The sequence below is a fragment of the Kitasatospora sp. NPDC001660 genome, assembly GCF_053596725.1.
Genome location: NZ_JBSFGU010000005.1, coordinates 56181 through 113130, shown reverse-complemented (window position 1 = coordinate 113130; position 56950 = coordinate 56181). Strand labels below are relative to the sequence as shown.

Below are 56950 nucleotides of genomic sequence, written 5' to 3'. Positions count from 1 at the left end.
CGTCGGCGCGGTCGTCATCCGCCACTGCACGCTCGTACCCGGCTGGTCCCTCGACCAGGAGTGCAACCCCGAGCACACCGAGGAGGCGAGCGTCGAACTCGCCGACACCCCGGCCTGCCTGCGGGTCGAGCACAGCATCCTCGGCCCGGTCGTCGTCAACGCCGACGAGGTGCACGCCGAGCCCAACCGGGTCGCGCTCCGCGACAGCATCCTCGACGCCACCGCCCACGGCCTCGCCGCCCTCTCCGCCCCGGGCCGCCGCCCGGCCCACGCCGTGGTCGACCTCCGCCGCACGACGGTCTTCGGCTCGGTCCTCACCCACGCCGCCGGCCTCGTCGAGAACACCGTCATCACCGGCTGCCTGCACGTCGAGCACCGCCAGTCCGGCTGCGTCCGCTTCTCCTGGCTCGGCCCCGGCTCCCGCACGCCCCGGCGGTTCCACTGCCTCGACGGCACGCCGCTCCCCCGCTTCACCAGCACCCGCTACGGCACCCCCGGCTACGCCCAACTCGCCCGGGACTGCCCGGAGGTGATCCGCCGGGCCGCCGACGACGGCTCCGAGCCCGGCGCCTTCCACGACCTCTTCCAGCCCCAGCGCGAGGACAACCTGCGGCTCCGGCTCGCCGAGTACGTGCCCGCCGCCTGCGACGCCGGCCTCGTGATCGTCACCTAGGGAGAACCAGCGACATGCAAGGCGACTTCTCGCGGACGACCTTCGACCCGCGCAAGCACTACTCCGCCGTCCTCGCCCAGCAGGGCCGCGTCCAGCTCGACGCCGACCTCAACGAGCAGGGCGCCCTCCTCCTGCACCAGCTGCGCACGACGATCGCCGACCTCCTCGGCCCCGCCGCCGCGCCCGCGGTCGGCGGCGGCTTCGCGATCGACGCGGTCGCCGACCGGAAGCCCCAGGAGGACCTCAAGGTCCCGGCGGGCCGGATGTACGTGGACGGCATCCTGGTCGAGAACGAGCTCGACACCACCTACTGGACCCAGCCCGACCTGCACCTCGACCCGACCGACCCGGCCTCCCAACTCCCCCAGGACAAGCCCTTCGTGGTCTACCTGCGGGTGTGGGAGCGGCTGATCACGGCCCTCCAGGACCCGGCCGTCCGCGAGGTCGCCCTCGGCGACCCCGGCCCGGACACCGCCGCCCGCGCGAAGACCGTCTGGCAGGTCGCCGCGCTCCCGGTGGCCGCCACCACGACGGCCGACGCGCTGACCGAGTTCACCACCCTCCTCACCGCCTTCCGCCCGACCGGACGGCTGCGCGCCCGCGCCAAGCAGCCACCGGCCGTCCCGCAGGACCGCTGCGAACTGCCGCCGGACAGCCGGTTCCGCGGCCCGGAGAACCAGCTCTACCGGATCGAGGTGCACACCGGCGGCCCCGCCTGGCCCGCCGCCACCACCCCGAAGTCCCGCCGCGGCTTCCTCCCCGGCGCCACCTTCACGTGGTCCCGCGAGAACGCCTCCGTGGTGTTCCCGATCACGGCCCTGCACGGCGCGGTCGCCACCGTCACCACCCTCGGCCGGGACGGCAAACTCGGCCTGGAGGTGGGCGACTGGGTCGAACTCGTCGACGACACCGTCGCCGGGCACGTGGCCGACGACACCGTCCTCACCGACCCGCCCCGCCCGGCACCCCGCCTGCGCCAGGTCCTCGCGATCGACGCCGTGGACCTCCTGGTCACCCTCGACCAGCAGGACGGCGACACCGACTGCGGCCCCGGCGCCCACCCGTTCCTGCGCCGCTGGGACCACATCGGCACAGCGGACGACGGCGCGCTCCCGCTCGTCGAGGGCGCCTGGCTGGACCTGGAGGACGGAGTCCAGGTCCAGTTCCAGCCCGGCCCGGGCGCCGAGCGCGGCACCTACCGCCGAGGTGACCACTGGCTCGTCCCCGCCCGCACCGCGACCGGCGACGTCCTGTGGCCCCAGGCCGAGGACGGCCCGGCCGCACTGGACCCGTCCGGGGTGCCCTACCACTACGCCCCGCTCGCCTACGTCAGCGGCTCCACCATCGACGCATCCCCGCGCAAGACCTTCCACTCCCTGGGCAGTTGAGTCTCCTCCACGCCACCGGCAGGTCCGGACGCACCCGGTGATCCGGCCCGGCAGAGTCGACCGCCCCCGCGGCCTTCACCATGGGCCGGTCGACTCTGGCGGGCCTTCAGTCGGTTCACCGCCGTCGGGCCGCTCTCCTCACAGGGTCTTGAGGCCGCCCAGCAGGGCTTTGCCGACCGGGCTGCCGAAGCCGGTGCAGGCGTCCCAGCCGGGGCCGGCGTCGTAGGCACCGTTGCTGCCCTGGGTGATGTCGCGCAGGATGCCGGTGGAGAGTTTCGTGTACAGGAGCGGGTTGAGGAAGCCGACGGGTGCGCTGAGGCCCTCGTTGACGCGGCTGAGCAGCGCGGCCCAGAGCGGCGCGGCGGCGCTCGTCCCGCCGATCTGGTAGAGGCCCTTCCCGTCGACGGTGGGGATGATGACGCCGGTCACGACGTCGGCGTCGGCGGCGACGTCCGGGACACCGCGCCCGGCGCTGTGCGGCGGGTTGGCCGACCGTGGCACGTGGGCGTCGGCCTGCCACGGTGGTACCGGGAACCAGCGGCTCACGCCGCCACCGGTGGCGGAGCCGGGGCCCTGGTCCCAGACCGTCTCGCTGGCGATGCCGTCCGCGTTCGCCACCAGGCTGGTGCCACCGACGCCGAGCACGTGCGGGCTGGAGGCCGGGAAGTCGGCGTGGGCCTTCAGGCCGGTGGCGTCGTCCCTGCTGCCGTCGTCGCCGGAGGCGCAGCAGATGCTGATGTTGCGGGCGCCGGCCTGGGCGAAGGCCTGGTCGACGGAGGCGATGGCCATCCGGGTCCAGGCGGAGTTGGTGGAGTCCTCGGGGTTGCCGTAGCTGCAGGAGATCACGGTGGGGTTGTTGACGGTGTCGGTGACGATGGCGTGGATCGCGTCGACCCAGCCCTGCTCGGTGAAGTCCGTGAAGTAGACGACGATCTTCGCGCCCGGAGCCAGGCCGCCGACCATCGCGAGGTCGAGCATGATCTCGGGCGTGCTGTCGAAGCCGTCGCGGCCGTCGTCACTGCCGAGGTCGTTGCCGGGGCCGGCCACCACCACGTCGGTGATCTGCGGTACCGGGTTGCCGAGGACGGCGGGATCAGCGCAACCGGGCGCGCACGCCCCCGTCGTCCGCGCCCGGGGCCGCCTCCACCGCCGCGTCCAGCAACCGCCGCATCCCCGGGGACGGGTTCACCCCCAACTCCCGGTGGAGCAGGATGCGGTAGGCGTGGTAGGTGTGGATCGCCTCGCTGTAGTTGCCCTCGGCGAGGTGGATCTCCAGCAGCAGGCGGTGCGGGCTCTCCCGCAGGGGCTCGGCGCGTAGCGCGACGTGCGCGGCCTCCAGCGCGCCCGCGAAGTCGCCGGCCCGGAGGTCGCGCCGGGAGAGCTCCTCCATGGTGTGGAGGTAGAGCTGGCGCAGCCGTTCGCGTTCCAGTAGGACCCAGTCGTCGTACCAGCCCGGCAGCAACTCGCGCCGGCCGCCGCCGAACAGCACGCGCCGGTCCCCCGCCCCGAACTCGCCGATGCTGACCAGCAGTTCGTCGACGTCGAGGCGCACCGCGGCGTGCAGCCGCAGCGTCTCCCCCGCCGCGGCGAGCACCGGCGCGCCGGACTGCTGGAGCCGCCAGAGCGCCGTCCGCAGCCGGCCGAAGGCCTTGGCCTCGTCGGACTCCGGCCACAAGGTGCCCGCCACCAGCGCCCGGTGGGCCTCGCCGCGCAGGGCGACGAACGCGAGGAGGCGCTGCAGCGTCCTGGTGAGATGAACCGGTTGCGCGCCACAGTCGAGCGCGAACCCGTCGAGCAGCCTCAGCCGAGCGAGATCGATCACGGCCCGCCTCCCGTCCCCCGGCCCCGGATCACGGTCCACAGAGATTCCGCGTACGATCATGCCCCGCTGCCGCGCACTCACCCCGCGCGTCGCGAATTCACCCGTTCGAGCGATCCGGTCACTCCGGCGTGACATCAGTCCCGTGCCGGGCCCGTGCCTCCCCGTACGCGGCCAGCACCGCCAGGTACCGCCGGCGGACGTCCTCCCGGTCGGCGGCCTCGGCCACCGACTCCTGGTTGAGGCGTTCGATCATCTCGGCCTGGGCGAGGAGCACCCGGCGCTGCCGCTCGGTCCTGGTCTCGGCCATGATCTCGGCGAGCGCGTCGAGCTGGCGGATCAGGACGGCGGGCATGCCGCGGGCGGCCTGGCGGATCTTCTCGAAGGAGCGCTGCACCAACCGCTCGTAGCTGACCGGGGCGGTCATCACCCGGATGTAGCCGTCCTCGTCCCGGTGGACGGGATTGGGGCTCCAGTGGGCGGCGATCCGGCACAGGCCCTCGCCGAGCCAGTCAATGCAGGTCAGAGCGGTGAAGGTGTCGTTCACGGCGGTGGACAGCGCCCGGATGGCGATCTCCACGAGCTGGTCGACGGCGAAGGCGATGTCCTGTGCGAGCGTACGGGTCGAACCGGTGATGTGGGCACGGGCGAAGCTGCGCGCCACCTCGGGCGCAGCCTCGGCGGGCCAGACGGTGGCCAGTTGGTGCCCCTGCACCAGGAAGTGACCGGGCCGGTGGTCCAGCCGGATGACCGCGTCGAGCCCGGCCGCCATCCGCACCAGCGTCCGGTGCCGGACGAACTGCAGGTACCCGCTGGCCGGCGCCGGGACGGCCGCGCCCGAGGTGTCCAGCCGGACGTTCAGCTCCTCCACCGTCGGCCCCGCCGCCACGACGTCCTCGGCCGGGTCCGGCCCGCCCGCCCCCACCTCGATCGCCTCGGACAGCTCGGCCGCGATGCTGGCGATCACCCGGGGCAGCTGGATCGAGGTGGCGATGTGGTGGATGAAGTAGATCAGCACCGCGAGGTCGGCCATGACCAGGACCATGCACACGGTGATCGACAGGTGCGGCACGAAGTCCCCGTGCGGGCCCGGCCCGATGACGACGAGCGCGAGGATCGCGTACACGAAGGTCCCGACGAAGGTCCCGAGGGTGAGCTGCGTGGTCCGGTCCCGGATGAACGTGCGCAGCATGCGCGGCCCGAACTGCGTGGAGGCCAGCGTCAGCGTCACGATCATGATGGAGAACACCACGCCCACGACGGTGATCAGCGCCGCCGCGATGGCCGCGAGGATCTGCCGCGCCGCGTCCGCCGTCCCGCTGATCACCCACGTCGGCAGCGCCAGGTCCCCGCGGTACGCCGCCTTGTCCAGCACCAGCGTGAGGACGAACAGCAACCCGGCGAGCGCGATCTCCAGGATCGGCACGACCCACAGGTTCGTCCGCAACGCCTCCCGCCGCCACTGCGCCTCCAGGTGGACCCCGCGGATCACCTCGTCCACCTCCCGACCGCCATCGGCCCACCGGAACACATCCACCCTAAAGTGGATGAAGCGCAACGGCCTCCTCCGGAGCGAACCGGGAGGAGGCCGTCATGGGGCTACCGGGTGGACGGGTGGACGGGCCCCCTACTCGGAGTGGATCACCGCGAGCGCGTGTTCGCGCGCGCCCGCGCTCAGCATCGCGTTGAGCTCGTCGAACAGGGCGCCGGCGCTGACGCCGTTCCAGCCCGGCGGGAGCAGCGAGAGCGGCAGACCGGGGTCGCGGTACGGGAGGCGGCGCCACTGGGTGAGCATCGGGACGTAGACCTGGAAGGCCTCCAGCGGGGTGCTGCCGACGGCCTTCGCCTTGTCCAGGACCGGGCGGTACCGGGCGAGGAACTCCGCGTACAGCTCGGCGAGTTCGTCGAGGTCCCACCAGCTGCGGACCTTGGAGCGCAGGTCGCCGAAGGCGTAGTGCTCGCCGCTGAAGATGTCGACGTAGGCGGCCAGCCCGCGGCGCTCCAGGGTGCGGCGGGTCTCGGCCGCGAGGTTGCCCGGCGCGACCCAGACGCCGGGCGCCGCGGTGCCGAGGCCGAGGCGGGTCAGGCTGGTGCGCAGCTCGTGGCGCTTCTGCCGCTCGGATTCGGGGACGGAGAAGACGACGACGATCCAGCCGTCCTCGGGGACGGCGCGCACGCGCTCGAAGATGCGGGCGTCGCCCTCGGCGAGGGTCTCCAGCACGGACGGGACGAGCGAGTACCCGGCGGCGCCCGCGTGGCGCCCGCTCTCCAGCACGCCGCGCCGTTTGAGGCGGGAGATCGAGGAGCGGACGGCCGGCGGCTCGACGCCGAGATCGCCCATGAGGCGGACGACGGAGGCGACGGAGAGCCAGTTCTCCTCACCGCGCGCGTACAGGCCGAAGGTGGTGGTGATCAGCGGGCCGTGCCGCGCGTCGCGGCCGGCCCCGGGGGACTCCTCGCGCCCGGCCGTCACTTCTCTGTTCTCCTCGTCTCGGGCCGGCGTTGTCGATCAAGAACGGTGTGGATCAAGCCCATCCGCGGGCAGCCTATCGCCTCTCCCGTTCATCCGATCAGCGATGTCCGCACGACCCGGTTGCGCAGCTCGCCGAGGCCGTCGACCCGGGTGACGATCACGTCCCCGTCGCTCAGGAAGACCTGCGGGTCGCGTGCGCCGCCGATGCCGCTGGGCGTGCCGGTGAGAAGGACGTCGCCGGCCCGCAGGGTCATCCCCTGGCTCAGCTCGGCGATCAACCGGGCGACGGAGAAGGCCATTTGGGCGCTCGACGCGTCCTGGCGCAGCTCGCCGTTGACCTCGCACCGCACGCGCAGCCCACCCGGGTCAGGCACCTCGTCGGCGGTGGTGAGCCAGGGACCGAGCGGCATGGTGGCGTCGATGCTCTTGCCCTTGAGCCACTGACCGCCGTGCGCACGCTGGAGGTCGCGCTGGGAGACGTCGTTGGCGACCAGGTAGCCGAAGACGTGGTCGAGGGCGTCGGCCTCCGGGATCGAGCGCCCGTCACGGCCGATGACGAGGGCGATCTCGGCCTCGTAGTCCCACTGTTCGGAGAGCGCGGGGTCGTAGCCGATGTCGTCGACCGGGCCGATGACGGTGTCCGGCCCCTTGGTGAAGAAGGTGGGCCGGCCCGGGCGCCCGGCCGGATCCTGCCCGCCGCGCTTTCCCCGGGACTCCTCGAAGTGGTCCCAGTAGTTCCAGCCGGTGCACAGGATGTCGCGGTTGAAGCGCCGCAGGGGCGCCTCCAGCCGGACACCCGCGAGGGCCACGGTCGTGGCGTCCGCCAGCGCGGCCCGCGCCGCGGCCAGCCCGTCCGGCTCGCCGCGCACGAGGTCGTCGACCGTGCCCAGCCGCTCGGGCAGCAGCGCCACGGCCTTCCCGCCCTCGACGACGGCTCCGGCCCGCCGGACACCGTCGACCGTCAGAGCTGCGAGTCTCACGTCTCTCCCCACCTTCGTTGCGATCGTCGTGGAAGATCGATTCAGGCAAGACCGGCTCAGGACGCGGGCCGGATCAACCGCTCGTCCGGGATCACCGCGACGCCGAGGATCTCGATCAGCGCCTCCGGCTGCCACAGCGCCGTGCAGCCGATCCCGGCCATGGCCGGGTAGACCGGGCCGGCCAGCTCGCGCCAGACCTTGCCGATCTCCTTGCCGTGCGCCTGGTAGTCGGGGATGTCGGTCAGGTAGATCGTCACGCTGACCAGGTCCCGCGGCTCGCCGCCCGCCTCGCGCAGCGTCGCGAGCAGGTTGCCGAAGGCCTGCCGGAACTGCTCGACGATGCCGCCCGGCACGATCCGCAGGTCGGCGTCGAGGGCGGTCTGGCCGCCGAGGTGGAGCGTGTTGCCGGCCAGCGTCCCGTGCGAGTAGCCGCTCGGCTTCGGCAGGGAGCTCGGGTTGACGGGAACGGGCGTCATGCCACCTCCAGCGGGGTGTCGCGGCGGGATGTATTGACAGTAGATGACGGTCGTGAAAAAAACGAGATACCGGCCGCGCCGACGTCCGCACGGCACCGACGTTCGCTCAGCACCGACGCCCGCGCAGCACCGACGCCCGCGCAGAACTCCGCCACAGGAAACTCCGCCCGCACTCCGCCCCAGGCAACTCCGCCCCGAGAAACGGAGCCGTCCGCATGGAGCCCGATCTCAGCAAGTACCAACTCGACGGCGACAACTCGATGTACCGCCTCCCGAGCGGTCTGGTCGCCCCCGTCGTCACGCGCCGCGGCCAGGAGGACCCGGGCACCGCCGACTCCGGCGGGGCCGTGCGGATCTCGGGCGTGAGCATCCAGCACACCCCCGCCCGCCGGCTCTGGTTCGGCCAGGTCAGCAACGAGCCCGGCTACCGCTCGGTGACCCACCACCACGGCGAGGCCGAGACCGGCGGCTACGTCCTGGAGGGCCGGGGCCGCATCTACTTCGGCGAGCGGTTCGAGGACTACGTCGACATGGAGCAGGGCGACTGGGTCTTCGTGCCGCCGTTCATGCCGCACATCGAGTGCAACCTCTCGCGCACCGAACGGCTGGTGTGGATGACCACCCGGACGCCCGAGAACATCGTCGTCAACCTGCCGGACGTCGACGACGCCGACCTGCGCGACTGGACGGACCGTTGACGACGACCGAGCCCACGTCCGAGGTCTTCACCTCCGCCGTCACCCTGAAGCCCGCCGAGCCCGAGCGCTTCGACCTCGCCTTCACCGCCACCACCCAGCCCTGTCCGTGGCCCAAGGCGTACGGCGGCGACCTCGTCGCCCAGGCCGCCGCCGCCGCGATGCGCTCGGTGACGGACGGCAAGTCGCTGCACTCGATGCACGGTTACTTCCTGCGCCCGGCCGACATCGGCGCCGCCGTCCGGTACGAGGTGGAAGTCCTGCGGGACGGCCGCGGCTACAGCACCCGCCAGGTGCGCGGCTACCAGAACGGCAAGCCGCTGTACGTCTGCCTGGCCAACTTCGCCGCCAGCGAGCCCGGTGGCAGCTTCGCCGCCGACTTCGACGGCCCGCTCCCCGCTCCCGAGACCCTGCCCGGCTCGGCCGCGTACCTCGCGGACCGCACCGGAGGGACCATGACCGACGCGTCGAAGGCCTACTGGTCCGGCGGCCGCGGCTTCGACATGCGGCACGTGCCCGGCCCCGTCTACCTCACCGTCGAGGGCGAGCGGACGCCGCACCAGGCCGTCTGGCTCAGGCCGTTCGACCGGCTCCGGCCCGTCGAGGGCCTGACCGACGCCCAGCGCGACCAGGCCGCCCTCGCCTACGTCTGCGACTACACGATCCTGGAGCCCGTCCTGCGCGTGCTCGACCTGGCGTGGGCGCGACCCGGGCTGGTGACCGCGAGCCTCGACCACGCCATGTGGTTCCACCGGCCCGGCCCGGTGGACGGCTGGCTGCTGTACGTGCAGGAGGCGGTCGCCGCCGACAGCGGGCGCGGCCTCGGCACCGGCCGCTTCTTCACCCGCGACCGCCGCCACCTCGCCACCGTCGCCCAGGAGGGCATGATCCGCACTGCCTGACCTCGCGGCCCGCAAGGGCGCCCGCGAGTTCCCGGAAGGACCCGTCCGTTGCCCCTCTCGCCCTCGGCCCACCAGGACACCTTCACACGCGACCACCTCCCGCCGGCCGACCAGTGGCCGACGATCGAGTTCACCACGCCGGCCCTGCAGTACCCGGACCGGCTCAACGCAGCCACCGAGCTGATCGACCGTCCGGTGGCGGTCCACGGCCCCGACCTCCCGGCCCTGCGCACGCCGGACGGGCAGACCTGGTCCTACGGCCTCCTCCAGCGCCGGGCCAACCAGGTCGCCCAGGCGCTCACCGAGGACCTCGGCCTCGTGCCCGGCGGCCGCGTGCTGCTGCGCTCACCCAACAACCCCTGGGCGGTGGCCACCTGGCTGGGCGTGCTGAAGGCCGGCGGCGTGGCCGTGACCACGATGGCCGCGCTGCGCGCCCGCGAGCTCGCCCCGATCGTCGAACGCACCAGACCGGCCATCGCACTCGTCGACCACCGCCACACCGGGGCGGTCGAGCAGCTCCGGAACGCCTCGCTCACGATCGTCACCCACGGCGACCGCGGCGTGGACGACCTCCCCGCCCGCGCGGACGCCAAGTCGGGCGAGTTCACCAACGTCCCGACCGCCGCCGACGACGTCGCACTGCTCGGACCGACCTCCGGCAGCACCGGCGACCCGAAGATCACCATGCACTTCCACCGCGACGTGCTCTCCATCGACCACACCTTCGGCCGTCCGCTGCTCGGCCTCGCACCCGGCGACACCGTCGCCTGTTCGGCGCCGCTCGCCTTCACCTTCGGCCTCGGCATGCTCGTCGTCTTCCCGCTGCGCGCCGGCGCCTGCACGCTGCTGACCGAGTCGGCGACCCCGCTCCAACTCGCCGAACTCGTCGAGCGCCAGGGCGTCACCGTTCTCGCCACCGCGCCCACCGCGTACAAGGCGATCCTGCGGGAGGAGCAGGAACACAGGCTCGCCGGGCTGCGCGTCGCCGTCTCCGCCGGCGAGCACCTGCCGCGGACCACCTGGGAGCAGCTACGCGAGCGCCTCGGCCTGCGCGTCATCGACGGCATAGGCGCCACCGAGCTGCTGCACATCTTCATCTCGGCCGCCGGCGACGACATCCGCCCCGGCGCCACCGGCCGTCCACTGCCCGGCTACCGGGCCACCATCCTCGACCTCGACGGCCGCGAGCTCGGCCCCGGTGAGCCCGGCCGCCTCGCCGTCATCGGCCCGGTCGGCTGCCGCTACCTGGACGACCCGCGCCAGGACGAGTACGTCGTGGACGGCTGGAACGTCACCGGCGACCTCTTCCACCGCGACGCCGACGGCTACTTCTTCTACCGGGCCCGCAGCGACGCCATGATCGTCTCCTCCGGCTACAACATCGGCGGCCCCGAGGTCGAGGCCGCCATCGACACCCATCCGGACGTCGTCGAGTCCGGCGTCGTCGCCAAGCCCGACCCCGAACGCGGCTCGGTCGTCTGCGCGTTCGTCGTCCTGCGCGACGGCGTCCCGGGTGACGGTGCCGCGGCCGCCGCCAAGGCCAAGGAGATCCAGGACCACGTCAAACAGGTGCTGGCCCCCTACAAGTACCCGCGCGAGGTGCGGTTCTGCGAGGCCCTGCCGCGCAACACCAGCGGCAAGCTGCAGCGCTTCGTGCTGCGCCGGATCGTCGCCGAACAGGCCCCAGCGGAAAGAGGAACCTCGTGAAGATCGCGATCGTCGGCGGCGGCCCGGGCGGCCTGTACCTCGCCGCACTCATGAAGCAGCTCGACCCCGCGCACGACGTCACCGTCTGGGAGCGCAACGCCCCCGACGTCACCTTCGGCTTCGGCGTGGTCTTCTCCGACGAGACGCTCGGCGGCATCGAGAACGCCGACCCCGAGTTCGCCGCCGCCATGGCCGACCGCTTCGCCCGCTGGACCGACATCGACATCCACGTCGGCGGCCGCACCCACACCGTCGGCGGGCAGGGCTTCGCCGCCATGGGCCGCCGCGAGCTGCTGCGCCTGCTCCAGGAGCGCTGCCGCGGCCTCGGCGTCGACCTGCGCTTCGGCGCACCCGCGCCGGACACCGCCGCGCTGCGCGCCGCGCACGACCTGGTCGTGGCCGCCGACGGCGTCAACTCCCAGCTCCGGCAGGCGCATGCGGACGTCTTCCGCCCCACGCTCGACACCCGCCGGAACACGTACATGTGGCTCGGCACCGACCTGGTCTTCGAGGCGTTCCAGTTCTTCGTCAAGCAGACCGAGTGGGGGACCATGCAGGTCCACGGCTACCCCTACTCCGCCACCGGCTCCACCTTCATCGTCGAGATGCACGAGGACGTGTGGCACCGGGCCGGCTTCTCCGGCGCCGACGGCCTTCCGCCCGGCGCGTCCGACGAGCGGGCCGTGGAACGGATCCGCGAACTGTTCGCCGACGAGCTCGACGGCCACCGGCTGTTCGCCAACAACTCGCGCTGGCTCAACTTCACCACCGTCCGCAACGAACGCTGGCACGACGGCGGGCTCGTCCTGCTCGGCGACGCCGCGCACACCGCGCACTTCTCGATCGGCTCCGGCACCAAGCTCGCCATGGAGGACGCCCTCGCGCTCGCCGCCTGCCTGCACGAACACCCGCTCCTGGACGACGCGTTGACGGCGTACGAGGCCGAGCGTCGCCCGGTCGTCGAGTCCACCCAGCGGGCCGCCCAGGCCTCCCTGGAGTGGTTCGAGAACATCGGCATGTACGTCCGCCAGGAGCCGGTGCAGTTCTGCTTCAACCTGCTCACCCGCTCCCGCCGCATCACCTACGACAACCTCCGCACCCGCGACCCTCAGTTCGCCGACCGCGTCGACGAGGCCTTCGCGAAGGCGCAGGGCGCGGACCGGGTGGTCCCGGCGATGTTCCAGCCGTTCCGGCTCGGGCAGCTGGAACTCAAGAACCGCGTCATCGTCTCCCCCATGGACATGTACTCCGCCGTCGACGGCGTCCCCGGGGACTTCCACCTCGTCCACCTCGGCTCGAAGGCGATGGGCGGCGCCGGGCTGGTGATGACCGAGATGGTGTGCGTCTCCCCCGAGGGCCGCATCACCCCCGGCTGCACCGGCCTGTGGTCCGACGACCACCGCGACGCCTGGGGCCGGATCGTCTCCTACGTGCACACCAACTCGACCGCCCGGATCGGCCTCCAGCTCGGCCACTCCGGCCGCAAGGGCTCGACCCGGCTCATGTGGGAGGGCATGGACGAACCGCTGGAGCAGGGCAACTGGGAGCTCGTCGGACCGTCCGCACTCCCCTACGGCCCCGCCTCCGCGACCCCGCGCGAGGCCACCCGCGCCGATCTCGACCGGATCACCGCCGAGTTCGCCGCCGCCGCCCGACGCGGCGCCGAGGCCGGCTTCGACCTGCTCGAACTCCACTGCGCCCACGGCTACCTGCTCTCCTCCTTCCTCTCCCCGCTGGCCAACCGCCGCACCGACGAGTACGGCGGCCCCCTGGAGAACCGCCTGCGCTACCCCCTGGAGGTCCTCGACGCCGTCCGCGCCGCCTGGCCCGCCGAACGCCCCGTGATCGTGCGCATCTCCGCCACCGACTGGGCCCCGGACGGCAACACCGAACACGACGCCGTCGAGATCGCCCGCGCCTTCATCGCCCACGGCGCCGACGCGATCGACGTCTCCACCGGCCAGGTCACCAAGGACGAACGCCCCGCCTACGGCCGCTCCTACCAGACCCCGTACGCCGACCGGATCCGCCACGAGGTCGCCGCCGCCACCGGCACCGCCGTCATCGCGGTCGGCGCCATCGCCTCCTACGACGACGTCAACTCCATCCTCATGGCCGGCCGCGCCGACCTCTGCGCCATCGGCCGCACCCACCTCTACGACCCGCACTGGACGCTGCACGCCGCCGCCGAGCAGAACTACCGCGGCCCGGCGGCGGACTGGCCCCTCCCCTTCCGCGCCGGCAGCCGCAAGCCGCCCACCTCCCGCACCGACGCCGTCCGCCCCCGCCTCACCCTGCTGCGCGCCGAGGACCCCGACCGCGCCGTCCACCTCCGGTGGACCCCGCCCCGTGAACCGGCCCCCGTCTCCTGACCCGGTGGACGGCGCGCGGAGCTCCGGGAGCCCCGGCCGCGCCCGCGCCGTCCACCGCAGCCGCGTCGAGTGGATGGACACCGACGCGGCCGGACCCCGTCACAACACCGCGATCATGCGCCATATCGAAGCCGCGGAAGCCGCGTTGACGCGCGCGTGCGGCATCACCGGCTACCTTCTTGCTCGTTGACCAACAAGCAAGTGTGTGGGGCGGGCGGTGGTACTCCCCCCGGCCACGCCGCCCCCGTCGGAAGGGAGATTCCGGATGACCGCCACAATGCTCGCCGGCCGGCTCGACGTCGCGAAGGGCGCGTTCGCCGTCGAGGAGGTGCCCGTCCCCGCACCCGGCCCCGGCGAGGTCCTGATCAAGGTCGAGGCGGCGGGCGTCTGCCTCTCCGACGTCCACCTGATCGACGGCAGCCTCAAGCCGCTCTACCTCCCGGGCGACAAGGTGACCCTCGGCCACGAGGTCGCCGGTACCGTCCACACCCTCGGCGAGGGCGTCACCACCGCCGCCGCCGGCGACCGCGTCCTGCTCCAGGCCGGCGAGCAGCGGCGCGGTGTCCTCTTCACGCGCGGCGTGGACTACGACGGCGGCTGGGCCGAGTACACCCTCGCCACCGCCACCACCCTCGTGCCGATCCCCGACGAGCTCCCGTTCGAGCAGGCCTGCTTCATCCCCGACGCCGTCTCCACCCCGTGGGCCGCGATCACCGCCACCGGCGCCGTCCGCCCGGCCGAGGCCGTCGGCGTCTGGGGTGTCGGCGGACTCGGCGCCCACGGCGTCCAGCTCCTGCGCGCGATCGGCGCCTTCCCGATCGTCGCCGTCGACCCCCTCCCGGCCGCCCGCGAACGCGCCCTGGCCTTCGGCGCCGACGCCGCCCTCGACCCGCTCGACCCGCAGTTCGCCGACCAGTTGCGGAAGGCCACCGGCGGCCGCCCGCTGGCCGCCGCGTTCGACTTCGCCGGCGCCGCCCCCGTGCGCGAGCAGGCGATGGCGGCACTCGGCGAGCGCGGCCGCCTGGTGCTCGTCGGCCTCACCGGAAAGCCGCTCACCATCACCAACAGCACCATGCTCAGCTTCCTGCGCCAAGAGATCCGCGGCCACTACGGCTCCCAGCCCCAGGACGTCGTCGACCTCGTCGCCCTGGCCGGCGGCGGCCGCCTGGACTTCTCCCGCTCGGTCAGCGCCACCTTCCCCCTCGCCGAGGCAGCCCAGGCGGTCGAGGCCCTGGAACAGAAGACGGGCAACCCGATCCGCCTGATCCTCAAGCCCTGAGGAGGTCGCTTCCCACGAGGCCGGCGAACACCGCCGCGCTGCTTTGACGTAGTGACGGGTGGGACCACTGACAAGGGCCCTCTCCCGGAAGCCGTCCGAGCCCTCCACGCCCCATCCGATCGTGCGCCACTCGCCGAACCGCCGGCTGTTCGTACCGAGGCCGGAGGGCCTGGCCCCGGACTTCACCGAATCCTCAGGTACCCCCGGCCAGGATCCGTCCGTGACCGGGCGGTGGGAGCGGGAGGAGGCAGGGGCGGTGCGGGCATCCATGCGGGACTCGGGCCGGCTTCCGGCGCGGGCGAGCCGGCTTCTCCAGCGGGCCGGGTGGTCGGCCGTCGCGCTGGCGACGGTCGTGGGCACCGGGGCCGCGGCGCGGGAGATCGCGAGCGCGGACGTGCAGCCCCTCCACGTGGCCTGCCGGCGCGCCGTGGCCGACGGGCACCACCGGCTCGCGATGCGCTTCTGCCGGGGCGATGCGGACCGCTGGAAGGCGCCGGCGGGCAGGCCCTCGCCCACCGGGCAGCACCGGACTCATCAATTCCTCAGGTTCCGGCTGCCATGATCCTTCGCAGACGGCGCGCCACCCCGGTCCCCCACGGACGCGGTGGCGCGCCGTCGACGTGCCCCACACAGGGGTCTCGCCGGTAACGCTGCTGAATTGAAGCTAAGGACGTCGGCCGTCCTGACCTGTAATCAGACGGTCTCGGTTGGATCACTTGGGCGGTGGTCGTGACGCCAGCTGCCTAGCGTGACGGATCGCGCCTGTTGAGTATCTGTCTGATGATCAGGCGCTTATCCGGACCTTCTGCGAGTGCCACCCGCTATGAGTTGGCGCTCTGTGTTGCTTGCAGTGTCAGCGAGGTGTGTGTTCAGCGGGTGTGAGAGTGGGAGTACCTCAGCCGCTTTGGGGACCAGAACGCGCGGTGGCTCCCGGTGGAGCTCCGGGCACAGAGCGTTGAGATCGCCGGGCATACCGCGAGAATTGCCCCTATGGACGATGCCTCCTCCCCCCGCACTGCTCGCCAGACAGCTCCAAACTGCTGTCCAGCCCGATCCGGTGCTCTATCCGGAGATGGCCGCCGGCGGCGGAGATCTGCAGCCGTTCCACCTGGCGGCGCAGCCGACAAAGCGGGATGTCTCACCCAAGGCTGGCAGAGAGGAGCAAGGCCGACACGCGGTCCGTCGTACCACTCCAACTCGACGATCACACGCCCGAAGCCGTCCGTGATCAACTGCGCTTCGTCCCAGGTCTCAGCCACACGCGCAGACTATCGATGACCTTCACATCCATGATCAGGATCAACGGTGGAGTACTAGCTGGTCTGGCGCGGAAGTGATGGTTCGGTGTCGGTGGGTGGCGTCAGCATTGTGGCGAGTCGGTCAACGCCGAATCCGCCGATCAGGAGGCGTTCTTTGTGGCTTCCGGTGAGGCGCTGGGTCCAGTCGACGAACCCGCCGTCCGCGATCTCCAGTTGCTGACCGTGGATGGTCGCGTAGATCTTGTAGCACAGGTCGGTGTAGTAGCCGCGTCCGGTCACCCGTTTGGGATCGTCGATGATGTCGATGCCCGGTGTTCCGGCCAGCTCTGTACGTGTGCGGGCCAGGATCGGAGCGGCGGACTCGTCGAGGCAGGTGATGCGGATCTCGGTCTGGCGCACTCCGGCACGTGCCATCGCCCGGACGGCGAAATTCAGGTGCTCGACCAGGTGCTGTTGCTCGAAGGCCCGGCTGCCGGTGTCCCGGCCGGCGGTCACCAGGGCGAATAGTTGGAAGTGGGCGAGCATGCCGGGCGCGTCGAAGTGCTGGGCGCGCACGACTCGTTGGCTGGCTGCCATCCGTACGGGCACGGCCGAGCGGGGATCGGCCGCCAGGGCCTGGGATCTCCGCTGGGCTGCCTCCAGGGCCAGGGCGTTGGTCGGGTCGGCTGCGACCTCGCTGCCACGAACGGTGGCGACGACCTTGCGCGGGTCGACGGTCGCGACCGCCGTATGCGCTGCCAGGGGAACGAGCGGAGCCAAGGTGAGCATCTGGAAGTCATCCGGCAGCGCCGAGAGCAGGAAGTCTTCGGCTCGTCGTATTTGCGCGAACCCTGTCGGGGCCGGGGTCACGAACCGGTCGGTGCGATAGCGACGCATCACCTCGGCCGGGGTGAGCCGATCGGCGCGGCGTCGGAAGACTTCCAGGAGCAGTGTGGTCAGATCCGTCCCGGTCAGGCCCTCGGCCAGCAGGTCCAGCAGTTCCGGTCCGCCTGCCTTGGCCAGAACTCGGCGCAACGCCGGACCGGCCGAGTATTCATCGCTCGTCACGGCGGACCAGTATCGCCTGGCCGGCATCGGAGAGACCATCGATTTCCGCGCATCGTGGCAATTATGCCGCCGTTCGGTCAGGCTCCATCAGGGCTCCGCGCTCGAAGCAAGGTGAGTACGACGTGACTGCCTTCGCTTCAGCTGCAAGTGGTGCGCTCAGCGGCGGACATGGCAAGGCGGAGCTCTGAGGTCTTGCCCAGCCACTTCCGAGCGCGGCCTACGCGGTGACCTGCGGCCACCACCTGATCTTCGTTCGTCCGCACAACTCACGATGACCAACGGTGGCCGAAGCCATCTCCGCACCCACCCCGACCAGCATGATCAGGATCTACGGCTGGAGCACTAACCGCTGTCGCAGCCGTCGCTGTAGCCGCCACAGCGACGGCGCGTATCACGGTCACGGCGACGCGCCGGGCGTTGCGTTTCTGCTGCGCGTGCCCGTGCACAGGCCCGCGCGTTCATCCGGGTGAGGGTCCGCCAGCCGAGGGGCGCCGACCGGGCGGGAGGTGCGACCGTCCGGCCGGCGCCCGTCGACTTCTTCGCCCTGGACGACGCCGGGGTGCGCTCGACGTCCGCCTACCCGACCACCCCGGTCGGCGACCCGGTCGACATCGCGGCCGCCGTCGCAGCGTCGCTGGACCGAGCTCCGCTTCCGTCGAGTTGACGCTCGGCCTGCGGTGCGGCAACCGGCGACGGAGCCCGCGCCGTCCCAAAGTGGGAGCCGACAACGCGAGGAGTGGGCATGAGCAACGACAGTCCGGCGCCGGACCTCCCGGAACGGCCCGGCCGGAGACAGGTGTTGCGGCTCGCCGCCGTGCCCCTCGCGGCGACCGCGCTCGCGGCGTGCAGCGGGCCGGAGCCCTCCCGGGACCTCTCTGCCTCCGCGCCCGGCCCGTCCTCCGGATCGCCCTCGACCTCGCCGACCCCGACACCGACACCGACACCGACACCGACCCCCGCCGGCCCGTCCGACTGGGCCGCGCTGGCGAAGGACCTCACCGGGACGCTCATCGGCCCGCAGGACAGTCGGTACCAGGACGCCGGCCGCCTCTACCAGCCGCAGTTCGACGGTTTCCGCCCCGCCGGGATCGTCTACCCGGCCACCGCCCAGGACGTGGCCACCTGCCTCACCTTCGCCCGCACGTACGCCGTCCCGGTCGCGGTGCGCAGCGGCGGGCACTGCTACGCGGGCTGGTCGTCGGGCAGCGGGATGGTCCTGGACGTCGGGGCGTTGGCGGCCGTCAGCGGCTCCGGCGGCTCGGCGACGGTCGGGGCCGGCGCGCGGCTGATCGACGTGTACGCGGGGCTGGCGGCCGACGGCGTGACGGTGCCGGCCGGCTCCTGCCCGAGCGTCGGCGTGGCCGGGCTGGCCCTGGGCGGCGGCATCGGCGTCACGTGCCGCGCGTACGGGCTGACCTGCGACAACCTCACCGGCGCGCAGGTCGTGACGGCGGACGGGCGGATCCGGCAGGTGGACGCGCGGACGGACCCGGACCTCTTCTGGGCGCTGCGCGGCGGGGGCGGGGGCAACTTCGGCGTGGTGACGTCGTTCACCTTCCGCACCCGCCCGGCGGTGACGTGCGCGTACGCCTTCCTCTCGTGGCCCTGGTCGGCCGCGGCGGCCGTCGTCGCCGCCTGGCAGGCGTGGGTGGCGAGCGCGCCGGACCAGCTCTGGGCCAACCTCCACCTGGACACCTGGCCGGACGGGCGGCTGCGGCTCACCAGCACCGTCAACTACCTCGGCACCAAGGCCGACCTCTCCGACCAGGTCGACCGGCTGACCGTCGCACCGGCCACCGCCTCCCTCCACTCGGCGCCGTTCCTGGACACCATGAAGGAGATGGGCGGGGTGGCCGGCTGGTCGGAGGCCGCCGCCCACCTGCCGGGCAGCCTCCCGGGCCAGAACCCCGAGGGCCGGCTGACCCGGGTCTCGTACGCGGCCCGGTCCGACTTCTACACCCGGCCGATCAGCACGGCGGGGATCGCGGCGCTCGTGGCCGCCGTCGACCGCTACGCGCAGAGCGTGCCGCAGGGCGGGGGCGCATCGGTCTCCTTCGACGCACTGGGCGGCGCGGTCAACCGGGTGGCCCCCGGGGACACCGCCTTCGTTCACCGCAGCGCCCTGTTCGCGGCCCAGTACATCGCCAACTACCCGTCCCCGGGGTCTGGTTCGGGCCCCGCCGTGGACCAGTCGCAGGCCTGGCTGAAGGACGTCTGGTCCACCATGCGCCCGTACGCGAGCGGCGAGGCGTACCAGAACTACCCCGATCCGCAGCTCACGGACTGGGCGCAGGCCTACTACGGCAGCAACCTCGCGCGCCTGCGCCAGGTGAAGCGCGCCTACGACCCGGACGGCCTCTTCCGCTTCCCCCAGGCCGTGCCCGAGGAGTGACCCCCGAAACGATCTTCCGCCGGGCCGAACCTTCGTTCGCCCGTGGACCTCACAACGGCGGCGGCGCCGGTGCCGGGCCGAGGGTGGTCGTACCGGGGGTGGCCTGGTGGGCGAGGCCGGTGCGGTATGTGTCGAGGGCCTCCTCCGGGCGGCCGGTGCGGCGCAGCAGGTCGCCGAGGAGGCGGCAGAGGTCGGCCAGGTCGGCGGTGGCACCGGCGTGTTCGAGGAGGTCGAGGGCGGTGCGGTAGTGGCACTCGGCGTCGGCGTCCGCGCCGCGCTCCTCGGCGATGAGGCCCAGCAGGCGGTGGGCGGCGCCCGCGTGCACGGCGCCGCGGTTGGGGTGCAGGGAGCCGAGGAGGTCGGCGAGCAGTGCCGCCGCCTCGGCGCTGCGGCCGGAGCGGCGCAGCACGTCGGCCAGTTCGACGTCTATCTGCTGGGTGTAGAGAGTGGCGTGACGGTTGGTGTGACGGTTCGTCAGCATGTCCCGTGCGGTGCGCAGTTCGCGTTCGGCGGCGGCCAGGTCGCCGTTCTGGGCGCGCAGGTAGCCGCGCATCCAGTGGCAGTGGGCGAGTTCGGTGCGGATGCGGAGCTGCTGGTAGAGCTCCTGGGCGCGGGCCAGTGAGGCGTCGGCCTCGGCGGCGCGGCCCTCGGCGAGGAGGGTGCGGGCCACCGAGCGGTGCAGCCGGGCCACGGCGGCGGGGTCGTCGACCTGCGGGGCCAGGGCGAGGGCGAGTTCGGCGGCCTGGACGGCGAGGCGGTGCGCGCCGAGGTCCAGGTAGGGAGCGGTGACGGCGGAGTAGAGGAGCAGCAGGGCCTGTGGGTCGGGCAGGCCGGCGGTGTTCAGCCGGTCGATCGCGCTCTCCAGGAGGTAGCAGGAGTAGCGCAGGTCGCCGGCGAGGAGGTGGGCGACGGCCCGCCCGCGCAGGGCCGGCACCCGGCGGGGCAGCGGGGCGTCCCGGAGCAGGTCCTCGGCCGCTCCGAAGTGCGCGATGGCCTGGTCGAGTTCGCCGGCCTCCAGGGCGCAGTCACCCAATCCGACCAGGGCTTGGGCGTGTTCGTCCGCGAGGCCGTAGCCCTCCGCTTCGGCCGCCAGCTCGGTGAACTGCGCGGCGGCGTCCGCCGGTTCGCCGGTGCAGAGGGCCTGACGGGCGTCGGCGAGCCGGGCCCGGAGGTCGGTGGCGAGGTGGGCGGGGCGTCCGGTGGCGAGCTGCTCGGCGCTCACGCCGAGGCGCTCGGCGAGGTAGCGCAGGGCGGTCTCGGAGGGCCTGGCCTTGCCGGACTCCAGCGTCGACACGTAGGCAGCCGTGTAGGCGGGCTCGGCCAACGCGCGCTGGGTGAGGCCGCGTTCGGCGCGCAGCTGCTGGATCCGTCGGCCGATCAGCAGCCGGTCGTCCCCGTCGTCCGTCGTCATGCTCCCCCGCCTCCGCCTCAGTGCCGTGCACAGGCTATTGCGTGCCGATGCGGCCGCCGCTAGCTTAACTCCACACGTAAGCGAGCTTAAGTCAGCAGTTGACTCCCGACGCCCGGGCCGGACTTCACCCGGCCACCGCCCTCGCCGAATGGACCCCCACATGCGCACTCGGCGCACCGCCGCCGCCCTCGCGGCGGCGCTCGGCCTCCTGACCACCACCCCCGCGGCCGCCGCGACCGCCACCGCCACGAGCCACGCGTCGGCCCCGGCGGTCCCGTCCGCCGCCCCGCTGACCGACGGCCCGGGCCCGATCTGCTGGTTCGGCGCCTGCTACGACTACGTGTCGGGCCGTCAGCAGACCGACGCCGCCGGCGCGAGCGTCCGGATGCTCCAGGCCTCCCCCGCCCTCAAGCCCGGCGACACCGACGCGCACTCGCTCCAGGAGCTCGCCGTCCAGTCCACCGACCGCAAGTCCACCGTCGAGGTCGGCTGGACCGTCGACCTCGGCCTCAACGGCGACCTCCTGCCGCACCTGTTCGTCTACCACTGGGTGAACGGCCAGGAGAGCTGCTACAACGCCTGCGGCTTCGTCCAGGTCTCCCCCCTCTACACCGCCGGCATGGCCCTCCGGCCCGGCGACGCCGGCCGGTACGCGATCCGGAACATCGGCGGCGACTGGTGGATCTTCTACAACCAGCACGCCGTCGGCTACTTCCCCGGCTCCCTCTGGAACGGCACCTACACCCGCGCCCAGACCATCACCGCCTTCGGCGAGGTCGCCCACGGCACCGGCAGCACCTGCGAGTCCATGGGCGACGGCCGCTTCGGCAGCGCCCCGGGCTCCGGCTGGATCCGCGACTTCCAGCTCCTCGACTCCGCCGACGACGCCCGCCTGACGGTCACCGCCACCAGCCCCGCCCTCTACGACGCGGGCCGCGTCACCCCGACCTCCTTCCACCTCGGCGGCCCGGGTACCGGCCCCTGCTGACGACCGCGCCCTGGTCCGCGCACCGCCGCCGGACCAGGGCACGCCCAGGCGCGTCACACGCCCGGCAAGTCACGCGCCGTCCGCAACGGCGAGCAGTAGATCGGCACCCACACCACCATCAACCCCACCGCCCCCGCCCACAGGGCGGCCCGCACCGAGGTGAGCGAAGCGAGCATGCCGGCGCCGGCGGCGCCGATGGTGAGGGCACCGGTGAGCAGGACCCGCATTGTGGCATTCATGCGGCCCAGCAGGTGGTCGGGGGTGGCGTGCTGGCGGAAGCTCACCTTGACGACGTTGTCGATGCCGACGTGGACCGTCGTGAGCAGCCACGCGCCCGCCGCTCGCCGCAGAGGCTGGTCAGCGCCAGCGGACAGCTCATCAACGTCGAGACCTGATCGAGACCAACTCCGGCACCAGCCGTCGAAAAGTCGCAAATCCTCTTTGTTCACGTAACGGTTGATGCCAAAGTCTTCCTAAAGGATCGGTGGAGCCGCTACACCTTCAGTTCTAAGTCACGACGAGACGAGCGGGACGATGACCAACGAAACCCCTGGCTACGGCTACCCGTCCGAGCCGAACCCGCAGAACCCCTACGGCCAGCAGCCCCCGCAGCAGCAGCCGGGCTACGGCGTCCCGCAGGGCCCGTACGACCCGCAGACCGGCCCCGGAACCCCGCCGCCCGGCTACGGCTACCCGCCCCCCCAGGGCGGTTACCCGCAGAGCGGCGCCCAGCTGCCGCCGTGGCTCGGCACGCCCAACCCGTACGGCCCGACGCCGCACGGCACCCGCGTCCTGGCCAACCCCGGAGACCGCTTCCTGGCCCGCCTGATCGACTTCGCAATCCTGCTGATCCCGCTGTACATCGTCCAGTTCGTGGTGGCGACCGCGGTCGGCTCGATCATGGCCACCATCATCGGCGGCGTCCTCGTCTTCGGTTACGAGGCGCTGATGCTGACCACCCAGGACCAGCAGACCGTCGGCAAGAAGCTGATGAAGCTGCGGGTCGTCTCGGCCGAGCACGGCGGTCGCCCGATCGACAACGAGCTCTGGATCCGCAGCGCCGTCTTCGGCCTGCCCCAGGCCGTCTACTGCCTCGGCTCGCTGTTCTTCCTGGTGAACGTGCTGTCGCTGCTCTGGGACAAGCCGCTCCAGCAGTGCTTCCACGACAAGGCGGCGAAGACCCTCGTCGTCAAGGAGTCCTGAGCGAGCACCCGTTGAGGCCCCCCGCCACGAATCCGGCGAAGCCCGGTTGCCCCGCCCGCGAGGCGGGCAACCGGGCTTCGCGCCGCCGTACTGCCACGCCGCCTCCGTGACCTGGCAGGATGTCCGACCGTGACACACAGCGAGAGTCCCCGGCCCGGCACCGGGAAGCGGCGAGGGGGGCGCGGGAGCGACGTCCCCTGGCCCAAGCGCCCGCTGCTGACGGCACTCTGGATACCCGGCGCCGCCGTCCTGCTGCCGATCGGCGGAGCGCTCGGCGCCTTCGGGCTCTGGACGCTGGTCCCCTCGCTGGCGCTGACCCTCACCGGGATCACCGGGCTGATCATGGCGCTCTGGGCTCTCTGCCCGTCCACCGCTCTGCGGAAGGTCTCCCTCGCGCTGCTGCTCGCCCCGCTCATCGCGGTGCCGCTGCTGAGCATGAACACCGCGCAGGCCACCGTGCTCACCATCCGCGGCGTCGCCCACCCGGGCACGGTCATGGACATCCGGGTCATCCACGGAAAGAGCACGACCTACGACTGCGACGTGCGCTACCAGGACGTCGACCGGACCAGGTCCGTCGACTGCGGGGCCGGCGACACGGCCGGCGAGCACGTCAGCGTCACCGAGGACCCGGGCGGCCTGGTCGACCCGGAGTTCTCCGACCAGGCCGCCGGCGGCCGCTTCGACCTCGTCATGGCCGCCTTCTTCGACGTCACCCTGCTCGCCGTCGCCGCCACCGCGGCGACGGTCGGCGCCCTGATCCACCACCATCGCGCCCGCCGGACCCGCTGACACCGCCACGGCGCCGGCCGGAGCTATGGTCATCACCATGGGACGGTACGAAGCGGTGCTGCTCGACATCGACGGCGTGCTCACGGTGGACTGGAAGCCCATCCCGGGCGCCGTCGACGCCCTCCGGCGACTCCGCGCCGACGGCGAGCCGTTCGTGCTGCTGACCAACACCACCTCGCGCACCCGTCGTTCGATCGCCGGGACGCTCGCCGCAGAAGGCTTCCCGGTCGGCGTCCAGGACGTCCTCACCGCGCCCGCCGCCACCGCCGAGCACCTCGCGGGCACACGGTGCCTGCTGCTCAACAGCGGCGACATCCGGGAGGACCTCGCCGCCGTCGAGCTGGTCGACGACCCGGGCGAGGCCGAGGTGGTCCTGATCGGCGGCGCCGGGCCCGAGTTCGACTACCGCACGCTCAACCGCGCCTTCACCGCGCTCCAGCGCGGGGCCCGGCTGGTCGCGATGCACCGCAACGCCTACTGGCGCACCTCGGACGGACTCCAGCTCGACAGCGGCGCGTTCGTCACCGGGCTCGAATTCGCGGCCCACGTCGAGGCCGAGGTCCTCGGCAAGCCGGCCGGGGCCTTCTTCGCCGCCGCCCTCACCCACCTCGGCGCCACCGCCGACGAGGCGCTCATGGTCGGCGACGACATCGAGTCCGACGTCCTCGCCGCCCAGCGGCACGGCATCACCGGCGTGCTGGTCCGCACCGGCAAGGCGGCCCCGGGGGCCCCGAGGCGTGGCGACGGCGAACCCGATCACGTCCTCGACTCGGTGGCCGCCCTGCCCGACCTGCTCGCCCGGCTGTAGCGACTCCGCAGGCCTGTCGCGCCGCGCTCATGATCTCGGCCACCGTCGCCGCCTTGAGCTCCGAGTAGCCCAGCAGGTTCCCCGCCGTCAGCGCCGCCTCCCGCTTGACGCGCGCGTACCGCGCGGTCGCCTCTGGGTGCGCCCGCAGGTGGTCACGGAAAGCCAACCGGCGTCCCACAGCTGCCCACTCAGCTCGACGACGTGAACGTTCGCCGCCTGCCCGGAGCACCGCCGGAGGTACTCCCGCCCCGGCACGCCGGCCTCACCCCAGGTGCTCGAACCCGAGCCCCCGCACGCGCCCGACCGCTCAGGGCTGTGCCTGTTCAGCCAGCAGGCTCGGCTCCGGCGCTGGGGTCACCGGGACTTTTTGCCGCGCAACGTGCACAGCAGCGTGACCCAGGTCGACCTGATCATGGTTGCACGGTTCTCGGAACCTCCGCTATGGTCCTGACCATCCGGAATCGAGACAGAGGGAGTGCGAGAGGCAAGACGAACAGCGAAGAACCGTGATCAGCACATCTGCTGACGACTGATCAACGGTTGAGAGGGCCGAGAAAGGCCGGAGTCGGACGAGATCCGACCACCCCATCTCCGCTGCTGATGACAGGCAGCGTTCTTCATCGAGTTCGTTCTGCGTACTCCCCGCTGTGGGCAATGCCCCTATCACGGCATCGCCTCTCGATAACAAGGATTCCTCATGGGTTCCTCTTCACCCGAACCTGCCCTTGACACTGCTGCCGCACCGGCTCCGTCAGCCAAGACCAACGTCGTTGTCCTCACCCTCATGGCGGCGGTCTTCCTCTCCCTGCTCGACCGTTCCGCGTCGTCCAGGGCATCGGCAGCGGCGGCTTGTTCATCTGCGTCCTCGCCCTCATCGGCGAGATGTTCTCCCCGCGTGAGGGCGCCCACTAATACGGCTGGTTCTCCATCACCTTCGGCGCCGCCTCGCTCGCCGGACCCACCCTCGGCGGCGTCCTGACCGATCTCACCGGCTGGCGCTGGATGTTCTTCGTCAACCTGCCCGTCGGCGCCATGGTGCTGGTCATCGTCTCCTCGATGCCCGGCGACGAAGCCGCGGCCGTCTCCCCCGCCGCCCGCGGCGAATCCTGACTCACCCACTCCACGAGTGGCCTCCCCGCACGGCGTCCGGCCGTGCCACACACCCCAAGGAGATACACGCATGATTCTGGTAACCGGCGCCACCGGCAATGTCGGCAGCGAACTCGTCGCCCAGCTCGCCGCCGAAGGCGTGCCCGTGCGGGCCATGACCCGTTCGCCCGAGAAGGCCGACTTCCCCGCCGGCGTCGAGGTCGTCGCCGGCGACTTCGACAAGCCCGAGACGCTCCCCGCGGCCCTGGCCGGCATCGACCGCGTCTTCGTCGTCCCGCCGGGCTACGGCCCCGAGGGCCCGGTCCAGGAGCGCACCCTCGTCGCTGCGGCCCGCGAGGCCGGTGCCAAGCACCTGGTCAAGCTCTCCACCAGCGGCGTCGGCTTCGGCGCCACCGACCCGCTGACCTCCGGCCACCGTCAGGGCGAGCAGGTCATCCAGCAGTCCGGCCTGGAGTGGACCATCCTGCGCCCCGGCACCTTCATGATCTACCTCTACGGGTACGCCGACACCATCGGCAAGGAGCGGACCATGTACGTCACCGAGGGCGACCCGGTCTCGGCCATGATCCACCCGCGGGACATCGCCTCCGTGGCCGCCAAGGTCCTCACCACCTCCGGTCACGACGGCCAGGCCTACACGCTCACTGGCGGCGAGGCTCTCAGCCCGCAGCGCCAAGGCGAGATCGTCGGCGAGGCCCTCGGCCAGGAGGTCAAGGTCGTCGAGCGCACCAAGGCCGAGACCCAGGCGGAGTTCGACCGCCTGGGCTGGGGCGGGCCCCGCCTCGAGGCACTGCTGGAACTGAAGCGCCAGTCGGTCGCCTGGGACTGGAAGATCTCCGACTCCGTCGAGAAGATCACCGGGAAGGCGCCGCTGACCCTGCGCGACTGGGTCGACGAGAACGTCCACATCTTCGGCTGAGGCGACCCGCGCACCGGCCCCACGCTGTTCCGGCGAGATCCCAGCCGAACACCAGGCCGGTCCGAGACTGAGCGGATCGCCGAGTGATCGGGAGCGGGCCGCCCGCCGGAGTCGGCCCGCCCCTACCGATGCGGCATCAGCAGATCCGCGGCAGCTGCTCCCCCAGCGGCAGGTCGACGACCCGCGTCCCGCCGAAGCCGGTCCGGGCGACGACCATCCCGGGGTGGTCCGCGACGCACTCGCCGATCACCACCGCCTCCGCACCCAGCGGGTGCGCGCGCATCGCCGCCAGCACCGCGTCCGCCTCACCGCGCGGCACGAAGGCGACGAGCTTGCCCTCATTGGCGATGTACATCGGGTCCAGCCCCAGTACGGCGCACGCGTTGGCCACCGCGTCCGGGACGGGCACGGCCCGCTCGCTCAGCACCACGCCCACCCCGGCCGCCGCCGCGATCTCGTTGAGCGACGCCGCCAGGCCGCCCCTGGTGGGGTCGCGCAGCACGTGCAGATCACGCGTCACCGCGAGCATGGCCTCGACGAGCCCGCCGAGCGCCGCACTGTCGCTGCGCACCTCGACCCCGAACTCCAGGCCCTCCCGCACGCTCATGATCGCCACCCCGTGCAGCCCGATCGGCCCGCTGACGATCACCGCGTCGCCCGGAACCGCCCGCTGCGGCCGGATGTCGACCCCGGCCGGGACGAGCCCGATCCCGGCGGTGTTCAGGTAGACGCCGTCCCCGTGCCCGGCCTCGACCACCTTCGTGTCCCCGGTGGCGACCTCGACCCCGGCGGTGCGGGCGGCGGCGCCGAGCGCCCGGGCCACCCGGTCGACCACGGCCGTCTCCACCCCCTCCTCCAGGATGAAGCCGCAGGACAGGTAGGCCGCCCGCGCGCCGCTCATGGCGAGGTCGTTGACCGTCCCGTTGACCGCGAGGTCGCCGATGCTGCCGCCGGGGAAGAACAGCGGCCGTACGACGTACGAGTCGGTGGAGAAGGCGAGGCGGGCGCCGCCGAGCTGCAGGACGGCGGAGTCGCCGAGCCCCTCCAGTGCCCGGCCGCCGAACGCGGGCGCGAAGATGTTCTGCACGAGCTCGGCGGACATCACCCCGCCGCCCCCGTGCCCCATCACGATCCTCGGGTGGTCGCGCAGCGGCAGCGGGCAGCTCCACCCGGAGAAGTCGGGCGCGGCCGACGGTTCCACCAGCATCTCGGTGTCAGCCAACGCGACTCGCCTCCTGAGCAGCAACGGGCACGACCGGCGCGCTCAGCCGCCGGTAGAGGTAGTACGCGGCGCAGGCCCCCTCGCTGGACACCATGGTGGCGCCGAGCGGGGTGCGCGGGGTGCAGACGGTGCCGAAGGCCTCGCACTGATGGGGTTTCAGCAGCCCCTGCAGCACCTCGCCGCTGCGGCACTCCGCCGGTTCCCGGGTCGCGATCCCCGAGACGTCGAAGCGCTGCTCGGCGTCGTGGTCGCGGTAGCGCGGCGAGAGCCGCCAGCCGCTCCGCGGGATGACGCCGATGCCCCGCCAGGCGCGGTCGGTCACCTCGAAGACGTCCTCCAGCATCGCGCGGGCGGCCGGATTGCCCTCGGGGCGCACGGCGCGCGGGTAGGCGTTGTCGACGGCGTGCTCCCCGCGCTCCAGCTGCCGTACGGTCCGCCGGATTCCCTCCAGGATGTCCAGCGGCTCGAAGCCGGTGACGACGATCGGCACGCGGTGGCGCTCCGCCAGCGCCGGGTACTCGGCGGTGCCCATCACGCTGCACACGTGCCCGGCGGCGAGGAAGCCCTGGACCCGGCAGTCCGGCGAGTCCATGATCGCCTCGATGGCCGGCGGCACCCGGACGTGCGAGACGAGCATGCTGAAGTTCCGCAGGCCCTGCTTCCTGGCCAGATGGACGGCCATGGCGTTCGGCGGCGCGGTGGTCTCGAAGCCGATGCCGAAGAAGACGACCTCCCGGTCCGGGTTCTCCCGCGCGACCCTCAGCGCGTCGAGCGGCGAGTACACCACCCGGACGTCGCCGCCCTCGCCGCGGACGCGGAACAGGTCGCGGTCGGTGCCGGGCACCCGCAGCATGTCCCCGAAGGAGCAGAAGATCACCTCGGGCCGGGCGGCGATCGCGAGCGCCCGGTCGATCACCTCCAGCGGGGTGACGCACACCGGACAGCCCGGGCCATGGATCAACTCGACCTCATCCGGTAGGAGTTGGTCGATGGCGTGCCGGATGATGCTGTGCGTCTGACCGCCGCACACCTCCATCAGCGCCCACGGCCGGGTGATCGTCGACCTGATGTCGGCGAGCAGTCCCTCCGCCAGCTCGGGGTTGCGGAACTCCTCCAGGTACTTCACCGCTCGACCTCCTCGGTCACTCCCTCAGCCCCTACCGCCTCGGCCGCCCGCGCCGCTTCCCACGGGTCGCCGAACTCCTCCTGCAGCAGCCCGAGTTCCTCGAACAGCTCCAGGGTCCGCCGGGCCGACTCCTCGTCCAGGCGCTGGAGCGCGAAGCCCACGTGGACGATCGCGTACTCCCCCACCGCCAGGTCGGGCAGGTACTCCAGGCACACGTCCTTGACCACCCCGCCGAAGTCCATGACCGCCATCCGGGTCCCGTCGCGCTCCCCGATCTCCGTCACCCTGCCGGGCACCGCCAGGCACATCCGCTCTCACTCCTCCCGGGCGGCCGACGACCGGGCGGCCACCATCAGCTGGCCGAGCGCCAGCCCTCCGTCGTTGGGCGGCACCCGGCGGTGCCGCAGCACGGTGAAGCCGTCCTCCCCGAGGCCGCTCGCGCAGGCCGAGGAGAGCAGCGCGTTGGCGAAGACACCGCCGCTGAGCGCCACCGTGGTCGTGCCGTACCGGTCCCGGGCGGCCGCGCAGATCCGCCGGACCAGGTCGGTCACCGCGGCGTGGAAGCGCGCGGCGATCAACCCGACCGGCACGCCGGCGGCGACGTCCGCCACCACCCCGGCGAGCACCGGCCCTGGTTCGGCGATCCAGCCGTCCGCCCGGTCCGCCAGCCCGAAGGCGTACCCCGCCGCCGGGCCGAACTCCGCGGCCGCCGCCTCCAGTTCGATCGCCGCCTGGGCCTCGTACCCGACCCGGTGGCAGACCCCCGCGAGCGAGGACACCGCGTCGAAGAGCCGGCCCGTGCTGGACGTCGGCACGCAGTTCAGTCCGCGCTCCAACTGCCGTCCCAAAAGCCGCAGTTCCTCCTCCGGGCAGGCCTCGACCGGCGGCAGCCAGGCCGCCCAGGGCAGCCCGGCGGCACGCAGGTGCGCGAGCGCCGTCCGGTAGGGGCGCTCGACCGCCGCGTCCCCGCCCGGCAGCGGCACGTACGCGAGGTGGGCGAGGCGGCGGTACCCGTCGTAGTCGGCCAGCAGCACCTCGCCGCCCCAGACCGCGCCGTCGTCGCCGTAGCCGGTCCCGTCGAAAGCCACCCCGAGGACAGGCCGGCTCCCGTCCAGGCCGTGCTCGGCCATCACCGCGGCGACGTGGGCGTGGTGGTGCTGCACCCGCCGCACCGACCGACCGGCGGCGGTCCGTTCGGCGTGGCGCACCGAGCGGTAGCCCGGGTGCCGGTCGGCGACGATCAGTTCGGGCCACACGCCGCTGACCGTGCCGAGCTGCTCCACCGCACGGTCGAAGGCGCGCAGGGTGGCGACGTCGTCCATGTCGCCGATGTGGCCGGACAGCCACGCGTAGCCGTCGCGGGCCAGCGCGAAGGCGTTCTTCAGGTCGCCGCCGACGGCCAGCACCGGCCGGACGGGCACCGGCAGCGGGAGCGGCAGCGGCGCGTACCCGCGCGATCGCCGCAGCGGCAGTTGCTCGCCGTCCACCACCCGCACGACGGAGTCCTCGCAGGGCACGTGGATCGGCCGGTCGTGGGTGAGCCAGCCGTCGACGAGCGGGGCGAGCGCGGTGAGCGCGTGCCGGTCGTCGGTGACGATCGGCTCGCCGGAGAGGTTGGCGCTGGTCATCACCAGGAGGTCGGGTCCGGGCGCGGCCAGCAGCAGGTGGTGCAGCGGCGTGTACGGGAGCATCACGCCGAGGTCGGGGCTGCCGGGTGCGACCGCCGGGAGCACGCCGGGACAACGAACCAGGACGATCGGCCGCACCGGCCCGGTGAGCAGTTCCCGCTCGACGGGGCCGAGCGGCAGCAGGCCCTCGACGGTGGCGAGGTCACGGGCCATCAGGGCGAACGGCTTGTCGCCGCGCCGTTTGCGCCGGCGCAGCAGGGCGACGGCTTCGGCGTCGCGCGCGTCGCAGGCGAGGTGGTAGCCCCCGATGCCCTTGACGGCGAGGATCGCCCCGCCGGCCAGCAGCCTCCGGGCCTCCAGCAGCGCGTCCTCCCCGCCCAGTTCGGCGCGCCCGGGCACGGTCAGCGCGAGCCGCGGCCCGCAGGCGTGGCAGGCGACGGGCTGCGCGTGGAAGCGGCGGTCGGCCGGGTCGGCGTACTCCCGGGCGCAGTCCGCGCACATGGGGAAGCCGGCCATGGTGGTGTTGGCGCGGTCGTACGGCAGGCCGGTCACGATGGTGTGCCGGGGGCCGCAGTTGGTGCAGCTGATGAACGGGTGCCGGTGGCGGCGGTCGGCGGGGTCGGCGAGTTCGGCCAGGCAGTCGGCGCAGACGGCGACGTCGGGCGGGATGAGGGTGGCCCGGGGGCCGTCGGCGCGGGACGGGGTGATGGTGAAGCCGCTGGCGCCGGTGGCGGCGAGCGGCGCGTGTTCGACCGAGGTCACCCGGGCGAGCGGCGGCGCGTCGCTGGCCACTCGCCGGCAGAAGGCGTCGACGGCCTCGCGGCCGCCCTCGACCTCGGCCAGCACGCCCTCGCCGGTGTTGGTGACGCTGCCGGCCAGTCCGAGCTCGTCGGCGAGCGTGAAGACGAACGGCCGGAAGCCGACGCCCTGGACGAGCCCGCGGACGGCGACCCGCCGCCGCTCGCGGTCGAGTGCCGTCACGGGGTCTCCCGCGCCACGTGGTGGTGCCCGCCGTGAGGGTGCCCGGCCGCCATCACCGGCCGGTGCGGCTCGGCACCGTCCAGGACGGCCAGGGCCCGCTCCAGCAGCGCTCCGACGCCGTCCCCGGTGCGGGCCGAGGTGTGCACCACCTCCACGCCGGGGTTGACGCGCTGGACGTTCGCCAGGAACGCCGCCTCCTCGAACCCGGCCGCCGCGGCGAGGTCGGCCTTGGTCACCAGCACGAGGTTGGCGAGCCCGAACGCGGTCGGGTACTTGAGCGGCTTGTCCTCGCCCTCGGTCACCGAGGCGAGCACCACGCGCAGCGACTCCCCGAGGTCGTAGGAGGCCGGGCAGACCAGGTTGCCGACGTTCTCCACGAACAGCAGCCGGCAGTCCTGCGGCAGCCAGCCGTCCAGGTGCCCGGCGAGCATCCGCGTCTCCAGGTGGCAGAGCCCGTCGGTGAGCACCTGCTTCACCGGCACGCCCGAACGGGCCAGCCGCAGCGCGTCGTTCTCGGTGGCGAGGTCGGCGGTCAGCGCGGCGACCGGCACCCCGCGCCGCCGGGCGAGCCCCAACTCGGCTTCCAGGAGGGCGGTCTTGCCGCTGCCGGGGCTGGAGAGCAGGTTCACCGCCACCGTCCCGCGTGCGGTCAGCGCCGCGCGCAGTTCGCGGGCGCCGTCGTCGTTGCGGGCGAGGACCGCCCGGCGGAGGTCGGCCGTCTGGCACATGGACGTCAGCCTTTCTGTTCGGCCGGGACGCCGGGGCGTTCGGCCCACTCGACGTCGAGGATCTGGAGCTCGCGCCCGCACAGCAGCTCGACGCCGCCGCCGCCGGAGCAGCTCGGGCAGCCGAGGTCCGGCGGCATGCCGACGGCCCACTCGACCTCGCAGGGCACGCAGCGGGCCCGTGCCGCGACGGACTCGGTGCGGAGCAGCGCGCCCTCCACCAGCGTTCCGGCGCAGGCGAGTTCGAAGCAGAAGTCGAGCGCCTCGGGCACGACGCCGGCCAACTCGCCCACCTGAAGCCGCACCCGCGCCACCCCGCAGGCCCCGTGTTCGCGCGCGGCCGCGTCCACCTGTTCGACGACGGCGGCGGCGATCGACATCTCGTGCATCGGTCCCTTCCCACGCCCGGCGGCAACGCGCCCCATTACAGGACGCGGTGGCGGCGACGGCTCGAAGCCGCGCCGCCACCGCGTCCGGGGCTGCACCGTTCGCAGCAATCCGCGCGTCGCACACACGTCACATGCGCGAGATCCTCAGGTACCGCCTGAGGTCCGGCAGGCTCTGCCAGACCAGCGCGCCGATCCCCGCCAGCAGGGCAGCGCAGAACAGTTTCCTCAGCATGGTGTCGTCTCCCTCTCCGGCTGCGTGGCCTCGTCCACGACCCGCAGGACCACTTGGACCGCCTCCTCGACGGCGGCGGCGACCGGGGCGCTCAGCCCGATTCCCTCCTCCAGCGACGCCGGCTCGCAGCCGACCACCAGCACCCGCCCGGGCGGCTCGCCGCCGGTGCCGGCGGCGAGCGTGGCGAGCAGTGCGAGCACGGCGTCGGGCCCCATCCGGTGCCCGTCCAGCACCGGCACCTCCAGCGGCTCGGCGGCCGCCTCGATGAGGTGGACCGTGCCGGGCGCGCCGCCGCGGCAGGTGGTGTCCACCAGCACGGCGGTCCGGTAGCCGTCGAGCAGCCGGTACGCGAGGTCCACGCCGCGCACGCCGACGTCGACCACGTCGACGCCGTCCGGCAGCGCATGCGCGGAAAGCCGCCGGACGGTCTCGACCCCGAACCCGTCGTCGCCGAGGAAGACGTTGCCCACCCCGGCGACCAGGACCCGCCGCTCGCTCACGGCTCCCCCACCCGGTCGGCGCCGTCCAGCGGGGTGACCTCGTCGGGCTGGAAGTAGCGGAAGCGCCCCTGCGCCCGCCACACGTCCGCGCCCGGGTCGTCCTCCACCGTGACGGCCAGGTGCACCGAGCCGTCGACGTCGTACAGGACCGCCTCGACGACGCCCGTCCGCCCGTCCAGGAACAGGTCCTGGGCGTCGGTGCGCCGCCGTCCGGGCCGCAGCAGGACCCGGCTGCCGGCGCCGACCGCGTGGCCGTCGACCAGCACCCGGTCCCGCTCGGGGTCGACCCCCGGATCGTTGCCGGGATCCCACCAGGGCTGCTCCCCGTCGGCGCTGCCACCGGTGACCTCGCGCAGCCCGCGGATGGCGCCGTGCAGGCGCTCCAGCACCTCGGGCGGCATCGACTCGGCCAGGTCGATCACGGCCCCGGCCCGCTCGTCGGTGCCCCGGGCCTCCCGCTTCTCCTCGTCCGTGAGGGCCGCGGTCCGCAGCGCCAGGATCTCGTCGATCTCGGTGGCGTCGTACAGCGTGCCGAGGCTCTCCGGGGCCACGCGCGGGTGGTCCTCCAGGATGATCGGCGACGACAGCACCACCCGGCGCCCGCCGTCCGGCCCGGCCAGCACGGGCCACGTCTGCTCGTTGCGGCACTGCTCGACGGCCGGCCGCGCCCACTCGGGCGGATCGGTGGCCGATACGAACCCGCCGTGCTCCAGCCCGAGCAACAGGTGCGCGGAGACCAGGGAGCGCGGCAGCGCCTCCTCGCGGCCGGTGTCCGGGCGCGGCATCCAGGTGGAGGCGTTCTCCACCACCGCCGTGAGGCGTTGCGCCCGGTACGGGCCGGGCAGTTCCTCGACCTGCAACCGCACGACGCCGTCGACCTGTTCGCGCCGCCGCACCAGCCGTCCGACGGCGGTGCCGTGCTCGCGCAGCAGCTCCGTCTCGCCGACGCCCGGCAGCCGGAACCCGTGCTGCACGCCTTCGCCCGTCAACTCCTCCACGGTCAGCAGGAGTTCGATTCGCTCCTCGGCGCCCTCGTCCCACTCGACGAGTACCCGGTCGGCCAGCTCCAGTCGTTCCACCGGCTCGAACCCGCCGGTGGCGGTGGCCCGTTCGACGGTGCGCCGCTGGACCCGCAGGAAGCGCAGCTCGACCGCCAGCCGGTCGTCCCGGCGCGCCTCCATGAGGCACTCGGTGCGCTGGTGGGAGTGCTCGCCGCCCTGCGTGGTGTACTCGGGCGGCACCAGGACGCCGAACTGCCAGCGCAGCCGGTTCTTGGCCGCCGAGGCGCGGTACGGGTAGAGCACGTAGCCCTCCAGCAGCACCGCGTCGGCGATCTGCCGGGCGGCCGCGAAGCCGCTCTCGATGCTGTCCGGGAAGGCGCTCACCGGACTCCTTCCTCGACCGCCGCCGCCGCGAGCAGCTCGCGCACCGTCGCCTCCCAGGAGGGCAGGGCCCGCCGGGAGCGGTAGGCCAGCAGGCCGTCCATCAGGTCGTCGGGCAGGCGCACCCAGCCGCAGCCGGGGAAGTGCTGGTCGATCGCCTCGCGCCAGACCCGCACCGGCATCCGCACCCGGGCCTCCTTGTCCCAGGGCACGGGGGTGACCTGGAAGCCGCCGGGACCGGCGAAGGCGGTACCGGAGAAGAGCAGTAGCAGCGGCACCTCGCCGCCGTCCAGCGCCCGGAAGTAGCGGGCCGAGGCCACCTCCAGGTCGTAGCTGCACGGCACCGCGAGGTCGGCCTCGGTCTCGCCGGTGAAGCCGGGCACCAGGAGCGGCACGGTGGCGAGCTGGATCGGGTTGAGCGTGGTCGCCCAGCGCTCCCGTTCGCCGAACAGGTCGGTCAGCCGCTCGCCCTCGGTGGCGGCGTACGACCGCCGGCCCGGTTCGATCCGCAGCTGGCACTGGAGGGCGAGGGCGTGCACCCGGGTGTCGGCCGGCGCCGTGATCCGCAGCCGGAACACGAGCGTCGGCGCGGCCGCGTACGGGTCGGAGCGCACGCCGGTGCAGGTGAAGCCGAGCACGCTCATGCGCCCTCCTCGCTGCGCTCGGCGAGCGCTTCGCGCAACGCGCACCTTCCGATGATTCGCTCACTCCGTTCGCTCATGCCGTCACCTCCACCGGCAGCGGGCGGGCCCGGGCGGCCAACCGCTCGAAGAACGCGTCGAGTTCGGCCCGCGCCTCGGTGCCGCCGTCGAAGCCGTGCCAGCACCGCCGGAGCCGGCCGACCAGCTCGTAGCAGACGTCGACCGGCACCAGGTAGCACTCGACACACCGGTCGGTGCGGCGCAGCAGCAGCGCCTCGACGTCCGGTTCCAGGGCGGCGGCCAGCCGGCTCCCGCCGAGGGCGCGCTCCCAGGCCTCCTCGTCCAGCTCGCTCTCGGTGGCGCCGGCCGGGCCGGGGTAGAAGGCGAGCAGCCGGTCCAGCACGCCGTTGCGGAACAGGAACGCGGTGCCGACCGGGATGCCCAGCACCGACCACAGCCGCTCGTCCACGTCCCCGTCCGGGTCGGCGAGGTAGCGGTCCGGCACGGTGCGGTAGCGGCCGCCGGCCGCGCCCGACTGCTGGAACAGCAGGCCGCACGCGGTGCAGGCGCAGGCGAGGGCGCGCTCCTCGACGTCCACCAGGTGGCGGTGGCCGGGAGGCAGGTCCCGGGCACAGAACGCGCACTGCTCGGGGCGCGGCGGCGCCGGCTCGCGCAGCCGGCGCAGGAGGGCGGTCCCGTCCCGGGAGACCCTTCGCGTGTTCATCGCGCCTCCGCGGGCAGCGGCGGGCGGGTGCCGATCTGGAGCAGCTGCGGGGCGCGCTCCAGCTCGACGGCCGTCACCTCGGGGGCGTGGCAGGAGAGGACGGCCTCCACGTCCTGCTCCCCGCAGCCGCAGCCGGAGGCCGTCCGGCGCAGCCGCAGGGTGCCGGTGTCCGGTTCGAAGCCGAGCACGTCGAGCCGCTCGGGCAGGGTCGCGAGCGCCCGGTCGATCCGGGCGGTGACGTCCTCGGGGTGCAGGTCGTGCAGGAGCAGCAGTCCGGCCACGGCGGGGTCGTCCAGCATCCGCTCCAGGGCGGGCGGGGGCAGGGCCGGGACGAGCCGGGCCAGTCCCTGGCCGTAGAACTCCATGAGGTCGCGGACGAGTTGCTCGCCCGCCTGCTCGGCGCCGCTGCCGGCCAGGGTGTCCAGGGCCTCCTGGATCCGCAGCCCGGTCTGCTCGGCCGTCATGCGGTGAGCCCGCTCAGGCCGGTGGGCACGTGCATGGTCTGCAGGGTGCGCCCGCCGCCGACGTACATGTGCACACCGCAGGGCAGGCAGGGGTCGAAGCTGCGCACCGCGCGCATGATGTCGATGCCCTTGAAGTTCTCCGGGGAGTTCTCCTCGAAGATCGGAGTGTTCTGCACCGCGTCCTCGTAGGGGCCGGGTGTGCCGTAGCTGTCGCGGACGCTCGCGTTCCACGGGGTCGGCGGGTACGGGTGGTAGTTGGCGATCTTGCCGTCGCGGATCACCATGTGGTGCGAGAGCACGCCGCGCACGGCCTCGGTGAAGCCGCAGCCGATCGACTCGTCCGGCACCTCGAAGCGCTCCCAGGTCTGGCTGCGCCCGGCGCGGACCTCGTCGAGCGCCTTCTCGACGAAGTGCAGGGCGGCGGCGGCCGCGTACGCCTGGAAGTAGGTGCGGGCGCGGTTGCGCTCGATGGCGTTGCTCCACTGCGGGATCCTCCACTCGAAGGTGACCTCGGGCTTGGTCATCGAGCGGGGGAGGTTGATCCGGACGCTGTGGCCGGTGGCCTTGATGTAGCCGATGTCGACGAGGCCGGACAGGGCGGTGGACCACAGGCGCGCGATCGGGCCACCGCCGGTGTCGAGGGCGAGGTGGTCCTTGCCGTCGAACCAGCGCGGGGACATCACCCAGCTGTACTTGTCGTCGAAGTTGCGCTTCTGGGGGGCCGGGATGGTGTGCTGGTTCCACGGGTGCCGCGGGTCGACCGGGTTGCCCAGCGGGTCGTGGGTGACGAAGAGGTCCTTGCCCTGCCAGTCCTCGTAGTAGGAGCTGCCGAGCAGGATCCGGATGCCGAGGTTGATCTGTGTCAGGTCGTTGGTGACGAGCTTTCCGTCCACGATGACGCCGGGGGTGACGAACATCCTGCGCCCCCAGTTCGTCATGTTGCGGTACGTGAAGTCGCAGTGGTCCGGGTCGTTGAGGCTGCCCCAGCAGCCGAGCAGGACGCGGCGCCGGCCGACCTCCTCGTAGCCGGGCAGCGCCTGGTAGAAGAAGTCGAAGAGGTCGTCGTGCAGCGGCACGACCTTCTTCATGAACTCGACGTAGCGCATCAGCCGGGTCAGGTAGTCGGTGAACAGCTGGACCGTCGCGACCGTGCCGACACCGCCCGGGTAGAGCGTGGAGGGGTGCACGTGGCGGCCCTCCATGAGGCAGAACATCTCCCGGGTGTACCGGCTGACCTGCAGCGCCTCGCGGTAGAACTCGCCCTCGATCGGGTTGAGCGAGCGCATGATGTCGGCGATCGTCCTGTACCCGTGGTCGGCCGCGTGCGGGGCCTCGGTGCGCTCGGCCCTCTCCAGGACGCCCGGGTTGGTCTCGCGGACCATCTTCTCGCAGTAGTCGACCCCGACCAGGTTTTCCTGGAAGATGTTGTGGTCGAACATGTACTCGGCGGCCTCGCCGAGGTTGATGATCCACTCGCCGAGGTGCGGGGGCTTCACCCCGTACGCCATGTTCTGCGTGTAGACCGAACAGGTGGCGTGGTTGTCGCCGCAGATGCCGCAGATCCGGCTGGTGATGAAGTGCGCGTCGCGCGGGTCCTTGCCGCGCATGAAGACGCTGTAGCCGCGGAAGACGGACGAGGTGCTGTAGCACTCCGCGACCTTCTTCTGCTTGAAGTCGATCTTCGTGTGGATGCCCAGGCTGCCCACGATCCGCGTGATCGGGTCCCAGGACATCTCGGTCAGGCCGCTGCCGTCGCCGGCCGCCCTGGTCTTCGGTGTTGCCATCGTGTGTGTCGTGCCCTTCTGTCGTGGACTGCTCTGCAGATCGGGGGGATCGGGGGCGGGCGGCGGAGACGGGCCGCACACCCGGGGGCGGGTGTGCGGCCCTCCGGCGTCACCAGGGCGGGCGGTAACCGGTGGTCAGGTGGCGGCCGGTGCGGCGCCACTTCGGTTCCTTGTCGACGGTGTGCTGCGTGATCGCGCGCAGCCGGCGGATCAGCGGTCCGTACACCGCGCTGGTGCTGGAGGAGATCCGCGAGCCGGGCGGCGGGTCCATGAAGGGCATGAACTTGTCCGGGAAGCCCGGCATCGTGCAGGCGATGCAGATGCCGCCGACGTTCGGGCAGCCGCCGACGCCGTTGATCCAGCCGCGCTTGGCGACGTTGCACTTGACGACCGGGCCCCAGCAGCCGAGCCGCACCAGGCACTCGGGCGTGCCGTAGTCGGTGGCGAACTGGCCCTGTTCGTAGTAGCCGCCGCGGTCGCAGCCCTCGTGCACGGTGGCACCGAACAGCCAGGCGGGCCGCAGCTTGTCGTCGAGCGGGATCATCGGCGCGGAGCCGGCCAACTGGTACAGCAGGTAGGTGAACGTCTCGGCGAAGTTGTCGGGCTGGATCGGGCAGCCCGGCACGCAGACGATCGGCAGCCCGGCCTTGGACTTCCAGTCCCAGCCGAGGTAGTCCGGCACGCCCATGGCGCCGGTCGGGTTGCCGGCCATCGCGTGGATGCCGCCGTACGTGGCGCACGTGCCGATCGCCACCACGGCGGTCGCCTTGGGGGCGAGCCGGTCCAGCCACTCACTGGTGGTGACGGGCTGACCGGTCGCGGGGTCGTCGCCGAAGCCGCACCAGTAGCCCTCCTTCTTGATCTTCTCGTTGGGGATGGACCCTTCGACGACCAGGACGAACGGCTCGATCTCGCCGCGGTCGGCCTTGAAGAACCACTCGACGAAGTTGTCCGCGCCCTGGGCCGGGCCGCACTCGAAGTCGATCAGCGGCCAGTGCACCGCGACCTTGGGCAGGCCGGGCAGCGCGCCGGTGACGATCTCCTCGATGCTCGGCTGCATCGCGGCGGTCAGCGCGACGGAGTCGCCGTCGCAGCTGAGGCCCGCGTTGATCCAGAGGACGTGCACCACGTCGGTGTCAGTTGTTGCAGCACCCATGAGGATGCCTCCTCGGGGATGGGAGCCGGACGAAATGGCTCAAAGTCAGTCATAGCAATAGTTCGGATCGAACGCCGGTCCGGAGACCCGGCGGCGTCGCCCGGAGGACGCCGGCGGGCGGGGCCGTTCGGGTCATGTCCGTGCGAGGAGCCCGGCGGGCGCGGGGCGTTTGCGGACGAACGCGGACCGCAGGACGTGGTACGGCGATTCGGGTGTGAAGAACTGCCGGTGCATCACCGCGAGCTCCTCCTCGCGGTACGCGGCCAGCGGCTTCGTCCGCTCGTCGGCCTCGCGCGCGGCCTTCTTCTCCGCGATCCGGCGCTGCGTGGCGGGCGAGGCGGCGAGCAGCGCGGCCAGGTGGGCCGCGCTCGGCCCGAACTCCTCGGGCCCGCACGCGAGTACGCGGTCGACCAGGCCCGTCCGGTCGGCCATCGCGGCGGACAGCGGCAGCGCCTGGCGGGTCAGCCGCTCGGCCTGCGCCGCGCCCACCCGGCGCGGGAGGGTGTACGTCCAGTACTCCGACCCGTACAGCCCCATCAGCCGGTAGTGCGGGTTGAGGACGGATCCGCCGCGGCACCACACCTCGTCCGCCGCCAGCGCCAGCATCACGCCGCCGGCCGCCGCGTTCCCCGCGACGGCGGCGACCACCAGACGGTCGGTGGTGGTGAGCACCTCGGCGACGAGGTCGTCCATCGCGGTGATGTTGGCCCAGGACTCGGCGGCCGGGTCCGGTGCGGCCTCGATGACGTTGAGGTGGATGCCGTTGGAGAAGAAGTCCCGGCCGCCGCCCAGCACCAGCACCGAGGTCGGCCGCCCGAGCGCGGAGCGGTACGCCTCCAGCAGTCGCCGGCAGTGGTCGGCGGACATCGCACCGCCCGGGAACGAGAAGCGCAGGAAGCCCACCGGGCCGTCCTCGCGGTAGCGGATGTCCGACCACGCGCCCTTGCTCGGCACGAGCGCGGCCGGCATCGCGGGCACCGGGGGCAGCAGGGCGCCGAGCGCCGTCACCGCCGGGAGCTTGAAGGTCGCGGGCCCGCCGGGCGTGCGCCGCCGCCGAAGTTCGGGGATCCACACTGCGCCGTCCGAGGTAGCCCGGCACACGGCTCCGGCCCGGGTCGCCAGCAGCTCGCCCGGACGGCCGCGCAGCTCGGGCTCGCGGTGCCCGCCGTGCAGGTACCACTCGCCGCCGCACAGCGCGTCGAGCACCCCGGGCTGCGAGTCCGCCGCGCGGAGCCTGCGCAGCACCTCCTCGGTGGAGTCGCGCGCCCAGTCGATCCGGCGTTCCTCCTGCCGCAGGACGGGACGCGTGCGCACCGTCGCCCGCCAGCCGGGGCCGTGCTGCGGCTGCGGCGGGTACGTGCCCGAGGCGACGCGCTCCACGGCGAGCAGCGCGGCGGCCACGGCCGCGTCGGAGACCTCGCCCCGGTACAGGTCGCTCTTGCCGCGCCCGGGCAGCCGGCAGGGCACCCAGGCCCAGACCGGCCCGGCGTCCATCTCCGCCTCGGCCTGGAGCACCGTGACGCCCCACTTGGTGAGGCCCTCCTGGACCGCGCGGTCGAGGGAGGACGGGCCGCGGTCGCCCGGCGGGCCGGGATGGACGATCAGGCAGGTGTGCGCCGACCACACGTCCTGCGGGATCGCGGTGCGCAGCATGGGCGCGAGGACGAGGTCCGGCCGCAGGCGACGCAAGGAGGCGCGCAACTCATCATCGTCTCCGGCCAGTTGGACATCCACGATGTGGCGACGGTCGCGCAGTTCGGCATGGAGCCGCTGGCTGAGGCTGTTGAACGCGCTGGCAAGGAGCAGGATCCGCATCTCCGCCTCCGACGGTGTGGGCGTCCGGGAACCCGGCGATCATCACCCCCGCCCCGCCGGCCCCCCGCCGCACCCGCCCCGCCGCGCCGCCCGTTCACCCGAGCAGCGGGGAGGCGTCCCGGGCGCCGGCCAGGGTCAGAACCAACGGCGGCGGCTGAGCAGCAGGACGGTGAGGGCCGCCGTGGCGACCCCCTCGGCCCAGGCGGCGAGCGTCTTGTCGGCGAACCAGACGGGCTCGTACATGTTCGGCAGCGGGCCGAGGATGCCGACGTTCACATAGCGGTAGAGCAGCAGTGCGCCGAACCCGGAGGCGGCGACGGCCCAGGCGAAGAGGTCGCCGACGCGGTGCCGCCAGAGCAGCACGAGGAGCGCGGCGAGGATCGCGGCGACGGACTCGATGCGGAACAGGGTGCCCTGACTGATGGTGGTGCCCACGGCGTCGTAGTTCTCGGCGAGTTGGGCGTGGACGACCGCGTCGATGACGAGTCCGGCGGCGGCCAGGAGGCGCAGGACGAGGTGGGCTGTCTTTCCCTGGATGGTCACGGCGGCTCAGCCGGCGGTCGGGGAATCCGGGACGCCGGTCGCGGTGTTGGCGGGCTTGCCGGAGCCGGAGCAGGCCGCGAGGACGGCGGAGCGCAGGGGGGCGGCGGCTGTCTGGAGGGATCGGGCGCTGGTCACGTTCGGGCTCCGTTCGGGTGAGGGTGCGGCGCGCGCCCGGACGTGGTGTGGGCGCGCCCGGTTCGTGGTGGTGCCAGACCGACAGCGGGTCCGTGCCGGCGGCCTCGGCGAGGCCCGCCATGGTGCCCGCCCGGCCGAGGCACGGGGTTGACGGTCACCGCTTCGCGCCGGTCAACCACTCGGCCAGGACGGCGGCCTGGCTGTGGTCGACGTCCTTGGTGGCGGTCAGGAGCGTGATTCCGCCCCCGGCGGCGAGGTCGCGCAGGTGCCCGGCCGCCTCCCGGTGCTCCGCGTCCCGCAGTTCGGCACGGTAGCGGCGGCGGAACTCGGCGAACCGGCTCGGCTCGTGGCCGTACCAGCGACGCAGTTCGGTCGACGGGGCGACGTCCCGGAGCCACTCGTCGAGGTGCGCGTCCTCCTTCCTCATCCCGCGCGGCCAGACCCGGTCGACGAGCACCCGCTGCCCGTCCTGCGGCGAGGCCTCCTCGTAGATCCGCCGGTAGACGACTCGTGCGGCCATGACGACACCCTCCCGAATTGTCCGGACACCGATCTCCACGAGAACCCGGCGCCGCACGTGACCACAAGCGGGGCACGGCCGCACGGGGTAGGACCGGCCGCCGACCAGGCCGAACGTGCGAGGTTCCGTAGAATCCACGGGCCGATCCGGCGTTGCCCACTCGCCTGCAGGAGGCTGCGTTGACGTCCGACCCCGGACCCGGTGTGCTCATCCACCTGGACGCCCTGCTCGACCGGGCCCCCGCCGACCGGAGCGGTGCGCTGTGGCGGCTCGCGGAGGAAGGACGCCAGCTGGACGCGAACGTCATCCGCCTGCTGCCGAACGCCGAGGTTCCCGAGCACGTCGAGCCCGACCTCGACGTGCTCGTCCAAGTACTCGGCGGGAGCGGCTACTTGGAGACGCACAACGGCCGGCAGGCGCTCTCTCCGGGATGCACCGCCTGGTTGCCGCACGGCGCCCGCCGGGCCGTCCGCGCAGGCGCGGACGGCCTCGTCTACCTCACCGTCCACCGCCGACGGCCCGGCCTCTCCATCCGCTCGGCTCCCGTGGAGTAGCCCGACGGGAATGGTCCGGAGGCGGTGCGCTGCCCCGCCATGGTTCGGCGGGCGCCGAAGTTTCCCACGCCTAGCGTGGCCTCATGACGATCTCCGAACCGTCCGTCCGCGGCATCCGTACGTACGCCGACGCCCGCGCGGCGCTCGAACAGCCGCTGTTGGTCCCCGAACCCGCCGCCGACGCGGACGCCGTCGTCGGCTCCCTCGCCTGGCTGCGCGCCACCGTCGCCCGGTTCACCGGGGACGCGCGGGTGCACGCCCGTCGGCGTGCGCACGCGGAATCCGCGCTGGCCGGGCTGGAGCCTCGCGAGCTCCGGCGGGCCGCGGCCGGTTCGGCGGTCGGCGCGGACGACCGGCACACGGCCGTGCGCGTCCTCGCGGAGGCACTGGGGCTGCCGGGCCCGGACGCGGTGGCCGACGCGGTCGTGGCCGTCTCGGCGGGGTACTTCGGCGGCGAGCTGACGCCCGTCGAGGCGAAGGCCGCCGACGAGGCCGTCGCTTCGCTGCTCGCCCGCGTCGCGGACGGGGCGGACCCGGAGGCCGCCGCGCAGCGGATCGGGCTGCTGGTGCAGGCGTGCGACGCGACCGCGCGACTGGTCGAGCACGCGCGCCGGGCCGCGCCGGGCGGGCTCCCCGCCGAAGGCGCGGAGGCCGTCATCGGCGAGGTGCTGCGGACGGACCCGCCGGTGGCCGCGCTGCGCCGTCGAGTGGTCGCCGACACCCGCGTCGGAGCACTGGAGCTCCGGTCCGGGGAGACGGTGGTGGTCGACGTGACCGCCGCTCAACAGGACGCGCCGGCCCTGCTCGTCTTCGGCGCCGGCCCGCACCGCTGTCCCGGTCAGGCCCAGGCACGGGCGCTCGCGGCCGGACTGCTGGAACGGGACGACCAGGACCACGCCGGGGCCGTCGCCCGACCCGGCGCCGCAGCACACACCGAGGAGCAGAAGTGACCAGCATCGCCCCCTCCGCCGCCACCGCCTTCCGCGAGCTGCACCACCGCCCCGGCGAGCCCCTGCTGCTGCCGAACGCCTGGGACCACGCCTCCGCGGCCGCGCTGGCCGCCGCCGGGTTCGGTGCGATCGGCACCACCAGTCTGGGGGTCGCCGCCACGGCCGGGCTGCGGGACGGCGCCGGCCGGACCCGCACCGAGACGCTCCGGCTCGCCCACCGGCTCGTCGGCGGCGGATTCCTGCTCTCGGTCGACATCGAGGACGGCTACAGCGACGACCCGGCCGAGGTCGCCGACCTCGCCGCGGAACTCGCCGAGGCGGGCGCCGTCGGCATCAACCTGGAGGACGGCCGCGCCGACGGGGGCCTCACCCCGCCGCACCTGCACGCGGCGAAGATCACCGCGATCAGGTCGGCCGTGCCCTGGCTCTTCGTCAACGCCCGCACCGACACCCACTGGCTGCGCGAGGGAGACGCGGAGGAGACGGCGTCCCGCCTGGCGGCCTACCAGGACGCGGGTGCGGACTGCGCCTTCGTACCGGGCCTGACCGACCCGGCGTCCATCGCGGCGGCGGTGGCCGCGACCACGCTGCCGGTCAACGTCCTCGCGTCGCCCGACGGCCCGTCCCTCACCAGCCTCGCCGACCTCGGCGTCCGCCGGGTCAGCCTGGGCGGCCTGCTCTTCCGCGTCGCCCTCGGCGCAGCCGTGGACACCGCCGTCGCCCTGCGCACGACTGGTGTCCTCCCTCCGATGCCGCACGTCCCCGACTATGCGGCGGTGCAAGCGCTCACGGAGTGATCGCGCGCAGCCCCGGCCCGGCCACCCGCGACCCCGCCGACCGGCGCGCGAAGCTCGTCGTGCCCACCCCGCGCGGCACCGCCGAGACCACCGCCGCCCGCCGCATACTCGCCGCGATCGAACGCCGCCACGCCGACGCTCGGGGCCGAGGCGTCCGGCCGGTTCCTGCACTCACTCGCCCGCGTCACGGACCTCCAGCGGCAGGCCGCTCAACGGCCCTGTCCCGTCCGCGCCGACGCCCGTGGGGAGGGTGAGGACGTGGTCGGCCAGCGGGAGGAACGTCCGGTCGTGGGTGATCAGGACGGTGGTGCGACCCTCCATCAGGCGGCGCAGCGGCGGGATGAGCTGTTCGACGGTGCGGGGGTCGAGGCCGGTGGTGGGCTCGTCGAGGACGAGGACGGGGGTGCCGCGCAGGAAGGCGCGCGCGATCGCGACGCGCTGGGCCTGGCCGCCGGAGAGCTGGAAGCCGTCGGCGCCGATGACGGTGCGGTAGCCGTCCGGGAGGGCGGTGATGAAGTCGTGGGCGCCTGCGCTCCGGGCGGCGAGTTCGATCTCGCTCGGCGCGGCGTCCGGCCGACCGTAGGCGATGTTGTCCTCGATGGTCGCCTGGAACAGCGGTGCCTGCTGCGGCAGGAGGGTGACCGCTCCGCGCAGTGAGGCGAGGGTCAGGTCACGGATGTCCTGCCCGTCGAGGCGCACCGTGCCGATCGCCGGGTCCAGGAAGCGGACGAGCAGTTTCGCGAGCGTGGACTTGCCGCTGCCGCTGGGTCCGATGACGGCCAGGACCTCGCCCGGGTGGATGTCGAAACTCACGCATTCCAGCGCGGGCGGGCCGTGGCTGCCGGGGTAGACGGCGTGCACGCCGTCGAGGGAGAGGCGGCCCTTGACCGTACCCGCGTCGCGGGCGGTCGGGCTCTCGCGCACCGGACTGGTGAGGCCGTGGAGCTCCAGGACGCGCTCGCCGGAGGCGGAGGCGGCGCCGGCGAGTGGCACGAGCCCGGCGAGCTGCTGGGCGGGCTCGAACAGCTGGGACATGAAGGCCGCGAAGGCGAGCAGCCCGCCGAGGCTCAGCTGCCCGTCAATCACCTCCAGTGCGCCGACGCCGACCACCAGGAGGCCGGCGAGCGTCTGGAGCACGCCGACGAAGGGCTGGTAGAGGTCGGCCACCCGGGCGGTGGCGAGTTCGGCGGCGAGCAGGGCCCGGCCCTCGGCCTCGACCCGGGCGACCTCGCGGTGCTCCTGGCCGTACGTCCGGGTGATGACGGCGTTGCGCAGCGACTCCTCCAGGAGCGCCGTGACGCCGCCGGCGCGGCGCTGGACCTGTCGCTCGCGCTCGCGGATGCGCCGGCCGAACAGGGTGGTGGAGAGGATGAACAGCGGGGCGGCCACGAGGGCGGCCAGGGTGAGCGGCCAACTGAGGTAGAAGGCGGCGCCGGTGAACAGCACGAGGCTGACGGTGGCCACGCCGCCCTCGACGAGACCGGTCGCGACCATCTGCTCGATCGCCGCGATGTCGGTGGTCATCCGCGCGACGAGGTCGCCACGCCAGCAGGTCTCCAGCGTGTCGGGCGGCAGTGTGTGGAGGTGGGCGAGGGTGTCCGTGCGCAGGCGCAGCATGTACCGCTCGGCGGTCCTGGTGCTGGTGTACGTGCCCGCGAAGGTGAGCAGCGCGCCGGCGACGGCCGCGCCGAGCATGGCGGCGGCGAGCAGCCAGAAGTCGCCGAAGCGGCGCGGCACGAGGACGTCGTCGATCAGGTCCTTGAACACCCAGACCGAGAGGACCTCGCCGAGCGCGCCGAGGACGAGCAGGGCCGCGCTGACCGGGAGCCAGCGGGCGTCCGGGCGCACCCAGGGCCAGAACCGGTGGAACAGCTCGCGCAGTCGGATGGCCGGGGCGTCCGCCACCGGCCCCTGCGCGGCGGTGTCGTCCCCCCAGTCGCCCGAGGGCGTCGCGCCGTGCATGGAGACACCCCGTTCAGGAAGAGGGGCCGGCGGTGGAACCGCCGGCCCCGGGGGATGAAGTTAGGCCAGGCCGCCAGGGGCAACCGGCACCAGCCCCACCGTCACCGGCCCCACCGACGACGGCGGTTGTGACGACGGCGGCGCCGGCGGTCGCGGCCACGGTCTCGACGGTCGAAGAAACTCATCTCAATTCCTTCCGTTGCATTGGCACCTTCTCGGCTCCGCGCGCGCCCCCAGCCGGCACCAGGCGCTGGCTGGGGTGAAGAACGCGGCGGAGAGTGCCATTGCCGCGGGGCGATCCGTCCGGCGGGTCCTTCAAAAACCGGACCCGCCGGACTCGTCCCGTACTCCAGTATCCGCACGGCCCGGCCGCGCGCAGCTCGGGGCGGGAAACGGCAGGTCAGGGGTGGTGCGCGGGGTGCCTGTCAGGCGGTAGCGTCGCGGAGCGTGTCCACGTGGACCCGCGCTTCGGCTCCGGGGAGGGCCCAGGGCGGGAAGATCACGCGGTGGACGATCGGGGCTGCCACCCGGTCGATGACGCCGTCGACGCCGAAGGCGCCCCCGGACCGGGCGGCGAAGGCGGCGCCGCCGCGCAGGAGGACTGCGTTGACCGGAGGCGGTGATGGTCAATCAACTCCTTTGGCCATCACGCCAGATCGGCCCATTGGTCGCCCGTGTCGGGCTGGGGGCGGTCCGGGTCGAGGCGGTAGGTCGCCAGGTCGTTGATCATGGTCCGGACGTCGCCCCAGCACCGGTCGATGCCGGAGTGGTTCGCGCCCACGGGCTCCGCGACCATCGGGACGGCGACGATGTCGCCGCCCTCGGGCTCGTCGTGCAGCACGGCGTCAGCGCGCACCGCTGACCCGAACGAGGCCTGCCGGACACGTCCTGGCTAGCGGCGCGCCAACAGGCCGCGGACGAAGGCCGCCTGGCCGGCGTGCTGGAGGTCGTCGACGATCACACTGATCAGACGCACCCCCAGGGTGACCGGGGGCTGCCACGACTCGTCGACGATCTCCGCGAGGGCCCGGCCGCTGAGGCCGCGTACGTAGCGGACGGTCCGCGCGTGGACCGCCTCGTGGTAGCCGAGCAGCAGCTCGGCGGTGGCGGTGACCTTGGCGACCTGGGCGGGGCGGTGCCCGTACCCGGTGGACGACGCGGCGAACGGCAGGCCGAACCGGTCCGCCCAGCCCTCGGCGGTCCAGACCTGGTCCCGGCCGGCCGCGTCGGCGAGGTGATCGTCCTGCACCCTGGTCAGGTGCCAGACCAGCCAGGCGATCGAGTTGGCCGAGTCCCGTACCCGGAAGGCCAGTTGCTCGGGAGTCAGACCGTCGACCACGTCGGCGACCCCTTCGCGAATCCTGCCGAACGCGTCCACGAGAAGATCGGCGCTGGTCACACCGGTCACTGTCGCCTCCCGGCCGAGTGCTCCGTCCCACTGGCGCCGGAGGACCCGCCGCTTTGACGATCGTGTCCCGCCACCGGCCCCGCGGCCACTCGAACCCGGGGCGCAGTCGCCCGGTTGGGCACCCTGGATCAGCCGGTCAGGACGCGGAGTGCCTCCTCGGAGGAGGAACCGTCCTCGGCGGTGTGGACGACCAGGGTCGGGGCGCCGCTGATCGCGGCCGGCAGGCTGTATATACGGGGGCACGGCGGCGAGCGGTCGGCGGGTTCCGCCACGACCCGGGAGGATGTGGACGGTGCCGCCGACCATCGACAGGAAGCCGCGGTTCCCGGCCAGGCCGCCGGCCTCCGCCAGGGTGGCGGTCAGCTGCGGCAGGATCTCGCGCTCGCCGGCGGGGGTGAGGACGCCGCGGGGCGCGGTCACGGTGATGGGCATGGCTGTCCACGGCCGGGATCGCAGAGCCCGTCCAGCACCTCCGCCGGCACGGCCCGCAGCTTGCCGCGCCCAGCCTCAGGACGTCGTCACGCACAGGTTGGCGAGCAGTGTGGCTCCGTCCGGGGTGGTGGCCAGGACGCGGCCGCTGCGGTGCCAGAGGGTGACCGCGCCGGCGTGGTGGCGGATACCCGCCGGGGTGCCGGCAGCGCCAGGGAACACGGCGGTGAAGGCGGGCGTCGTGCCGGAGCCGGCACGGACGTGGGCGCCTGTCGCGTTCGACGTGGTGCACGCCCACCACGCGCCGTCGGTGCGCACCTCGCCCTCGCCGTCCACGTCCAGGGAGGCCGATCCGCCCTCGCTCGTCCAGTGGAGTGCGCCCGGCTCGACGCTCAGCACACGGCCGTCGGCGAGCGGCTGCGCCGCGACCGGAGCGTCCTCCTCCAGTCCGAGGCGGCGACGCAGCTCCCAACCCGGCTGGTCCCAGCGCCAGAGTTCGGCCCTGCCCGGCATCCGGCCCTCGCGGCGGGTCCGGACCAGCGCCGCACAGCTGGTCGCCGAGCGCACGATGGGTCCCAACAGCCGCTGTTCGTGGCCGAGTTCGCGCCAGACGGCGGTGGGGTGCGGGGTGTGGGTGTCCAGCACGGTGATGCCGTCCTCGTCCGACGTGACCAGGTGGCGGCCGTCGAAGGACGGGACGACCTCGTGTGCCCGCAGCGCGGTCCACGGACGGACGGCTCGCGTGGCGAGGTCGAGGCGGACGATCTCGTGGACCTCGCCGTAGCGGGCGACCAGGAGCACGGTGCCGCCGTGGTCGGCCACGACGAGCTGGTCGGCGGGCACGTCCCAGCGGGCGCGGGTGCGGCCGTCGGGCGCGAGCAGCCGGACGCCCGCGTGCCCGCAGGCGATCAGGACCGCGCCCGAGCCGAGCCGGACCGCGTCGAGGACGGGGAGCGTGCCGGGGCGGTCGGCGGCGGTCAGGTGCGGCACGCCCTCGGCGGAGCGCTCGCCGGCGTGCTCGGCGCGGCGCAGGCGGGGCAGGTCAGCAGCGACGAGCGGGTCGGCGCGCTTCAGCAGCCGGTCGTGGAGCGTGCGTTCGGTGTGCGCGTCGCGCATGCCGCCCAGCCCGCCGAACCCGCCGGCCCGGACGGCGGCGCGGAGCGCGGCGGTGGCGAGCTCGCGGTCGGCGGCCGGATCGGCGGCGGGCAGGTCGGCCAGGGCGGCGGCGAGGGCGAGGCACCCGGCAGCCTCGTCCCCGCCGTCAAGGACGGCCCGGGCGAGCTTGTGGGTGGCGTCGCCCGCGCCGAGGGCGAGCAGGTGGGCGAGCGCGCGTCCGCGGGCGGGCCCGCCGAGGGCGACGGCGTCGCGCAGGTCGGCGGCGACGGTCGGGCGCAGCGCCGGGTCGGGCCAGGCGGCGGTGACGGCGCCGAGCCGGTCGCCGCGGGAGCGGCAGTGGTCGACCCAGGCGGCGCGCAGTTCGCGGGCGGCGGCGGGGTCGGTGTCCTGGAGGCGTTCGACGGCGCGGGCGAAGGCGCCGCGGCGGTAGGCCGCCCGGACGGCGCGGCCGCGCTCGCCGGCCCGCCACCAGAGGCGGACGACCAGGTCGGCGGCGAGGCGACGGCCATCGGCGAGTTCGGCGGCCTGGGCGGTGCGGCCGTGCCGGTCGAGCAGGGCGACGGCCTCGGCGGGTGCGTTGAGCAGGTCGGCGAGGACGAAGGCGGCCTCGTCGATCCGCCCTTCGCCTTCGAGGGCGCGGGCGGCTTCGTGGTAGAGGTCGGTGAGGTGCTGGTGGACGGTCGGGCCGCTGACGGGGCTGGCGACGAGCGGCCCGTCGGCGGTGTGCGGGGTGGGCTTGAGTGCGCCGGTGAACCGGCGGGGCAGGCGGCGCCCGAACCACGCGGGCCGTTCGCGGGAGCCTGCGGCGGCCAGCGGGACGGCGTCCCGCAGGGCGTCCTCCCAGCGTCGCTGCTCGAAGGCCCGGGTGAGGCCGCGCAGGTAGCGGAGGTGCCGCCGACGGAGCACGCCGGAGGTGGACGGGGTGCGGCGGGTGCCGCGCGGAACGGCGGCGGCGCCTCGACGTGGACCGGCGGCTCCTCGGGCGGCGCCGGCCACGCGCGCCCGGCGCCGGTCGAGCAGGACGAAGCCGAGGAGGACGGCGCAGCCGCCGCCGACGGCGAGGAGGAACGCGCCGAGGTCGAAGCCCCTGCGGGCGATCAGGCCGGCGAAGGGGACGGCGATGATCACGGTGCCGAGGGACACCGCGGCGGCGACGGCCCACGCCTCACCGGACCGCTCCCGGCTCGGAGCCGTGCGGCGGCGGGCGCGGCCGGTCAGCCCGGGGACGCGGGCGGCGGCGCGGAGGTCGACGGCGGGCGCCTGCGGGACGTCCTCCCGGACGGGCTCCGGCACGACCGGGGCACCGACCGCGCCGAGCCGGTGGAGGGTGATCCCGGACAGGTCGAGCCAGTCGGCCGGGTTCAACTGGCCTAGTTCGAGGATGACATGACGCTCTATCAAGCCACCTACAGCGAGCGAGAGTTCGCCCGGCGAAGGAAGATCACCGCTCCGCACGCCGACGGCCGCCAGCCCGCCGCCGACCGCGCGGAGCGGCTCCCCCGGAGCACCGTCGACGCGGGTCGACATCGCCTCAGGGAGCGTGAACAGCCATCGCCCGTCCGGAAGTTCGCGTAGTTCGGCGCCGGGACGCCAGGACGCCAGGACGCGGTCGACGGCCTCGGCCGCACCGATCACGGGCACGTCGAGCACGAAGCCGGCGGCGTGTATGACGGGACTCATTCGTCGTTCTCGATCGAGAGGAGGGTCTTTCCGGTCACGGCATGTCCGGTCTTCAGCCGGCCCGGCCGGGGCTCGGCGGCGATCACCGGCCAGAACGGGTGGACGGCGGGCGGCACCCGGCCGTCCGAGAAGCTGGTCAGTGTGCGGACGAGGCCTTCGCGGACGCTGCGGACCAGGTGAGCATCGCGGGTGCACGTGATGAGCACGGGTGTGCCGTTGTCCTCGGTGATCGCGATGACCTCGCCGCCGCTGGGGAGTTCGAGGTAGCGGCGCTCGCCCTTCCGGGTGCGGATGTCCCACCCGAAGCCGTCCTCGGACCACGCGAGCAGACCCGCGCCGTGCACGAGGTGCTCGCAGTCCGCCACGCCGGGCGGGAGCTCGCCGTCGAACAGCCGCGGCTCGCGGGCCCGGACGAACGGCCGGCCGCCGGCGGTCGACACGACCGGCCCGTCGAGCGTGACCCGGCCGCCGGGCGCGATCCGCCGCCAGTGCCCGGCGAGCGGGACGACGAGGTCGTCGCCGTCGCGCAGGAGCGGCAGGACGGGCTGGTGCGCGAGCGCGGGCAGCGCGTTGTGGTCGAGTCCGACGTCGGCCAGGTCGACGTCGTAGCGGCCGGGTTCGCCGAGGCGGCTGCCACTGACGTAGAGGAGGAGGCGGCCCTGGCGGGCGTAGAAGGCGAGCAGGCGCCGACCGGTCCGTCCGGCGGCGACCACCTGTCCGCGCAGCCGGTGGCGGCGCGGCCGGGCGCTCCCGGCGAAGTGCGCCGTGCCCGGCGACAGCCGCACCGCGAGCAGCACGGAGGCGTCCCGGCCTCGCGCGAGCAGCGTCGGGGAGTCCGTGGTGAACGCGGGCAGCGCCCCGGTGCCGGTGGGCAGCGGCGCGAACATCACGCCGGTCCGACGGAACTCGGCGCCGCGCAGCGCCCGGACGGCGATGCGGCCGGCGGGCAGCGGGAGTTCGGCCGCCGGGCCGCCGTCCACGCGGACGGCGACGCGGGCGGCGCCGTCGGCGCTCCAGCCGGTCTCCTCGGTGGTCAACACGCCCTTCCGCTCGGGCAGTTGGTCGGCGAGGTGCGGGGAGGTGAGCAGCCAGGCCCGGTCGCCGTCGGCAAGCACCTCCCGCGCGCGGCGGACGTCCTCGGGGGTCGGGTCGGTGTGCCGACGGGCGGCGAGCCAGCGCGGCAGCACCTCGGCGAGGTCGCCGCGCAGCAGGCGGTCGGACGGATCGCCGAGGACGCCGACCAGCAGCTCGGTGCCGACGGCGGCCGCCCGCCGGTGCAGCACCAGCAGGACGGCGAGCTGGACCAGCCGGCCGGCGCCCGCCTGCGCGGGGCCGGTGTCGACCAGGGCCACGATCCGTCCGCGACTGGCTTCCGTGGTGAACTCCGGGGCAAGGTACAGAAGTTCGCGGTCCGCGTAGCGGCGCAGGAACTCGTCCGGGGCCTCGCCGGCGAGCAGCCATTCGGAGGGCAGCAGCTGGTCGGGCCGCCCGGTGCGCGCGAGGCCGCCGTGGCCGTCGGGCGTGCCGAGGACGTCGGCGGCGGGCTCGTGCCCGCCGATGAGGGCGTCCAGGCGGCGCAGCAACGGGCCGAGGGCGTCGGCGAGTTCGGGGCTGAGGGCGCCGAGCGTGGCCGCCCAGCCCGCGAGCGGGCCGGGCAGGCGGGCGGTCATCACGGCAGCCTCCGCTCGCTGCGCACAGTCGTCGCCCCGGCGTTCTCCAGAGCCGCCGGGTCCGTCCCGAGCGGCGGCCGGTCGGCCACCAGTGCGTGTCCGGGCACCAGGGCGCACAGCTGTCCGTCGCCCGCGCCGAGGGCGGTGCGCCACAGGGCGGCGGCGGGCTGCGGCCTGGCGGTGGTCGGCACCAGCAGTTCGCCGTCGACGCCGAGGTAGCGGGCGCCGGGGACCCAGGGCAGGTCCTCGGTCGCGCCGAGCACGAGCAGTGCGCCCGGGTCGGCGGCGACGCCGAGGCGGGTGCCGGTCAGGAGGCGGTCGCGGGTGGCGGTGGCGAGGGCGGGGACGTCCTCGCCGAGCGCGAGCACGGCGGCGGCCGGCAGCGGCGGTTCGCAGGGCTCCCACCGGAGCCGGACGGCTGTCATGCGGGGGCGACCGCGGCGGCCAGGCCGGCGCGTATGCCGGCGAGCGCACCGGGCAGGTCGGCCGGGTCGAAGCCGGCGTCGATCTCGCGCAGGACGGCTTCCAGCCGCAGCCGCGAGTCCCGCCCGTCGGGCAGTCCGGCGTGCTCGGCGAGCAGGGCGGCGCCCGTGCGCACGAGCCGTTCGGCGCGCGCGGCGGTGCTGCGGGAGAGCTCCTCGGCGGTGTGCGCGAGGCTGCGGTTGGCGGCCTGGTCGATCAGGTCGGCGAGGGTCTCGCGGGCGAGCGCCTGGGTGTCGGCGGTGGGCGCGACCAGCGGCAGCACCCACAGGTCGCGCGCGGAGGCGCTGGTGCGCCCGTCGAGGACGGCGGCGGCCGCGACGAGGTTCTGCGAGCGGACGGCCCGGCGGTCGCTGATCGGGACGCCCGCGGCCCGCAGGCGTCGCAGCGCGGTGCCGAGCAGCGGGGTGACGGCGTCGAGGTCGCAGGCCTGCGCCGCGGCGGCGAGGCGGTCGAGGGCGCCGAGCAGCTGCGCCGGTCGATCGGGTGCGGTGCAGGGACGGCGACCGGCCTCCAGCAGGTCCTCCAACTGCCCGTCGGGGACGGGCTCGACGAAGACCCGGGCGAGGAAGCGGTCCGCGAAGGCGGCGAGGGCCGGGTCCTCGGGCAGGTGGTTGGCGGCGCCCACGCAGACCCGCAGCGGGCTGGCGAGCACCGTGCGACCACGCCGGAACACCTTGTCGTTGAGCAGGCCGAGCAGCGTGTTGAGCACCGCCGTCGAGCCGAGGAAGACCTCGTCGAGGAAGGCGAACTCGGCCTCGGGCAGCATCCCTTCGGTCGCGAACTCGACGCGCCCCTCGCGCAGTCGCCGCAGGTCGACGGGGCCGAAGAGCTCGCCCGGCTCGGTGAACCGGCCGAGCAGGTACTCGAAGTAGCGCCCGCCCAGCTGCCCGGCGACCCGCCGCACCGCCGCGGACTTCGCCGTCCCGGGCTCGCCGATCACCAGCACGTGCTCGCCGGCGACGGCACACAGCGTCACGACCTCGGCGACCGCCTCCCGGCCGATCAGTCCGCGACCGGCGGCGGCCGCGGCGGCGGCGACCACCTCGGCGTCGGAGGCCGGCCCCGCGCCGCGTCCGTCACCGGCGAAACCGGACGCGGTGTCGGAATCGGGCGTCGAGGCGGCACGGGACGTCACGGGAAGGGACGTCAGGGCGGGACGGGATGACAGGGTGTCGGTGGCGTCGGTGGCGTCGGTCACGAGCACGGGAGTCTACGGGTGCCCCGTTCGCGCTCACCATCGGGTTTCCCGCCGGGCGCCGGGAAGGCGGCGCGGTACCCGGCTCAGCCGATCCGGCTGAGCCGGGACCGCGCCGCCGTCGGATCGCCGGTGGTGGTCGGGACCGCGACGGGACGGTCCTGCTCAGGCCGCTCCGGCCCGGCGACCAGGATCGATCGCTGCAGCCGCCGGAGCCCGGCCGAGGGCTCCATGCCCAGCTCCCGCACCAGGGTGTTCCGCAGCCGTTGGTACGCCTCCAGCGCCTCGCCGCGCCGTCCGGAGCGGTGCAGGGCGAGCATGTACTGGCCGTGCAGGCTCTCGTGGGTGCGGTAGCGGTCGACCAGGACGGTCAGTTCGGCGAGCAGGACGCGGTGTCGACCGAGCCGCAGGTCGGCCTCGATGCGCTGGTCCAGCGCGCAGAGTCTGGTCTCCTCCAACCGCTTGGCCTCGACGGCGAGTTGGCCGCCGAGCGGGACGTCCGCGAAGGCCTGGCCGCGCCACAGCGCCAGGGCGTCGGCCAGCTGCCGGGCGGCGAGCGCGTGGTCTCCGCCGTCCATGGCGCGGTAGCCGAGGCCGGCGAGCCGTTCGAACTCGTGCAGATCGACGGTGCCGCCGCCGGTGTTGAGCATGTATCCGCCGGGCGAGGTCACCAGGACGTCCTTCGCACACGTGGCGCGGAACCCCTCCTCGGCGTGCGCGAGCGCCCGGTCGATGAGGTCGCGCAGCTGGAGGACGTAGGTCTGCACAGTCGTGCGTGCGCTGCGCGGCGGGCGGCCGGACCACAGCTCCTCCGCGAGGACACCCGCGGGAACGACCTGATCGGCCCGTGAGGCCAGCAGGGCGAGCACCTGCCGCGGTTTCGGCGCCGAGGGCACCACCGACTCCCCGCACACCTGGACCCCCAAGGCCCCCAGCACCCGGATCTCCATGATGACCACCCCACATCCAGACGCGTCGGCGGCCCCGACGGCCACCGGTCGGCCGAGTGCCCGTCAGCCACACCGCAGGGCACCCATGGCCCATCCAAAAACAGGGCAGACGGTTTGTCAATACAAAACCGACCAAGCTGTTTGTTTTTCGCCGAACGACTCGTCACCCGGGCCCGACGGGGAGACCCGGAGCCGGCAGACCGCAGCCGTCAGCCGGCGCTCGCACCGCCCGTGGCCCCATCTCCCGGCTCCCCCAGTCCCGCTGAACTCGCGCCAGCCGTCGCGCCGGCCGGATCCGTGCCGTCCGCCGCCATCCGCGCCGCCACCTCGGCCGCCACCCGGGCACCGCGATCCGGCGACAGGTCGAGCGTGGCGAGCACCCCGGGCACCGCGATGCTCGGCATCACGAGCTGGTACAGCCCGGCCACCCGCCGCTCCAGGTCCGCCCGTCCGGTGAGCTTCTGCGACTGGATCTGCACCCCGGTCCACGCCCCCATCAGCAGCCAGGCGGTCTCGGCCGGCGCCACGTGCGGCAGCAGTTCACCCTGCTCCTTCGCCGCCGTGAGCATCCCCTCCCCCCGGGTGATCCACCCCTCGAAGGCGCCGCCCCGCAGGTCGCCGAAGACGTCCTGGCCGAGCGAGAGCCGCGCCCCCGCGCTCAGCAGCGCGTCCCGCGGCATCAGGTACGCCACCACCATCCCGGTGTCGACGAACTCCTGGAGCTTGCAGCTCCGTTCGGGCAGCGGCCCCTGCACGAACTGCTCCTCCACCACACCGAGTGCGAGGTCGCGCTTCGAGGCGAAGTGGAAGTACAGCGCCCCGCGCGTCACGCCCGCGCGCGCGACCACCTCGCCGATGGTCGCACCCTCGTAGCCGAACTCGTCGAAGACCGACGCCGCGGCCTCCAGGATCGACCGCCGGGTCTGGACCGCCCTCTCCTGCCGAGCCACCGCCACCACCCCTGAACCGTTCGGAGAACCAAACCAAACACCCTGTATCTTACCCGTACAGGAACCGGCCGGTCCCCCTCCCCGGCCTTCTTGCATCCGCCTCCGAGCGCGGTAAAAACCGCATGGACGGTATTGGTCGGCCAGGC

53 protein-coding genes and 2 pseudogenes (1 of these 55 running past the window's edge) are annotated in these 56950 nt (G+C 73.5%); 18 read left to right on the top strand and 37 right to left on the bottom strand.

Annotated elements, in window-relative coordinates; all coding sequences use genetic code 11:
* Window positions 1-673, top strand: partial view of a hypothetical protein gene (locus tag ACWCXH_RS07565; protein WP_449800411.1) — the 3' end only. 1430 nt of this gene lie to the left of the window's left edge; 673 of the gene's 2103 nt are visible here — the last part of the coding sequence; the start codon falls outside the window, past its left edge; its stop codon occupies window positions 671-673.
* Between the two features lie 14 nt (window positions 674-687).
* Entirely contained in the window at window positions 688-2061 is a 1374-nt protein-coding gene (locus tag ACWCXH_RS07560) for a DUF6519 domain-containing protein (RefSeq protein WP_449800410.1), read from the top strand.
* Between the two features lie 138 nt (window positions 2062-2199).
* On the opposite strand, the gene ACWCXH_RS07555 is transcribed toward ACWCXH_RS07560, so the two are convergent.
* The 6 genes from ACWCXH_RS07555 to ACWCXH_RS07530 form a co-directional block, all read right to left on the bottom strand.
* Window positions 2200-3111 carry a S53 family peptidase gene (locus ACWCXH_RS07555; protein WP_449800409.1) on the bottom strand — a complete coding sequence of 304 codons (912 nt, stop codon included), beginning with the start codon at window positions 3109-3111 and terminating at the stop codon, window positions 2200-2202.
* Window positions 3112-3154: 43 nt separating this feature from the next.
* On the bottom strand, window positions 3155-3883 hold the full coding sequence (locus tag ACWCXH_RS07550) for an AfsR/SARP family transcriptional regulator (protein WP_449800408.1): 729 nt from the start codon (window positions 3881-3883) through the stop codon (window positions 3155-3157).
* Window positions 3884-4001: 118 nt separating this feature from the next.
* The gene (locus ACWCXH_RS07545) at window positions 4002-5372 is read right to left on the bottom strand and encodes a DUF2254 domain-containing protein (protein ID WP_449800407.1); all 1371 of its coding nucleotides are present in this window, start codon (window positions 5370-5372) and stop codon (window positions 4002-4004) included.
* Window positions 5373-5507: 135 nt separating this feature from the next.
* The gene (locus ACWCXH_RS07540; RefSeq protein WP_449800406.1) at window positions 5508-6353 is read right to left on the bottom strand and encodes a PaaX family transcriptional regulator; all 846 of its coding nucleotides are present in this window, start codon (window positions 6351-6353) and stop codon (window positions 5508-5510) included.
* Between the two features lie 89 nt (window positions 6354-6442).
* Entirely contained in the window at window positions 6443-7333 is an 891-nt protein-coding gene (locus tag ACWCXH_RS07535) for a fumarylacetoacetate hydrolase family protein (protein WP_449800405.1), read from the bottom strand.
* A 56-nt stretch (window positions 7334-7389) separates the two neighbouring features.
* Window positions 7390-7809, bottom strand: coding sequence for a RidA family protein (locus tag ACWCXH_RS07530; RefSeq protein ID WP_449800404.1), 420 nt, complete (start codon window positions 7807-7809; stop codon window positions 7390-7392).
* Between the two features lie 215 nt (window positions 7810-8024).
* Here ACWCXH_RS07530 and ACWCXH_RS07525 point away from each other — a divergent pair, with 215 nt between their 5' ends.
* The 5 genes from ACWCXH_RS07525 (at window position 8025) to ACWCXH_RS07505 (ending at window position 14764) form a co-directional block, all read left to right on the top strand.
* Complete coding sequence (locus tag ACWCXH_RS07525) at window positions 8025-8507, top strand: cupin domain-containing protein (protein ID WP_449800403.1); 483 nt, start codon at window positions 8025-8027, stop codon at window positions 8505-8507.
* Window positions 8504-9406, top strand: a complete 903-nt coding sequence (locus ACWCXH_RS07520) for an acyl-CoA thioesterase (RefSeq protein ID WP_449800402.1) — start codon at window positions 8504-8506, stop codon at window positions 9404-9406. Before ACWCXH_RS07525 ends, ACWCXH_RS07520 begins: the two co-directional genes overlap by 4 nt.
* A gap of 48 nt (window positions 9407-9454) precedes the next feature.
* Entirely contained in the window at window positions 9455-11113 is a 1659-nt protein-coding gene (locus ACWCXH_RS07515; protein ID WP_449800401.1) for an AMP-binding protein, read from the top strand.
* Window positions 11110-13485, top strand: coding sequence for a bifunctional salicylyl-CoA 5-hydroxylase/oxidoreductase (locus tag ACWCXH_RS07510; RefSeq protein WP_449800400.1), 2376 nt, complete (start codon window positions 11110-11112; stop codon window positions 13483-13485). Before ACWCXH_RS07515 ends, ACWCXH_RS07510 begins: the two co-directional genes overlap by 4 nt.
* A gap of 265 nt (window positions 13486-13750) precedes the next feature.
* The gene (locus tag ACWCXH_RS07505; protein ID WP_449800399.1) at window positions 13751-14764 is read left to right on the top strand and encodes a zinc-binding dehydrogenase; all 1014 of its coding nucleotides are present in this window, start codon (window positions 13751-13753) and stop codon (window positions 14762-14764) included.
* Between the two features lie 1313 nt (window positions 14765-16077).
* Here ACWCXH_RS07505 and ACWCXH_RS07500 read toward each other — a convergent pair.
* Window positions 16078-17070, bottom strand: a complete 993-nt coding sequence (locus ACWCXH_RS07500) for a hypothetical protein (protein ID WP_449800398.1) — start codon at window positions 17068-17070, stop codon at window positions 16078-16080.
* Between the two features lie 466 nt (window positions 17071-17536).
* Between ACWCXH_RS07500 and ACWCXH_RS07495 the strand changes: the two genes are divergently transcribed.
* Both ACWCXH_RS07495 and ACWCXH_RS07490 read left to right on the top strand, forming a co-directional pair.
* Entirely contained in the window at window positions 17537-17734 is a 198-nt protein-coding gene (locus ACWCXH_RS07495) for a hypothetical protein (RefSeq protein ID WP_449800397.1), read from the top strand.
* A gap of 78 nt (window positions 17735-17812) precedes the next feature.
* Entirely contained in the window at window positions 17813-19462 is a 1650-nt protein-coding gene (locus ACWCXH_RS07490; RefSeq protein WP_449800396.1) for an FAD-binding oxidoreductase, read from the top strand.
* A 49-nt stretch (window positions 19463-19511) separates the two neighbouring features.
* Here the strand turns inward: ACWCXH_RS07490 and ACWCXH_RS07485 are convergent, their stop codons facing one another.
* Window positions 19512-20873 (bottom strand): helix-turn-helix domain-containing protein, encoded by a 1362-nt coding sequence (locus ACWCXH_RS07485; RefSeq protein WP_449800395.1) that lies wholly within the window; start codon window positions 20871-20873, stop codon window positions 19512-19514.
* A 160-nt stretch (window positions 20874-21033) separates the two neighbouring features.
* Between ACWCXH_RS07485 and ACWCXH_RS07480 the strand changes: the two genes are divergently transcribed.
* Window positions 21034-21861, top strand: coding sequence for a neprosin family prolyl endopeptidase (locus ACWCXH_RS07480; protein ID WP_449800394.1), 828 nt, complete (start codon window positions 21034-21036; stop codon window positions 21859-21861).
* A gap of 53 nt (window positions 21862-21914) precedes the next feature.
* On the opposite strand, the gene ACWCXH_RS07475 is transcribed toward ACWCXH_RS07480, so the two are convergent.
* Window positions 21915-22310 carry a hypothetical protein gene (locus ACWCXH_RS07475; protein WP_449800393.1) on the bottom strand — a complete coding sequence of 132 codons (396 nt, stop codon included), beginning with the start codon at window positions 22308-22310 and terminating at the stop codon, window positions 21915-21917.
* An 85-nt stretch (window positions 22311-22395) separates the two neighbouring features.
* On the opposite strand from ACWCXH_RS07475, the gene ACWCXH_RS07470 reads away from it, so the two are divergent.
* The 3 genes from ACWCXH_RS07470 to ACWCXH_RS07460 all read left to right on the top strand — a co-directional run bounded on the left by ACWCXH_RS07470 (window position 22396) and on the right by ACWCXH_RS07460 (window position 24664).
* On the top strand, window positions 22396-23064 hold the full coding sequence (locus ACWCXH_RS07470) for an RDD family protein (protein ID WP_449800392.1): 669 nt from the start codon (window positions 22396-22398) through the stop codon (window positions 23062-23064).
* A gap of 129 nt (window positions 23065-23193) precedes the next feature.
* Window positions 23194-23856, top strand: coding sequence for a hypothetical protein (locus ACWCXH_RS07465; RefSeq protein WP_449800391.1), 663 nt, complete (start codon window positions 23194-23196; stop codon window positions 23854-23856).
* 37 nt (window positions 23857-23893) lie between these two features.
* The gene (locus ACWCXH_RS07460) at window positions 23894-24664 is read left to right on the top strand and encodes an HAD-IIA family hydrolase (RefSeq protein ID WP_449800390.1); all 771 of its coding nucleotides are present in this window, start codon (window positions 23894-23896) and stop codon (window positions 24662-24664) included.
* A 37-nt stretch (window positions 24665-24701) separates the two neighbouring features.
* Here ACWCXH_RS07460 and ACWCXH_RS07455 read toward each other — a convergent pair.
* Window positions 24702-24893: pseudogene (locus ACWCXH_RS07455) on the bottom strand (GrpB family protein); the annotation flags it as partial.
* Between the two features lie 695 nt (window positions 24894-25588).
* On the opposite strand from ACWCXH_RS07455, the pseudogene ACWCXH_RS07450 reads away from it, so the two are divergent.
* A pseudogene (locus ACWCXH_RS07450) lies at window positions 25589-25774 on the top strand (hypothetical protein); the annotation flags it as partial.
* 70 nt (window positions 25775-25844) lie between these two features.
* Complete coding sequence (locus ACWCXH_RS07445) at window positions 25845-26693, top strand: SDR family oxidoreductase (protein WP_449800389.1); 849 nt, start codon at window positions 25845-25847, stop codon at window positions 26691-26693.
* 136 nt (window positions 26694-26829) lie between these two features.
* Here the strand turns inward: ACWCXH_RS07445 and hypE are convergent, their stop codons facing one another.
* From hypE to ACWCXH_RS07355, 18 genes are all read right to left on the bottom strand, one after another.
* Window positions 26830-27900 carry a hydrogenase expression/formation protein HypE gene (gene hypE / locus ACWCXH_RS07440; protein WP_449800607.1) on the bottom strand — a complete coding sequence of 357 codons (1071 nt, stop codon included), beginning with the start codon at window positions 27898-27900 and terminating at the stop codon, window positions 26830-26832.
* 7 nt (window positions 27901-27907) lie between these two features.
* A complete protein-coding gene (hypD, locus tag ACWCXH_RS07435; protein ID WP_449800388.1) occupies window positions 27908-29041 on the bottom strand; it encodes a hydrogenase formation protein HypD in 1134 nt (377 codons plus the stop codon).
* A complete protein-coding gene (locus tag ACWCXH_RS07430; RefSeq protein ID WP_449800387.1) occupies window positions 29038-29349 on the bottom strand; it encodes a HypC/HybG/HupF family hydrogenase formation chaperone in 312 nt (103 codons plus the stop codon). The genes hypD and ACWCXH_RS07430 overlap by 4 nt, the downstream gene beginning before the upstream one ends.
* A 6-nt stretch (window positions 29350-29355) precedes the next feature.
* On the bottom strand, window positions 29356-31650 hold the full coding sequence (gene hypF / locus ACWCXH_RS07425; RefSeq protein WP_449800386.1) for a carbamoyltransferase HypF: 2295 nt from the start codon (window positions 31648-31650) through the stop codon (window positions 29356-29358).
* On the bottom strand, window positions 31647-32378 hold the full coding sequence (gene hypB, locus ACWCXH_RS07420) for a hydrogenase nickel incorporation protein HypB (RefSeq protein WP_449800385.1): 732 nt from the start codon (window positions 32376-32378) through the stop codon (window positions 31647-31649). Before hypB ends, hypF begins: the two co-directional genes overlap by 4 nt.
* A 5-nt stretch (window positions 32379-32383) precedes the next feature.
* The gene (locus ACWCXH_RS07415) at window positions 32384-32764 is read right to left on the bottom strand and encodes a hydrogenase maturation nickel metallochaperone HypA/HybF (RefSeq protein WP_449800384.1); all 381 of its coding nucleotides are present in this window, start codon (window positions 32762-32764) and stop codon (window positions 32384-32386) included.
* Window positions 32765-32891: 127 nt separating this feature from the next.
* On the bottom strand, window positions 32892-32996 hold the full coding sequence (locus ACWCXH_RS07410) for a DUF6893 family small protein (protein ID WP_449800383.1): 105 nt from the start codon (window positions 32994-32996) through the stop codon (window positions 32892-32894).
* The gene (locus tag ACWCXH_RS07405) at window positions 32990-33496 is read right to left on the bottom strand and encodes a hydrogenase maturation protease (RefSeq protein ID WP_449800382.1); all 507 of its coding nucleotides are present in this window, start codon (window positions 33494-33496) and stop codon (window positions 32990-32992) included. Before ACWCXH_RS07405 ends, ACWCXH_RS07410 begins: the two co-directional genes overlap by 7 nt.
* Window positions 33493-34881 (bottom strand): hypothetical protein, encoded by a 1389-nt coding sequence (locus ACWCXH_RS07400; RefSeq protein ID WP_449800381.1) that lies wholly within the window; start codon window positions 34879-34881, stop codon window positions 33493-33495. The genes ACWCXH_RS07405 and ACWCXH_RS07400 overlap by 4 nt, the downstream gene beginning before the upstream one ends.
* Window positions 34878-35522, bottom strand: a complete 645-nt coding sequence (locus tag ACWCXH_RS07395; RefSeq protein WP_449800380.1) for a DUF6084 family protein — start codon at window positions 35520-35522, stop codon at window positions 34878-34880. The genes ACWCXH_RS07400 and ACWCXH_RS07395 overlap by 4 nt, the downstream gene beginning before the upstream one ends.
* Before the next feature lie 73 nt (window positions 35523-35595).
* Window positions 35596-36243 carry a DUF5947 family protein gene (locus ACWCXH_RS07390; RefSeq protein WP_449800379.1) on the bottom strand — a complete coding sequence of 216 codons (648 nt, stop codon included), beginning with the start codon at window positions 36241-36243 and terminating at the stop codon, window positions 35596-35598.
* The gene (locus ACWCXH_RS07385; RefSeq protein WP_449800378.1) at window positions 36240-36707 is read right to left on the bottom strand and encodes a thioredoxin; all 468 of its coding nucleotides are present in this window, start codon (window positions 36705-36707) and stop codon (window positions 36240-36242) included. The genes ACWCXH_RS07390 and ACWCXH_RS07385 overlap by 4 nt, the downstream gene beginning before the upstream one ends.
* Window positions 36704-38491 carry a nickel-dependent hydrogenase large subunit gene (locus tag ACWCXH_RS07380; protein WP_449800377.1) on the bottom strand — a complete coding sequence of 596 codons (1788 nt, stop codon included), beginning with the start codon at window positions 38489-38491 and terminating at the stop codon, window positions 36704-36706. Before ACWCXH_RS07380 ends, ACWCXH_RS07385 begins: the two co-directional genes overlap by 4 nt.
* Before the next feature lie 109 nt (window positions 38492-38600).
* On the bottom strand, window positions 38601-39647 hold the full coding sequence (locus tag ACWCXH_RS07375; RefSeq protein WP_449800376.1) for an NADH-quinone oxidoreductase subunit B family protein: 1047 nt from the start codon (window positions 39645-39647) through the stop codon (window positions 38601-38603).
* Between the two features lie 132 nt (window positions 39648-39779).
* On the bottom strand, window positions 39780-41462 hold the full coding sequence (locus tag ACWCXH_RS07370) for a hydrogenase maturation protein (RefSeq protein ID WP_449800375.1): 1683 nt from the start codon (window positions 41460-41462) through the stop codon (window positions 39780-39782).
* A gap of 135 nt (window positions 41463-41597) precedes the next feature.
* A complete protein-coding gene (locus ACWCXH_RS07365) occupies window positions 41598-42005 on the bottom strand; it encodes a hypothetical protein (protein WP_449800374.1) in 408 nt (135 codons plus the stop codon).
* A 6-nt stretch (window positions 42006-42011) separates the two neighbouring features.
* On the bottom strand, window positions 42012-42140 hold the full coding sequence (locus tag ACWCXH_RS07360; RefSeq protein ID WP_449800373.1) for a hypothetical protein: 129 nt from the start codon (window positions 42138-42140) through the stop codon (window positions 42012-42014).
* A 154-nt stretch (window positions 42141-42294) separates the two neighbouring features.
* Window positions 42295-42660, bottom strand: coding sequence for a DUF488 domain-containing protein (locus ACWCXH_RS07355; RefSeq protein WP_449800372.1), 366 nt, complete (start codon window positions 42658-42660; stop codon window positions 42295-42297).
* Between the two features lie 179 nt (window positions 42661-42839).
* Between ACWCXH_RS07355 and ACWCXH_RS07350 the strand changes: the two genes are divergently transcribed.
* From ACWCXH_RS07350 to ACWCXH_RS07340, 3 genes are all read left to right on the top strand, one after another.
* A complete protein-coding gene (locus ACWCXH_RS07350) occupies window positions 42840-43214 on the top strand; it encodes a cupin domain-containing protein (RefSeq protein ID WP_449800371.1) in 375 nt (124 codons plus the stop codon).
* Between the two features lie 83 nt (window positions 43215-43297).
* On the top strand, window positions 43298-44164 hold the full coding sequence (locus tag ACWCXH_RS07345) for a hypothetical protein (protein WP_449800370.1): 867 nt from the start codon (window positions 43298-43300) through the stop codon (window positions 44162-44164).
* Window positions 44161-44961: an isocitrate lyase/PEP mutase family protein gene (locus ACWCXH_RS07340; RefSeq protein WP_449800369.1), complete on the top strand. Its 801-nt coding sequence runs from the start codon at window positions 44161-44163 to the stop codon at window positions 44959-44961. Before ACWCXH_RS07345 ends, ACWCXH_RS07340 begins: the two co-directional genes overlap by 4 nt.
* A gap of 171 nt (window positions 44962-45132) precedes the next feature.
* Here ACWCXH_RS07340 and ACWCXH_RS07335 read toward each other — a convergent pair whose 3' ends face one another.
* From ACWCXH_RS07335 to ACWCXH_RS07295, 9 genes are all read right to left on the bottom strand, one after another.
* The gene (locus ACWCXH_RS07335; protein ID WP_449800368.1) at window positions 45133-46923 is read right to left on the bottom strand and encodes an ABC transporter ATP-binding protein; all 1791 of its coding nucleotides are present in this window, start codon (window positions 46921-46923) and stop codon (window positions 45133-45135) included.
* A 646-nt stretch (window positions 46924-47569) separates the two neighbouring features.
* Window positions 47570-47779 (bottom strand): hypothetical protein, encoded by a 210-nt coding sequence (locus tag ACWCXH_RS07330; protein WP_449800367.1) that lies wholly within the window; start codon window positions 47777-47779, stop codon window positions 47570-47572.
* 36 nt (window positions 47780-47815) lie between these two features.
* On the bottom strand, window positions 47816-48322 hold the full coding sequence (locus tag ACWCXH_RS07325; protein ID WP_449800606.1) for a mycothiol transferase: 507 nt from the start codon (window positions 48320-48322) through the stop codon (window positions 47816-47818).
* A 516-nt stretch (window positions 48323-48838) separates the two neighbouring features.
* Window positions 48839-51556: a bpX6 domain-containing protein gene (locus tag ACWCXH_RS07320; protein WP_449800366.1), complete on the bottom strand. Its 2718-nt coding sequence runs from the start codon at window positions 51554-51556 to the stop codon at window positions 48839-48841.
* Entirely contained in the window at window positions 51553-53226 is a 1674-nt protein-coding gene (locus ACWCXH_RS07315) for a hypothetical protein (protein ID WP_449800365.1), read from the bottom strand. The genes ACWCXH_RS07320 and ACWCXH_RS07315 overlap by 4 nt, the downstream gene beginning before the upstream one ends.
* On the bottom strand, window positions 53226-53651 hold the full coding sequence (locus tag ACWCXH_RS07310) for a bpX5 domain-containing protein (RefSeq protein ID WP_449800364.1): 426 nt from the start codon (window positions 53649-53651) through the stop codon (window positions 53226-53228). Before ACWCXH_RS07310 ends, ACWCXH_RS07315 begins: the two co-directional genes overlap by 1 nt.
* Entirely contained in the window at window positions 53648-54907 is a 1260-nt protein-coding gene (locus ACWCXH_RS07305) for an AAA family ATPase (RefSeq protein WP_449800363.1), read from the bottom strand. Before ACWCXH_RS07305 ends, ACWCXH_RS07310 begins: the two co-directional genes overlap by 4 nt.
* An 83-nt stretch (window positions 54908-54990) precedes the next feature.
* Window positions 54991-55854: an AfsR/SARP family transcriptional regulator gene (locus ACWCXH_RS07300; protein WP_449800362.1), complete on the bottom strand. Its 864-nt coding sequence runs from the start codon at window positions 55852-55854 to the stop codon at window positions 54991-54993.
* A 209-nt stretch (window positions 55855-56063) separates the two neighbouring features.
* The gene (locus tag ACWCXH_RS07295) at window positions 56064-56804 is read right to left on the bottom strand and encodes a ScbR family autoregulator-binding transcription factor (protein WP_449800361.1); all 741 of its coding nucleotides are present in this window, start codon (window positions 56802-56804) and stop codon (window positions 56064-56066) included.
* Between the last annotated feature and the right edge of the window lie 146 nt (window positions 56805-56950).

Coding starts and splice junctions, on each gene's coding strand:
- ACWCXH_RS07560 (WP_449800410.1), top strand. CDS start 688: ATGCAAGGCGACTTCTCGCGGACGACCTTCGACCCGCGCAAGCACTAC.
- ACWCXH_RS07530 (WP_449800404.1), bottom strand. CDS start 7,809: ATGACGCCCGTTCCCGTCAACCCGAGCTCCCTGCCGAAGCCGAGCGGC.
- ACWCXH_RS07525 (WP_449800403.1), top strand. CDS start 8,025: ATGGAGCCCGATCTCAGCAAGTACCAACTCGACGGCGACAACTCGATG.
- ACWCXH_RS07505 (WP_449800399.1), top strand. CDS start 13,751: ATGACCGCCACAATGCTCGCCGGCCGGCTCGACGTCGCGAAGGGCGCG.
- ACWCXH_RS07490 (WP_449800396.1), top strand. CDS start 17,813: ATGAGCAACGACAGTCCGGCGCCGGACCTCCCGGAACGGCCCGGCCGG.
- ACWCXH_RS07485 (WP_449800395.1), bottom strand. CDS start 20,873: ATGACGACGGACGACGGGGACGACCGGCTGCTGATCGGCCGACGGATC.
- ACWCXH_RS07480 (WP_449800394.1), top strand. CDS start 21,034: ATGCGCACTCGGCGCACCGCCGCCGCCCTCGCGGCGGCGCTCGGCCTC.
- ACWCXH_RS07470 (WP_449800392.1), top strand. CDS start 22,396: ATGACCAACGAAACCCCTGGCTACGGCTACCCGTCCGAGCCGAACCCG.
- ACWCXH_RS07460 (WP_449800390.1), top strand. CDS start 23,894: ATGGGACGGTACGAAGCGGTGCTGCTCGACATCGACGGCGTGCTCACG.
- ACWCXH_RS07445 (WP_449800389.1), top strand. CDS start 25,845: ATGATTCTGGTAACCGGCGCCACCGGCAATGTCGGCAGCGAACTCGTC.
- hypE (WP_449800607.1), bottom strand. CDS start 27,900: ATGCTGGTGGAACCGTCGGCCGCGCCCGACTTCTCCGGGTGGAGCTGC.
- ACWCXH_RS07430 (WP_449800387.1), bottom strand. CDS start 29,349: ATGTGCCTGGCGGTGCCCGGCAGGGTGACGGAGATCGGGGAGCGCGAC.
- hypB (WP_449800385.1), bottom strand. CDS start 32,378: ATGTGCCAGACGGCCGACCTCCGCCGGGCGGTCCTCGCCCGCAACGAC.
- ACWCXH_RS07415 (WP_449800384.1), bottom strand. CDS start 32,764: ATGCACGAGATGTCGATCGCCGCCGCCGTCGTCGAACAGGTGGACGCG.
- ACWCXH_RS07410 (WP_449800383.1), bottom strand. CDS start 32,996: ATGCTGAGGAAACTGTTCTGCGCTGCCCTGCTGGCGGGGATCGGCGCG.
- ACWCXH_RS07395 (WP_449800380.1), bottom strand. CDS start 35,522: ATGAGCGTGCTCGGCTTCACCTGCACCGGCGTGCGCTCCGACCCGTAC.
- ACWCXH_RS07390 (WP_449800379.1), bottom strand. CDS start 36,243: ATGAACACGCGAAGGGTCTCCCGGGACGGGACCGCCCTCCTGCGCCGG.
- ACWCXH_RS07385 (WP_449800378.1), bottom strand. CDS start 36,707: ATGACGGCCGAGCAGACCGGGCTGCGGATCCAGGAGGCCCTGGACACC.
- ACWCXH_RS07380 (WP_449800377.1), bottom strand. CDS start 38,491: ATGGCAACACCGAAGACCAGGGCGGCCGGCGACGGCAGCGGCCTGACC.
- ACWCXH_RS07375 (WP_449800376.1), bottom strand. CDS start 39,647: ATGGGTGCTGCAACAACTGACACCGACGTGGTGCACGTCCTCTGGATC.
- ACWCXH_RS07370 (WP_449800375.1), bottom strand. CDS start 41,462: ATGCGGATCCTGCTCCTTGCCAGCGCGTTCAACAGCCTCAGCCAGCGG.
- ACWCXH_RS07355 (WP_449800372.1), bottom strand. CDS start 42,660: ATGGCCGCACGAGTCGTCTACCGGCGGATCTACGAGGAGGCCTCGCCG.
- ACWCXH_RS07345 (WP_449800370.1), top strand. CDS start 43,298: ATGACGATCTCCGAACCGTCCGTCCGCGGCATCCGTACGTACGCCGAC.
- ACWCXH_RS07335 (WP_449800368.1), bottom strand. CDS start 46,923: ATGCACGGCGCGACGCCCTCGGGCGACTGGGGGGACGACACCGCCGCG.
- ACWCXH_RS07320 (WP_449800366.1), bottom strand. CDS start 51,556: ATGAGTCCCGTCATACACGCCGCCGGCTTCGTGCTCGACGTGCCCGTG.
- ACWCXH_RS07315 (WP_449800365.1), bottom strand. CDS start 53,226: ATGACCGCCCGCCTGCCCGGCCCGCTCGCGGGCTGGGCGGCCACGCTC.
- ACWCXH_RS07310 (WP_449800364.1), bottom strand. CDS start 53,651: ATGACAGCCGTCCGGCTCCGGTGGGAGCCCTGCGAACCGCCGCTGCCG.
- ACWCXH_RS07300 (WP_449800362.1), bottom strand. CDS start 55,854: ATGGAGATCCGGGTGCTGGGGGCCTTGGGGGTCCAGGTGTGCGGGGAG.